The organism is Staphylococcus pseudoxylosus, assembly GCF_003697915.1.
Taxonomy (GTDB): Bacteria; Bacillota; Bacilli; order Staphylococcales; family Staphylococcaceae; genus Staphylococcus; species Staphylococcus pseudoxylosus.
Genome location: NZ_RCVN01000009.1, coordinates 1 through 57,671, shown reverse-complemented (window position 1 = coordinate 57,671; position 57,671 = coordinate 1). Strand labels below are relative to the sequence as shown.

54 protein-coding genes, 2 pseudogenes and 1 riboswitch (1 of these 57 running past the window's edge) are annotated in these 57,671 nt (G+C 32.4%); of the genes and pseudogenes, 23 read left to right on the top strand and 33 right to left on the bottom strand.

Translation table 11 applies throughout. The features are described from left to right. Nucleotides 1–952 (top strand): annotated as a pseudogene (gene arsB, locus D9V42_RS09465) (arsenite efflux transporter membrane subunit ArsB) (it extends 334 nt beyond the left edge of the window). Nucleotides 953–1,190: 238 nt separating this feature from the next. Here arsB and D9V42_RS09460 read toward each other — a convergent pair. Together D9V42_RS09460 and D9V42_RS09455 are read right to left on the bottom strand one after the other, a co-directional pair. Beyond that, nucleotides 1,191–1,739 (bottom strand): XRE family transcriptional regulator, encoded by a 549-nt coding sequence (locus tag D9V42_RS09460; RefSeq protein ID WP_107555909.1) that lies wholly within the window; start codon nt 1,737–1,739, stop codon nt 1,191–1,193. Nucleotides 1,740–1,993: 254 nt separating this feature from the next. Beyond that, nucleotides 1,994–2,872 (bottom strand): AraC family transcriptional regulator, encoded by an 879-nt coding sequence (locus D9V42_RS09455; protein ID WP_107555910.1) that lies wholly within the window; start codon nt 2,870–2,872, stop codon nt 1,994–1,996. Between the two features lie 120 nt (nt 2,873–2,992). Here D9V42_RS09455 and D9V42_RS09450 point away from each other — a divergent pair, with 120 nt between their 5' ends. From D9V42_RS09450 to D9V42_RS09420, 7 genes and pseudogenes are all read left to right on the top strand, one after another. Continuing rightward, nucleotides 2,993–3,859, top strand: a complete 867-nt coding sequence (locus tag D9V42_RS09450) for a sugar phosphate isomerase/epimerase family protein (protein ID WP_122064686.1) — start codon at nt 2,993–2,995, stop codon at nt 3,857–3,859. A 106-nt stretch (nt 3,860–3,965) separates the two neighbouring features. Continuing rightward, nucleotides 3,966–4,856 carry a sugar phosphate isomerase/epimerase family protein gene (locus D9V42_RS09445; protein ID WP_107555912.1) on the top strand — a complete coding sequence of 297 codons (891 nt, stop codon included), beginning with the start codon at nt 3,966–3,968 and terminating at the stop codon, nt 4,854–4,856. Continuing rightward, complete coding sequence (locus D9V42_RS09440; RefSeq protein WP_107555913.1) at nt 4,856–6,001, top strand: Gfo/Idh/MocA family protein; 1,146 nt, start codon at nt 4,856–4,858, stop codon at nt 5,999–6,001. The genes D9V42_RS09445 and D9V42_RS09440 overlap by 1 nt, the downstream gene beginning before the upstream one ends. Nucleotides 6,002–6,028: 27 nt before the next feature. After that, nucleotides 6,029–7,036 (top strand): Gfo/Idh/MocA family protein, encoded by a 1,008-nt coding sequence (locus tag D9V42_RS09435; protein WP_122064684.1) that lies wholly within the window; start codon nt 6,029–6,031, stop codon nt 7,034–7,036. 136 nt (nt 7,037–7,172) lie between these two features. Continuing rightward, nucleotides 7,173–7,757, top strand: a pseudogene (locus D9V42_RS09430) (dihydrofolate reductase family protein). 29 nt (nt 7,758–7,786) lie between these two features. Then, entirely contained in the window at nt 7,787–8,605 is an 819-nt protein-coding gene (locus D9V42_RS09425) for an ATP-binding cassette domain-containing protein (RefSeq protein ID WP_122064682.1), read from the top strand. Between the two features lies 1 nt (nt 8,606). Then, a complete protein-coding gene (locus D9V42_RS09420; protein WP_122064680.1) occupies nt 8,607–9,311 on the top strand; it encodes an ABC transporter permease in 705 nt (234 codons plus the stop codon). A 96-nt stretch (nt 9,312–9,407) separates the two neighbouring features. On the opposite strand, the gene D9V42_RS09415 is transcribed toward D9V42_RS09420, so the two are convergent. Next, entirely contained in the window at nt 9,408–9,608 is a 201-nt protein-coding gene (locus tag D9V42_RS09415) for a Mid2-like cell wall stress sensor domain protein (protein WP_122064678.1), read from the bottom strand. A gap of 216 nt (nt 9,609–9,824) precedes the next feature. Between D9V42_RS09415 and D9V42_RS09410 the strand changes: the two genes are divergently transcribed. The 6 genes from D9V42_RS09410 to D9V42_RS09385 all read left to right on the top strand — a co-directional run bounded on the left by D9V42_RS09410 (nt 9,825) and on the right by D9V42_RS09385 (nt 17,291). After that, nucleotides 9,825–10,637: a VOC family protein gene (locus D9V42_RS09410; protein WP_122064676.1), complete on the top strand. Its 813-nt coding sequence runs from the start codon at nt 9,825–9,827 to the stop codon at nt 10,635–10,637. Between the two features lie 18 nt (nt 10,638–10,655). Beyond that, the gene (locus D9V42_RS09405; protein WP_042362710.1) at nt 10,656–10,859 is read left to right on the top strand and encodes a DUF6501 family protein; all 204 of its coding nucleotides are present in this window, start codon (nt 10,656–10,658) and stop codon (nt 10,857–10,859) included. A gap of 164 nt (nt 10,860–11,023) precedes the next feature. Next, on the top strand, nt 11,024–11,815 hold the full coding sequence (locus tag D9V42_RS09400; protein ID WP_107556118.1) for an ATP-binding protein: 792 nt from the start codon (nt 11,024–11,026) through the stop codon (nt 11,813–11,815). A gap of 12 nt (nt 11,816–11,827) precedes the next feature. Further along, nucleotides 11,828–13,717, top strand: coding sequence for a vWA domain-containing protein (locus D9V42_RS09395; protein WP_122064674.1), 1,890 nt, complete (start codon nt 11,828–11,830; stop codon nt 13,715–13,717). A 123-nt stretch (nt 13,718–13,840) separates the two neighbouring features. Further along, nucleotides 13,841–15,184: a branched-chain amino acid-like transporter carrier protein BrnQ3 gene (gene brnQ3, locus D9V42_RS09390; RefSeq protein WP_107556113.1), complete on the top strand. Its 1,344-nt coding sequence runs from the start codon at nt 13,841–13,843 to the stop codon at nt 15,182–15,184. 517 nt (nt 15,185–15,701) lie between these two features. Beyond that, nucleotides 15,702–17,291: a BCCT family transporter gene (locus tag D9V42_RS09385; RefSeq protein WP_208639076.1), complete on the top strand. Its 1,590-nt coding sequence runs from the start codon at nt 15,702–15,704 to the stop codon at nt 17,289–17,291. A gap of 220 nt (nt 17,292–17,511) precedes the next feature. Here D9V42_RS09385 and D9V42_RS09380 read toward each other — a convergent pair whose 3' ends face one another. The 3 genes from D9V42_RS09380 to D9V42_RS09370 are packed head-to-tail and all read right to left on the bottom strand — an operon-like array spanning nt 17,512 to nt 19,579. Then, a complete protein-coding gene (locus tag D9V42_RS09380) occupies nt 17,512–18,642 on the bottom strand; it encodes a toxic anion resistance protein (RefSeq protein ID WP_107556111.1) in 1,131 nt (376 codons plus the stop codon). A 30-nt stretch (nt 18,643–18,672) separates the two neighbouring features. After that, nucleotides 18,673–19,296 (bottom strand): 5-bromo-4-chloroindolyl phosphate hydrolysis family protein, encoded by a 624-nt coding sequence (locus D9V42_RS09375; RefSeq protein ID WP_107556110.1) that lies wholly within the window; start codon nt 19,294–19,296, stop codon nt 18,673–18,675. A gap of 13 nt (nt 19,297–19,309) precedes the next feature. Beyond that, nucleotides 19,310–19,579 carry an acylphosphatase gene (locus tag D9V42_RS09370; RefSeq protein ID WP_107556109.1) on the bottom strand — a complete coding sequence of 90 codons (270 nt, stop codon included), beginning with the start codon at nt 19,577–19,579 and terminating at the stop codon, nt 19,310–19,312. Nucleotides 19,580–19,939: 360 nt separating this feature from the next. Between D9V42_RS09370 and msaA the strand changes: the two genes are divergently transcribed. Both msaA and cspA read left to right on the top strand, forming a co-directional pair. Further along, nucleotides 19,940–20,248, top strand: coding sequence for a regulatory protein MsaA (gene msaA / locus D9V42_RS09365; RefSeq protein WP_122064670.1), 309 nt, complete (start codon nt 19,940–19,942; stop codon nt 20,246–20,248). Nucleotides 20,249–20,430: 182 nt separating this feature from the next. Then, nucleotides 20,431–20,631 carry a cold shock protein CspA gene (gene cspA, locus D9V42_RS09360; RefSeq protein WP_001831260.1) on the top strand — a complete coding sequence of 67 codons (201 nt, stop codon included), beginning with the start codon at nt 20,431–20,433 and terminating at the stop codon, nt 20,629–20,631. Nucleotides 20,632–20,883: 252 nt separating this feature from the next. On the opposite strand, the gene lysA is transcribed toward cspA, so the two are convergent. The 10 genes from lysA to D9V42_RS09310 form a co-directional block, all read right to left on the bottom strand. Then, nucleotides 20,884–22,149, bottom strand: a complete 1,266-nt coding sequence (lysA, locus tag D9V42_RS09355) for a diaminopimelate decarboxylase (protein ID WP_107555120.1) — start codon at nt 22,147–22,149, stop codon at nt 20,884–20,886. Between the two features lie 3 nt (nt 22,150–22,152). Further along, complete coding sequence (locus tag D9V42_RS09350) at nt 22,153–23,226, bottom strand: alanine racemase (protein ID WP_122064668.1); 1,074 nt, start codon at nt 23,224–23,226, stop codon at nt 22,153–22,155. After that, nucleotides 23,223–24,380 (bottom strand): M20 metallopeptidase family protein, encoded by a 1,158-nt coding sequence (locus D9V42_RS09345; RefSeq protein WP_122064666.1) that lies wholly within the window; start codon nt 24,378–24,380, stop codon nt 23,223–23,225. Before D9V42_RS09345 ends, D9V42_RS09350 begins: the two co-directional genes overlap by 4 nt. 262 nt (nt 24,381–24,642) lie before the next feature. Then, nucleotides 24,643–25,362: a 2,3,4,5-tetrahydropyridine-2,6-dicarboxylate N-acetyltransferase gene (dapD, locus tag D9V42_RS09340; RefSeq protein WP_042362720.1), complete on the bottom strand. Its 720-nt coding sequence runs from the start codon at nt 25,360–25,362 to the stop codon at nt 24,643–24,645. A gap of 22 nt (nt 25,363–25,384) precedes the next feature. Continuing rightward, on the bottom strand, nt 25,385–26,107 hold the full coding sequence (gene dapB, locus D9V42_RS09335; protein ID WP_122064664.1) for a 4-hydroxy-tetrahydrodipicolinate reductase: 723 nt from the start codon (nt 26,105–26,107) through the stop codon (nt 25,385–25,387). After that, nucleotides 26,104–26,991: a 4-hydroxy-tetrahydrodipicolinate synthase gene (dapA, locus tag D9V42_RS09330; protein ID WP_122064662.1), complete on the bottom strand. Its 888-nt coding sequence runs from the start codon at nt 26,989–26,991 to the stop codon at nt 26,104–26,106. Before dapA ends, dapB begins: the two co-directional genes overlap by 4 nt. 1 nt (nt 26,992) lies before the next feature. Continuing rightward, nucleotides 26,993–27,982 carry an aspartate-semialdehyde dehydrogenase gene (locus D9V42_RS09325; protein ID WP_107555115.1) on the bottom strand — a complete coding sequence of 330 codons (990 nt, stop codon included), beginning with the start codon at nt 27,980–27,982 and terminating at the stop codon, nt 26,993–26,995. Nucleotides 27,983–28,033: 51 nt separating this feature from the next. Next, entirely contained in the window at nt 28,034–29,236 is a 1,203-nt protein-coding gene (locus tag D9V42_RS09320) for an aspartate kinase (protein WP_107555114.1), read from the bottom strand. A gap of 89 nt (nt 29,237–29,325) precedes the next feature. Continuing rightward, nucleotides 29,326–29,504: riboswitch (Lysine riboswitch) on the bottom strand. A 191-nt stretch (nt 29,505–29,695) separates the two neighbouring features. Then, nucleotides 29,696–30,526 (bottom strand): aldo/keto reductase, encoded by an 831-nt coding sequence (locus D9V42_RS09315; RefSeq protein ID WP_122064660.1) that lies wholly within the window; start codon nt 30,524–30,526, stop codon nt 29,696–29,698. Nucleotides 30,527–30,717: 191 nt separating this feature from the next. Beyond that, complete coding sequence (locus D9V42_RS09310) at nt 30,718–32,322, bottom strand: ABC-F family ATP-binding cassette domain-containing protein (RefSeq protein ID WP_107555112.1); 1,605 nt, start codon at nt 32,320–32,322, stop codon at nt 30,718–30,720. A gap of 143 nt (nt 32,323–32,465) precedes the next feature. Between D9V42_RS09310 and D9V42_RS09305 the strand changes: the two genes are divergently transcribed. The 6 genes from D9V42_RS09305 to phoU all read left to right on the top strand — a co-directional run bounded on the left by D9V42_RS09305 (nt 32,466) and on the right by phoU (nt 38,329). Next, entirely contained in the window at nt 32,466–33,365 is a 900-nt protein-coding gene (locus tag D9V42_RS09305) for a CvfB family protein (RefSeq protein ID WP_122064658.1), read from the top strand. Between the two features lie 393 nt (nt 33,366–33,758). Further along, complete coding sequence (locus D9V42_RS09300; protein WP_017724430.1) at nt 33,759–34,712, top strand: PstS family phosphate ABC transporter substrate-binding protein; 954 nt, start codon at nt 33,759–33,761, stop codon at nt 34,710–34,712. A gap of 132 nt (nt 34,713–34,844) precedes the next feature. Then, nucleotides 34,845–35,774, top strand: coding sequence for a phosphate ABC transporter permease subunit PstC (gene pstC, locus D9V42_RS09295; RefSeq protein ID WP_122064656.1), 930 nt, complete (start codon nt 34,845–34,847; stop codon nt 35,772–35,774). A gap of 1 nt (nt 35,775) precedes the next feature. Further along, a complete protein-coding gene (gene pstA, locus D9V42_RS09290) occupies nt 35,776–36,690 on the top strand; it encodes a phosphate ABC transporter permease PstA (protein WP_017724428.1) in 915 nt (304 codons plus the stop codon). Between the two features lie 105 nt (nt 36,691–36,795). Beyond that, nucleotides 36,796–37,671, top strand: coding sequence for a phosphate ABC transporter ATP-binding protein PstB (gene pstB / locus D9V42_RS09285; protein ID WP_107555109.1), 876 nt, complete (start codon nt 36,796–36,798; stop codon nt 37,669–37,671). A gap of 7 nt (nt 37,672–37,678) precedes the next feature. After that, a complete protein-coding gene (phoU, locus tag D9V42_RS09280) occupies nt 37,679–38,329 on the top strand; it encodes a phosphate signaling complex protein PhoU (protein ID WP_039066574.1) in 651 nt (216 codons plus the stop codon). Between the two features lie 68 nt (nt 38,330–38,397). Here the strand turns inward: phoU and pepF are convergent, their stop codons facing one another. Then, nucleotides 38,398–40,206 carry an oligoendopeptidase F gene (gene pepF / locus D9V42_RS09275; RefSeq protein WP_122064654.1) on the bottom strand — a complete coding sequence of 603 codons (1,809 nt, stop codon included), beginning with the start codon at nt 40,204–40,206 and terminating at the stop codon, nt 38,398–38,400. A 244-nt stretch (nt 40,207–40,450) separates the two neighbouring features. Here pepF and D9V42_RS09270 point away from each other — a divergent pair, with 244 nt between their 5' ends. Continuing rightward, nucleotides 40,451–40,801, top strand: coding sequence for a hypothetical protein (locus D9V42_RS09270; protein WP_122064652.1), 351 nt, complete (start codon nt 40,451–40,453; stop codon nt 40,799–40,801). A 73-nt stretch (nt 40,802–40,874) separates the two neighbouring features. On the opposite strand, the gene D9V42_RS09265 is transcribed toward D9V42_RS09270, so the two are convergent. The 16 genes from D9V42_RS09265 to D9V42_RS09190 all read right to left on the bottom strand — a co-directional run bounded on the left by D9V42_RS09265 (nt 40,875) and on the right by D9V42_RS09190 (nt 56,934). After that, complete coding sequence (locus D9V42_RS09265) at nt 40,875–41,882, bottom strand: siderophore ABC transporter substrate-binding protein (protein ID WP_122064650.1); 1,008 nt, start codon at nt 41,880–41,882, stop codon at nt 40,875–40,877. Between the two features lie 1,645 nt (nt 41,883–43,527). Further along, nucleotides 43,528–44,787: an aminoacyltransferase gene (locus tag D9V42_RS09260; RefSeq protein WP_107531962.1), complete on the bottom strand. Its 1,260-nt coding sequence runs from the start codon at nt 44,785–44,787 to the stop codon at nt 43,528–43,530. 28 nt (nt 44,788–44,815) lie between these two features. Next, complete coding sequence (locus D9V42_RS09255) at nt 44,816–46,078, bottom strand: aminoacyltransferase (RefSeq protein WP_122064648.1); 1,263 nt, start codon at nt 46,076–46,078, stop codon at nt 44,816–44,818. A gap of 464 nt (nt 46,079–46,542) precedes the next feature. Then, nucleotides 46,543–47,202 carry a type 1 glutamine amidotransferase domain-containing protein gene (locus D9V42_RS09250; protein ID WP_107555105.1) on the bottom strand — a complete coding sequence of 220 codons (660 nt, stop codon included), beginning with the start codon at nt 47,200–47,202 and terminating at the stop codon, nt 46,543–46,545. A gap of 116 nt (nt 47,203–47,318) precedes the next feature. After that, nucleotides 47,319–48,047 carry a tryptophan synthase subunit alpha gene (gene trpA, locus D9V42_RS09245; protein WP_122064646.1) on the bottom strand — a complete coding sequence of 243 codons (729 nt, stop codon included), beginning with the start codon at nt 48,045–48,047 and terminating at the stop codon, nt 47,319–47,321. Next, nucleotides 48,040–49,254 (bottom strand): tryptophan synthase subunit beta, encoded by a 1,215-nt coding sequence (gene trpB, locus D9V42_RS09240; protein WP_107555103.1) that lies wholly within the window; start codon nt 49,252–49,254, stop codon nt 48,040–48,042. Before trpB ends, trpA begins: the two co-directional genes overlap by 8 nt. Before the next feature lie 2 nt (nt 49,255–49,256). Then, nucleotides 49,257–49,886 (bottom strand): phosphoribosylanthranilate isomerase, encoded by a 630-nt coding sequence (locus D9V42_RS09235; protein ID WP_122064644.1) that lies wholly within the window; start codon nt 49,884–49,886, stop codon nt 49,257–49,259. Then, nucleotides 49,883–50,665 carry an indole-3-glycerol phosphate synthase TrpC gene (gene trpC / locus D9V42_RS09230; protein WP_122064642.1) on the bottom strand — a complete coding sequence of 261 codons (783 nt, stop codon included), beginning with the start codon at nt 50,663–50,665 and terminating at the stop codon, nt 49,883–49,885. The genes D9V42_RS09235 and trpC overlap by 4 nt, the downstream gene beginning before the upstream one ends. Then, nucleotides 50,649–51,665: an anthranilate phosphoribosyltransferase gene (trpD, locus tag D9V42_RS09225; RefSeq protein ID WP_122064640.1), complete on the bottom strand. Its 1,017-nt coding sequence runs from the start codon at nt 51,663–51,665 to the stop codon at nt 50,649–50,651. Before trpD ends, trpC begins: the two co-directional genes overlap by 17 nt. Beyond that, a complete protein-coding gene (locus D9V42_RS09220) occupies nt 51,634–52,230 on the bottom strand; it encodes an anthranilate synthase component II (protein WP_122064638.1) in 597 nt (198 codons plus the stop codon). Before D9V42_RS09220 ends, trpD begins: the two co-directional genes overlap by 32 nt. Beyond that, a complete protein-coding gene (locus D9V42_RS09215) occupies nt 52,227–53,633 on the bottom strand; it encodes an anthranilate synthase component I (RefSeq protein WP_122064636.1) in 1,407 nt (468 codons plus the stop codon). Before D9V42_RS09215 ends, D9V42_RS09220 begins: the two co-directional genes overlap by 4 nt. Nucleotides 53,634–54,221: 588 nt before the next feature. Then, nucleotides 54,222–54,434 (bottom strand): hypothetical protein, encoded by a 213-nt coding sequence (locus D9V42_RS09210; RefSeq protein WP_107555097.1) that lies wholly within the window; start codon nt 54,432–54,434, stop codon nt 54,222–54,224. A gap of 354 nt (nt 54,435–54,788) precedes the next feature. Beyond that, nucleotides 54,789–55,079 (bottom strand): DMT family transporter, encoded by a 291-nt coding sequence (locus D9V42_RS09205; RefSeq protein ID WP_122064634.1) that lies wholly within the window; start codon nt 55,077–55,079, stop codon nt 54,789–54,791. Between the two features lie 81 nt (nt 55,080–55,160). Next, complete coding sequence (locus D9V42_RS09200; protein WP_107555121.1) at nt 55,161–55,475, bottom strand: ArsR/SmtB family transcription factor; 315 nt, start codon at nt 55,473–55,475, stop codon at nt 55,161–55,163. Nucleotides 55,476–55,549: 74 nt separating this feature from the next. Beyond that, complete coding sequence (locus tag D9V42_RS09195) at nt 55,550–56,020, bottom strand: GNAT family N-acetyltransferase (RefSeq protein ID WP_122064632.1); 471 nt, start codon at nt 56,018–56,020, stop codon at nt 55,550–55,552. 170 nt (nt 56,021–56,190) lie between these two features. Next, on the bottom strand, nt 56,191–56,934 hold the full coding sequence (locus D9V42_RS09190; RefSeq protein ID WP_122064629.1) for an HAD hydrolase family protein: 744 nt from the start codon (nt 56,932–56,934) through the stop codon (nt 56,191–56,193). Nucleotides 56,935–57,671: the final 737 nt, after the last annotated feature.

The window sequence follows — 57,671 nt, the reverse complement described above, 5'->3', positions numbered from 1 at the left end:
TGGTGCTGCGCTTATCTTAACTCCTATAGTTCTCGCTATGGTGCGTCATTTAGGTTTTAACAAGAAAGTAATTTTCCCATTCGTTATTGCAAGTGGCTTCATTGCTGATACAACCTCTTTGCCACTGGTTGTGAGTAATTTGGTCAATATCGTTTCTGCTGACTATTTTAATATCGGGTTCTTAGAGTATTTTTTAAGAATGTTTATCCCAAATATTTTCTCATTAGTGGCTAGTATAGCGGTACTATGGCTATATTTTAAAACTTCTATACCAAGTAAATTTAATTCTGATAATATAAAAGAACCATATACAGCGATTAAGGACCAACGTCTTTTCAAACTTTCATGGATTGTTCTTGCTATTTTAGTTATAGGCTATTTAATTAGCGAATTTATTGCCATTCCAGTATCCGTTATTGCTGGTCTTATAGCATTAATATTTGTTATTCTTGCTCAAAAATCAAGAGCAGTACACACGAAAAAAGTAATAAAAGAGGCCCCTTGGAATATCGTCATATTCTCTATAGGCATGTATCTTGTTGTCTACGGCCTTAAAAATGTTGGCATCACATTAATACTCGCTGATATTTTGACGCACATTTCAAATTACGGCTTGTTTGGTAGTATTATGGGAATGGGCTTTATTGCTGCGATATTATCTTCGATTATGAATAATTTGCCTACCGTTTTAATAGACGCAATCGCTATCGGTCAATCTAGTGCTACCGATATAATCCAAGAAGGTATGATTTACGCCAATGTCGTAGGGTCAGATTTAGGACCTAAAATAACACCAATTGGGTCTTTGGCTACATTATTGTGGCTGCATGTGCTCACAAACAAAGGCGTAAAAATATCATGGGGTACTTACTTTAAAACAGGTATTATAATTACTTTACCTGTACTTTTCTTTACGCTTCTAGGTTTGTACCTAACATACCTTATCTTTTAATTAACTTTCGCAATATTATTCTAATATCTTTCTTTATTTTTTAGTGTAAAATAGGCAATGACGTGCTCTGACTCCAACGGGAGGCGCACTAGCCGAACACTACATGCTATGTCAGTGCTCACGGAAAACAAACGTGCACAAAAACTGTCGACAGCTTCACTATACACTATGTGTATGGTTATTAATTTTTTAGTCTAAAAAAGTGCCTACACGTAAAATTGTGTAGGCACTTTTTGATTTAATAATGAATGATCATGTTCAGCCTCAACATTGAATCATGCTCGTTTAAATATTTATGAAACGTATTCCCATTAAACTTTATTGATTCATCTGTTTTCACAACAACTCGTTCGTCACCGAATACAAGCGTCAATGTGCCATCAAATACAGTAATGTATTCATTTGCACTAGAGCCACGTGGTTCTCCATTCATGGCACCTCCAGGTTCTATTACAACCATATGACTTTCAAATTTTTTTGCAATATCAAATTTGAAGTAAGGATATACGTTATATTTATGCTCAGATGACGATAAAGGTTGTATATCTTGTATCGTAATTTTTTTAACAAACTCTTCATTGTCTTGTGTCAATTCCGCAAAAGACACCTTTAAACCGTTAGCAATTTTCCACAATGTAGTAATGGATGGTATCGATTCTTTGCGTTCAATTTGTCCTAACATCGTTTTACTTACTTCTGTAAGAACTGATAAATACTCTAATGAATAACCATTTTGCTTTCTATATAATTTTAGATTTTCTGCAATAACATCATTAATTTCTTTCATCTAATAACACCTCATAACACAATATAACGTACAAAAAGAACAATATAAAGTTTTACGTTATAACGTATTAAATTACGTTATAACGTAATTTAGGATAGGGTGGGGGAAGTAGATTGTGCATAAACCCCTTTATAGCAGTATTTATAAAAATCATCCATGAACACATCCACGCTAACAACATTATATTTTATGAATAGTTTATATTGATAATAAGGTCAACTATATTTGTAAAGCAAACCTATCACTATATTTAATTAACCATTAGTTAAATGTTGTTGATAATAATTTTTAGGACTACATCCGTATATTGTTTTAAAACGTCTATAAAAATTCGAATAATCACTAAACCCACATAAAACGGCTACTTGTTGAGGGCTTTCTCCTTTTTTTAACATTCTTTGTGCGTTTTGTAGTCTTATTTGTAATAAATAGCGGTAAGGAGGATATCCTACTATTCGTGTAAAGTGCTGTGTTATTTTATATCGACTAACATAGAATTTCTTTTCCAAATCTTCTAAAGATATCTGATCAGCATAGTGTAACTCCATATAATCTAAAACTTGTCTAACTAACTGCATATGTGGATCGTCATCCATCTTTACTTCAGCATTTTCTATAGAAACTCTGTTGAGCAATACGAAAAATTGGGTCAACATAGATTCTTCAGCTAGTTTCTTGCCATAGTTATTATTTTCTTGCTCATTTAAAAGGCCTTGTAGTAAATAATAAAGCTCACGTTTTTGTACTTCTGTTAACTGTAGCGAATGCTTAAAGTTAGGCGATTTGGTATCAAAACATTGCATTAAATTACATTCAGGAGTGGAAAGTGACTCTAATAACTGCGCATCGAACCTTAGACCAATTCTTTCAGCATGTCCATCCATCTGTTCATTTAACTGATGAAATTCATACGGTGTAATTACCAACATAGAACCCACATCTAATTGAAATTGCTGTCCCTCAATCGTGTACAGCATATTTCCAGAAAGTGAAAAGAAAATTTCATAATGATCATGATAATGTAGCTCATTACCAAAATGGCCATCACTAATTTTATGCCATACAGCATATTGTCCCTCAAATGGTAGTGAAATAGTATCAAATTTTAGTTTAAATGTTTCATCGTCTAACATTGATAAACCTCCCGCTCAAAATACAATCTTTTTATCTTTTTTTACAATGTTTAAAATTTTCTAATAACTTATACTCACATTATAACACTTAAAGTTTATTATTATGAAAGGATGATTTATATGGCCAAACCACAAATTGGAGTACAGATGATGATGCTAAAGCAAAAAGTGGAAGAAGATGGAATCTACAATGTATTAAGCACTATTCACGATCTTGGGTACCAAGCTGTAGAAGTCTCACAAATTGAAATGACGTCTCATAACATTTCTGAAATGCAAAAAGCCATCAAAGATTTCGATATGAATATTGCTGCTATGTCATGTGGAGTAGAAGATATTTCCCCTGATCAAAAGTATCCTGGAGATACTTTACAAAACGATTTTGAAAAAATTGTTGCAGATTGTAAAGCAGTTGACTGCAATATATTAAGAATTGGTATGTTGCCGATGAATTACATGGGCTCAAAGGACCGTATACTAAACTTTGCAAAAATTTGCGATGATTATGCACAACGATTAAAAGCAGAGGGCATTGAATTATATTATCACGCACACAATCTTGAATTTGTTCGCTATGACGGGCAATTCATGCTTGATTTAATGCGTGATAATACAGAGAATCTAGGATTCGAATTAGATGTACACTGGATATGGAGAGCTGGTCTTAACCCTATAGACGTTATACCAAATTACGCGCAACGAATTCGTGCAATCCATTTAAAAGATTTTCGCGTAGGCGAAATAGACATGGATCAATATCCTGGTGAAGGTCATGAAAAGATATACTATATGCTACATATGATTACGCAATTTGCAGAACTAGGTGAAGGCACCTTACCTTTAAAAGATATTATTGAAGTTGGGTTAGAAAGCGGTAGTGAATACTTTTTCGTTGAACAAGATGAATTGTATGGTGCTGATCCTTATGATTGCTTAGTTACAAGTCGAGATCATTTATTAGAACTAGGTTATAAACATTGGTTTTAAAAGCTGATTACAATTATAGGCAAAGGATATTGCATAAATTCACGACCAATAAAATGTAAGCGATTACAATAATGTGCATTTTTTTAAAACAAATGGAGGTAAACTCATGTTAAATAACATTGCTATATCAGGTTTTTCTGATGAAATTTCATCAGATTTAGACACACAATTACAAAAAGTATCAGAATTAGGTATGCGTTATATTTCATTACGTGGCATTGACGATGAAAATATAGGTGATTATACAGTCGACAAGATAAAAAAGAATGTTATTCCAAAATTAAAAGAATGGAATATCTCAGTCTCTTCTATCGGTTCTCCCATAGGTAAAATATACATTCAAGATGAAGAAGCATTTGAAAAGCAATTAGATGTCTTAAAAAACATGTGTCAAATCGCAAATGTATTGTCTTGTAAGTATATTAGAATTTTCAGCTTTTATATACCTAAAGATCAAAATTTTGATAACTATCAACATACAGTGATTAAAAAATTAAAAACATTTGCAAAAATCGCAAAGCAATACAACGTCGTTTTACTGCATGAAAATGAAAAAGATATTTTCGGTGATATAGCTCGTCGCTGTAAATTAATCCTTGATGAAGTAGGATCTGACCATTTTAAAGCGATTTTTGATTTTGCCAATTTCGTTCAATGTGGAGAAGACACACAAGCTTGTTATGAACTCTTAGAACCTGACATTGAATATATCCACATCAAAGATGCGGTCTATAAAGACAGTATTAACGTTGTTTGTGGTACAGGAGATGGCCAAATTGAGTCTATTCTTAAACAAGCGATAGACCATGGCTATGAAGGCTTCTTAACTTTAGAACCTCACCTTGTTGTATTTGATGCAATTAAAGATTTAGAAATAGAGCATTCTACTGAAACAATTCAGAATACAGCTGCAAAAGATGGCGCTGAAGGATATCAAATTCAGTATGAAGCGCTTTTAGAAATTTTAAAAAATATTGAAAATAAGGAGAATGTATAATGACAAATATTCGTTTAGGCATAATTGGATTAGGTGCACAAGGCAATACTTATGCTAACTTTATCAATGAAAATAAAGTGGAAAATGTAGTTATAGGAGCCATTTGTGATATCGATCCTGATAAAAAAGCACTAGCTGCCGAAAAATACCCAAACACGCCTTTTTATAATGATTATATCGATTTATTAGAAAGCGGTGATGTTGATGCTGTTGTGACAACAGTGCCACATTATTTGCATACAGAAATAGGTAAAGCTGCATTGAATAGAAACATACATGCACTATTAGAGAAACCAGCTGATATCTATGCCGAAAAAGTAAAAGAAATTAGTGACTTAGCCGCTTCTAAACCCGAATTAACATTCGGTATTTTCTTTAATCAAAGAACCAATCCACTTTATCAAAAAGTTAAATCTTTAATTGATGATGGAGAAATTGGACAAATTAGACGTACAAATTGGATTATTACTACTTGGTGGCGTCCACAAGCATATTATGATCAAAGTTCGTGGCGTGCAACCTGGAATGGCGAAGGAGGCGGTGTATTAGTAAACCAAGCACCACATCAAATAGATTTAATGCAATGGTTGTGCGGATTACCAGAAAAAGTATATGCCAATGTAAAATACGGGTATCAGAGAGATTTAAATGTTGATGATGATGTGACAGCCGTATTAGATTACGGTAATGGGGCGACAGGTGTTTTCATCACATGTACGCATGATGTCATTGGCACAGACCGACTAGAAATCACCGGAGATAAAGGGAAAATCTTAGTCGAAGATAGTAAGAAAATAACTATCAAACGTTTAAAACAATCAGAAAATGAAATGAATCAAACCATGACTTGGGCAGATGTAGCAGAAATCTTCAAAGGTGATGGTATGGGAGATATCTATGAAACAGATACTTTTGAATTTGATAGTGTATGGGGCGAACAACACATCAATGTACTTGAAAACTTCGCTGCAAATATCATCGATGATACACCGCTTATAGCGCCTGGTAGTGATGGAATTCATGGCGTTAACTTCGTAAATGCAATTTATCTTTCTAGTTGGTCAGGTAAAGAAGTAACACTGCCTGTAGACCCAACAGAATTCAAAAATGCTTTACAACATAAAATCAATTCAGAAGATAAATAAATCCACCTATAACAGGAGATGGTATAAATGTTGAAAGTTGGTGTAGTCGGTTTAGGAGATATATCACAAATTCATATACATGCAATACAACAAAACCCTAAAGCTCAATTAATCGCAGTTTGTGATGAAGATGAATCATTAAAAAACAAAGCACCTCATAGCAATTTTTATAATAATCTAAATAGCATGTTAGATTCAGAAAAGTTAGATTGTGTTCATGTTTGCTTACCTCACCACTTACATGTATCTGCTACTACAACATGTGTTGAAAAAGGGATCCATGTATTACAAGAAAAACCCTTAGCTGTAAATGCGAAAGAAGGACTAGAATTAGTCGCTTTACAACGACAATATCCAGAAATTAAGGTTGGTATATGTTTCCAAAATAGATATAACGATACCTTCCAAACATTAAAACACATTGTTCGAAGCGGCCAATACGGTGAAGTGATTGGAATAAAAGGGCTTGTTACATGGTTTCGACCTGAATCCTATTACACAGAGAAACCTTGGCGTGGTCAAATGGCTTATGCAGGCGGAGGTGTTCTAATCAATCAATCCATTCATACATTAGATTTAATGCAACTACTATGTGGAAATATATCCTCTATTAAAGGAACCGTATCTCAATTATTAGATTATGAAATTGAAGTAGAAGACACAGCATCTGCACATATTAAATTTGAAAATAATGCAAACGGTATGTTCTTTGCTACTAATGCTAATTTTGGAAACTCAAGTATAGAATTACAGGTTATATTTAAAAACGAAAAGCTAACAATTAAAGATAATATACTTACACGTATGAATAAAGAAGGTTATAAGATTCAAATTAAAGAAGACGAAAAGCTAGATGGTGATAAATCGTATTACGGACCTAGCCATGGCAAGTTGATTAACCAATTCTACGATTGCATTATTGAAGATACTGATGATTATATACACCCTAAAGACGCTTTAGCATCTATCGCCATGATTGATGCTATACAAAAATCTTCCAAATCAAACAGTGTAGTTCATTTTGCAAGTAATTAAATAGCTTATTATCATTCATAATTTATTGCACATCGATTTTTATCGTTGTGCATTTTTAATTCAAATTTATTTATATCAAAATTATTATCAATTGAATTTATACATATATTTCCATATACTAAACATCATATCGATAATGGTAGGTGTTAATGTGAACAATCGACCGAAAGTTATTTTAGACCTCGCCGTAAGTCTAGATGGTTATATAGAAGAGCCTAACTGAGAAATTGACTGGTGTATGAAGGACCCAGAAATGAATTTCAATACGTTTTTAAAACAGATTGGCGCTATCATATATGGTAGGAAAAGCTATGATTTATGGGGGACTTATACACCTCAATTAGGTAATGAAGAACATGGAGACTATAGTAGGTCGCAAGAGGTTCATAGTAAACAAAAATATGTATTTACGCGCCAAAAAAGTCTTATTTCTCCAGAAGCCGTATATATAAGTTCAGAAGATATGCGAGTTAATATAGACAAAATCAGAGCCCAACAGACTAAAGATATTTGGTTATACGGCGGTTCAAATATTATAACTTCTTTTATAAATAATGACTTAATAGATGAATATCGCTTATCTATAAACCCTGTTGTGTTAGGTTCGGGAAAACCTTTATTTGATCATTTAACAGATAGAGTTAATCTGATACATGTAAAAACTAATACGTACCAAAGTGATGTCGTACAACTTATATATAATAAAAACAAATCGTTATAGCTGAGTATTGTATAAAGGAGTATTTATATATGGCTGAAATAGCAGTAGAAATGGATCAGGTAACATTAAAACTCAACAACAAAACAATCATCAATAATTTATCATTTCAAATACCTAAAGGTTCAATCACCTTATTAAAAGGCAAGAATGGTGTCGGTAAAAGTTTGACGCTCAAATTGATGACAAAATTAATAACACCAAATACCGGTATAATTAATGTCTCTGGCTACACAAGTTATGCGCCTGACAGTTTCCCTAAAAACATAAAACTAACAACAAAATCGTTTCTAGCAACGATTCAAAATTTGAATATGAAGCGGAAATCTGACAACCATACCGTTGATGATTATTTAACACTATTAAACCTATCTTCATTACAAAATACTAAATTACATCATCTTTCAAAAGGCTCTTTACAAAAAGTAAATATCATCCAAACCTTATTAACAGATGCAGATATATTAGTATTTGACGAACCATTTTCAGGTTTAGATAAAATGTCAGAAGCACAATTTTTAACTCGTTTACAACAATTATCGAAAACTAAAACAATAATTATTACAGATCATGATTCTAATATTGAACATACCATTGCGACTCATATATTAAGTCTAGATGATTATACATTTATGCCACAATCAGAGTATCAAGCGTTGAAGTCTATCACGCTTACCAACCAACAATATGTAAATGAAATTATTGAACGAGATTTAGCGTCATGGGTATGTACTAAATTAACTTCTAATCATCAAAATGTAACCTTGCAAGTTGACAAACAAAATTTAAATGTCGTTTTACAACATTTACTAAAGCATAATTGCGAAATCATCGAAGTAAAGGATCTTTAAAATGCTATATTCTTTTTTAAAATACGAACACTTAAAATTTTTAACATCGTATCAATTCATTGCACCAGTATTTACATACTTACTGTGGGTCATCGGTATATATATCTATCGAGATATGCCTGTGCTATCAAGCTATGGTTCTACAGCAATTGGTTTATTTATAGTAATGACGTGGATGACTATTATTAATTTCGGTCGTGACACTTTAAATGAACGTCATATTTTCTATATGCAATTAAAATCAAAAACTACTTATTTGTTAATAAAAATACTATATTTATATTTATTTAGTACATTGCTGATTATTTTCTCATTGATCTATCCACTTTTACTTAGTGTATTTGATAAACCTGTTTCCTTTAACTTTGTCTTAATTGGGATAATTACCCATCTGTTATTAAGTATGTTTGGCATTGTATTAGGCGCTTTTATTACCAATACGAAAATTGCCACTAAATCTTATCGGTGGTTATTAACCATATTTATTATGCTCATCATTTTCACTAAAGAGGTACTTATAGCAACCGTACCATTTACAAAATGGTTACTCTGGTTATTACCACCAATTAGCAATCTTTTAAATCAATTGAATAGCGATAATTTGTTATTGCTTAATAACCATTTCCTGCTATTATGTTTATTTGCTGTGATTTATATTTTAATAGCACTTAAATTGCTTATCATACTCTTTAAAAAAACTGAGTAATTCACTATAAAAAGACATCCCTACAAGATTGTTATACATTCTTGTAGGGATGTCTTTTTATTGGTTTAAATAGTTAAAATATACCTGAAATTACAATTAAGCAATATAAACAAATAGTTCAATAATAGCAATAATTAAAAACACCAAAAATACGACGCCGTAAATATTATTCTTTTTAGCACTCTGCTCATTTTGAGTTTTTTGTTTTGCTTTATTGTTTACGTTAGTGAAGAAGGTAATACCAGAATAAACTGCAATAAGTACGGTTATACCAAACACAAACCATATACCACCCATTATGACAAACCTCCTTTATTAATAATCAATATACTACTAATCTTTTTAAAAGATTAAAATCATGATATATACCTATATTAATACATTTTTTCAGTTCATCCAATGTATATTCTAAAAATTTAATTAATATACACATTTACCATGAACTTCATCGTATAAATAACACGTAAAATAAGTTATAATGATTGAAAAGCTATGAATAAAGGGGTTAATATAATGAATGGTCTTAGAAGTGTAACCACAGGGACAGATAATTTAGAAAAAACTAAAACTTTATTTAAAGATGTATTAGGTCTAAACGTGGCAGACAAAGGGCAAGCTCTCCGTTTTGGTGACGCAGAACTAAGCTCCGGCACACGTATCCATTTTGTAGAAATACCAAACTATACAAATCAAGAGAATCATATTGAAAATATTGGTTTACGTTTACCAAGTGACGAGGGTTTAGATGAATACCAAACTATCTTAAACGACCATCAAATTGATCATAGTGAAATTACTGATTTAAATGGGCATAAGTATTTTGAGTTTAATGACCATAATCATCAGACATTCAATATTTATTCAAACGAACATAATACTGGCGCGCCTTTAGGAATGCCCACATTTGATAGCACTGTTAACCCACTGCATCAAATTCAAGGTTTAGGGCCAGTCTTGCTTAAAGTAAATGAATTATTACTTACTCAATCTATTCTGACAAAAGTGTTTGGCCTTACGCATTTCGCTGAATACACACCACATCCTGACGCAGACTATAAAGTACAAGTCTTCCGAATCGGAGAAGGTGGTTTAGGTGGGGAATTACACTTACACGCTGCTGAAGAAGATTTGAAAATGCCGAAACATGGTATTGTAGAACAAATTGAGTTTGCAACAGAGTCCAAAGCACAATTCCAAAATGCATTACAACAACTTGAATCTATAGGTATTCCGTACCAATCGTTAGATCAAGACGGTGAAAAATCCTTAAGAATTAGTGAAAAAAGTGGTATCACTTTTATATTGACTTTAGAAATTAAATCATAGAAAGAGGAATGTTTATTTATGTTACACGAAACATGGAAAGAAAATACACCAGTGAAAAAAGTTGAAGTTATTCATACAAATGCTAAGAAATTCACAGTTTCTGATATGTTAACTGTTGGACAACAATATGATGTTATCAATGAAACTGAAGAATATTACCAAATTATTGATAACTCTGGGCTTGTTGGTGGTTATTACAAAGAATATTTCAAAGAAGTATAGCATTAACAAATAAATCTTGCGCTCATATTGTGTTGCGCGTTCAAATAATTTCTTAACAAATAAGGGCTAGGGCGAAATATGATGATGTATTCATGCCCCAGTCTATTTTTAATGAGTTCTTATAAATAAGTAAGCCATATTTTATATAGAGGAGACAATTTATGATGACAAGTACAAACTATATTAATAGAGATGAAACAGTCTTTAACGATGCAAAAGCTTTAATGCAACTAAACAAAAACATTTTACTAAAAGGACCCACAGGTTCCGGTAAGACGAAATTGGCAGAAACATTAAGTGAAACAATGAATCGCCCAATGCACCAAATCAATTGTTCAGTCGATTTAGACGCAGAAAGCCTACTCGGATTCAAAACCATACAAACTAACGACAATGGAACACAAGAAATCGTTTTTATAGATGGACCGGTAATTAAAGCCATGAAAGAAGGCCATATACTGTATATTGATGAAATAAATATGGCTAAACCTGAGACGTTACCTATTTTAAACGGTGTGTTAGACTACCGTAGAAAACTAACGAATCCATTTACAGGAGAAGTCGTCAATGCAGCACCTGGTTTCAACGTCATTGCAGCAATCAACGTAGGATATATTGGAACTTTACCAATGAACGAAGCATTAAAAAATCGTTTTGTTGTCATTCAAGTAGATTATATCGATGGTGACATTTTAAGTGATGTCATTAAACAACAAAGTCAGTTAAATGACACTGTATTAATTCAAAAAATCATTAAGTTTAATGAAGACTTACGTACGATGACAAAACAAGGGCAAATTTCTGAAGAAGCGGCTAGTATTCGTGCATTAATAGACTTAAGTGATTTAGCTACTATTATGCCAATTGAACGTGCCATTCAACGAACAATAATAGATAAGTTAGAAGATGAGCGAGAACAACAAGCTATTTTAAACGCGGTAGAATTAAACTTTTAGTGAGGGATAAACATGAGTGATCGTTTTATAAAATTTAATGACGAGCAGCTAGATGCTAAACAAGTGATGATGCTTCAGGATTTAGCACGTCTTTTACTGAAAAATGAGCAAACACAAGTTAAGATTCAAAAGTTCCCTTATTACGATCCGATTAATAACACTTTAATCACGAGTTCTTTTTGGTCACATAGAGATGAATATGTTGAAACTACAGGATTAAAAACGGACGTCATGCTCGCTGCTTATGGTTACCAGATGATGGATGAGAAGGTTGTGAATCATGTTATACAGAGTCAGGAGTTCAAACATCCTAAATTCTATCAACAGCTATTCAAACTACTCGAAGATCAACGCATCTTAAGCAAAATAGCGAAGGAACGCCCATCAACAAAATCAGCTATTCAGATGCGTAATGAAGTTAGGCTTAACTACACTAAGACACAAATAAATGTGTACAGAACCAAAACTACTTTCACAGATTTATTATTTCTATATCTAGAGGCTTCTTTTATAACAGAAAACTTTTACGATATACCACAAATACATCCACAAATTGATGATGTGTTAAATAATATGTATATGTACTTACCGAACTTTTTCTATAACAAGACTTCTGAAGATAATATGTATTTAGCTGAGCGAATTATGTTCCAAATTGACGATATATTAAAAGAAGATATGCTAAACGAATATTATCATTTACCAAAAAAAGTTTATGAATCTATACAAGCGCTTCAATTCGAGGATTTAACTAGAACAGATGCTAGCAATACAGACGGTACTTCAAATGAAGATAAAGACGAAGATTCAGTAAGTGAAGAGATAGAATCAAATAATCAAGATAGCGCCTCACAAGGTGGCACTTACTTAGAAATGGAATTGCATGAAGGGGAAAATAGCCAAGTCATGGGCGATAATGATAATGCGCGTGAAGGCGATGCTGCTGATGATATGACTGATATGCAAACCAAAAAGGGTAAAGGTTCATCTAATAATATAGAAGATGACCAAGGTGGTTCTGTTGGGCATAATCAAGCCTTTGCCTTAAAAGGAATTAATGAAAATGTCGAAATCAAATGGAACATCCCTGAAATTCAACCTCAATTCATCCACCAATACCAAGAGGTTGAAGCTGATGTCCAGTTTGAAACCAAAGATTTAATTCAAATCATACAAAAAACGATTGATAGAGAATATCAAGATGAACGACATAATTTAACCAAAGGCAGATTACAAAAAAACCTACTCAATTGGTTTATAGACGATCAATATAAGCTATTTTATAAAAAACAAGACTTAAGTCAGTCATTCGATGCAACGTTCACATTATTAGTAGATGCTTCAGCCAGTATGCAAGATAAAATGGAAGAAACAATTAAGGGCGTTGTACTATTTCACGAAACATTAAAGAGTCTAAATGTGAAGCATGAAATATTGGCATTTAACGAGGATGCTTTCGATGCGGATGAAGCAAACCAACCCAATATTATAGATGAAATCATCACATACAATCGTTCCATGATGGATAAAGATGGGCCAAGAATAATGGCATTAGAGCCACAAGATGATAATAGAGATGGTGTTGCTATTAGAATTGGTAGTGAAAGACTCATGCGCCGTTCTCATAATCAGCGTTTCTTAATTGTATTTTCAGATGGAGAACCTTCTGCATATAATTATAGTCAAGATGGTATATTAGATACTTATGAAGCGGTTGAAACAGCTCGAAAAATGGGCATCGAAGTCTTCAATGTGTTTTTAAGTCAGGAGCCTATCACAGAAGATATTGAGCAAACAATTCATAATATATATGGACAATACGCTTTATTTGTAGAAGGTGTTAAAAATCTCCCTTCCCAATTATCGCCATTATTGAAAAAACTATTATTAAAATCATTTTAAATAGGCTATTTTTGACAAATAATAAACGATATATTTAAATATTCTGAAATTTATATAGACGATATCTAATTAACCATGATAGAATAGGTAATATTATTTTATTGGTTAGAAGGAGCAAGTCATATGAATAAAAATACATGGATTATAGGTTTTACATTGTTCGCAATGTTTTTTGGGGCAGGTAATCTTATTTTCCCACCAAATTTAGGCTTAGATAGTGGACAGTATTTCTGGCCATCAATCTTAGCATTTGCTTTAACAGGTATCGGACTACCACTATTAGGCGTTATCGTAGGCGCGTTAGATAAACAAGGTTATATTGGGTCATTAAATAAAATTTCACCTAAGTTCTCTATCATATTCCTAGTCATCATCTATCTTACAATTGGACCACTGTTCGCAATTCCTCGTACAGCGTCGACATCGTTTGAAATGACAGTGACACCGATTGCCCACACAAACAGTAGTTTAGCATTGTTTATCTTTACTGTTATATATTTCTTGATCGTTTTATATTTATGTATTAACCCAACTAAAATGGTAGATCGCATTGGTTCGCTATTAACACCATTGTTATTGATCACTATTTTAGCAATGATTATCAAAGGATTTGTTGATTATGGTAGTAATTCACATAGTCAAGCTGCTGAAGCATTCACATCGAACTTTGCAGGTTTCTCACAAGGATTCACAAATGGTTATCTTACTATGGATGCCATTGCAGCTATTGCTTTCTCTATGATTGTTGTTAATGCAGTAAAATCAACAGGTATTACACATGCCAACCAAATTTTCAAACAAACGTTAATGGCTGGCGTTATTGCAGCTGTAGCTTTAATGTTTATTTATATCTCATTAGGATTTATAGGTAATCATATGGCAGTGCCTCAGGAAAAAATAGCGAGCCTGACTGCAAATGACCAAAATATTGGTACATATTTATTAACGACGATGGCCAGTGTTGGATTTGGGACACTTGGTAAATATTTATTAGGTATTATTGTGGCGCTTGCTTGTCTAACAACAGCTTGCGGATTAGTCGTAGCAGTATCAGAATATTTCCATAGAATTTTCCCAAGAATTTCTTATAAAACATATGTAATTGTATTTACTCTTATTAGTTTTATTTTAGCAAACCAAGGGCTTAACTCAGTTATTACTATGTCTGTGCCAGTATTAAGTATTGTATACCCTGTAGCAATTACATCAGTATTACTTATTTTATTAGCACGTTTTGTACCTACAAAACCTATTGCACAACAAATTCCTGTAGCTATTGTTACAATCGTATCTATTTTAAGTGTCATTCATACACAAGGCTGGCTAACATTGAGTTTCATTGATAGCTTGCCATTAAAAGACTATTCACTTGAATGGTTCCCAATTGCTGTTGTGACAACTATTATAGGTTATATTGTAGCGACTATGGTTAAAAATCAAAAACCCATTGTTTACGAAAAAGAATAATATTTAAAATAAAAGCAAATCGACGCTTAAACTGGCGTTGATTTGCTTTTTTATGTAAATAATCAGTATATATATGCCTTTATATTACTTAAACTTCTAGTTAATTTTCAATAATAAATTGATGATATTCGATATATATTACAATCATATTCATAAAATATGCTGATTTGGAGAAAATGAATTTGAAAAGTCGATTTGATTAGTTTTAAAAAGTAAGCTATACTCTTTACTTCAAGTGTTTCGTCAAAGAGCAATATAAGCGTATTACAGTGGTAGTCAATTGGTATTTTCATAAGTTCAAAATAGTGTATTTTATAGCATATGACTTTTTAATATAGATAAAACAATCTTAAATTAATTATTTGTGGTTTTCACACAAACAGTCACACCTCTCATATTATAGATTCATCTTTACTATTTAATGTACTAATAAGCACCTTATTAAAATAATAAAAAAAGACATCCACACTCAATAATTATATTGTTCAGAACACGTATAATAGAGGGGTCGAATAATATTAAATATTCACAATGGAAAGATAAATTAGATTGGCCAGTATTTTTAATTAGTGGGGGCATCCTCGTTTTATTTGTATTGATGTCATCCGTTTTTACACAGGCAACTTCGAATTTAGTTCAGAAAGGTTTTCAAATCTCAATTACTTATTTCGGAGCTTTTTGGCAAATATTACTTCTTGCCACATTTGCCGTAGGTGTATTTTTAGCATTTTCAAAATATGGTCGTGTTCGACTAGGAAACGCTTCTAAACCAGAAATGGGTTATTTTAGGTGGGCTGCCATCGTAATCACATCTGGTTTAGGCGCAGGAGCTATTTTTTGGGCTGCAGCAGAACCAATGTATTATTTTATAGATGTCCCACCAACCATGGATCCTGACATAAAAAATGGTAGTACTCAAGCCATACCAGCTGCTATGGCACAAAGTTTTACCTCCTGGGGTTTTACAGCGTGGGCAGTTTATGGCGCAATCAGTGGTATTATTATCATGTATGCACACTATAATAAACATTTAAAAATGCGTCCTCGTACATTATTATATCCAATTTTTGGTAGTAAAATAGAGAAAAATAAAATTGGATGGATGATAGATGTTTTTTGTATTTTAGGTGCTGTCGCTGGTACTATTGGTACAATTGGGTTCTTTGGTTTTCAATTTAGTTACTGGTTACATAGTATTTTTGGTATACCAGATAACATCATTACTCAAATATTATCTGTCGCAGGCTTAATGGTTGTTGTAACCATTTCTGCTACTACTGGCATCGAGAAAGGCATTCAATTTTTAAGCAAATTAAATGTATGGCTAGCACTTGCACTTGCAGCCTTTATATTATTATTAGGTCCTGGACACTTTATTATAGATACATTTATATCTTCATATGGTGTTTATATAACTCATTTTCTAGAAATTAGTACATTTAGAGGAAATGATAAATGGGCTGGCGCTTGGATGTTATTTTTCTTTGGTTGGTTTATAGGATATGGTCCATTAATGGGAATGTTAGTTGCTCGTGTATCTAGAGGTCGTACAATTAGAGAAATATTTTTACTCGTTTCTATAGTAGCTGCAGTAGTTTCTCATATATGGTTTTCTATTCTTGGTGGTAGTGGCCTATTTTATGAAATCAAAAACAGCGGTGCAATCAGTGGGCCATTAACAGATAATGGATTACCTGCAGCAGTCATTTCCATTGCTTCTCACTTACCATTAGGTACCGTCATGGTAATTGTTTTATTATTATTGACATTAATATTTGTAATCACAACTGCTGACACGATGTCGTATTCCATTTCGATGTCTGTTACTGGAGAAGGTGATCCTCCAAAAATGATAAGGCTATTTTGGGTTGTTATTATGGGTGTCGTATCAATCATTTTAATAAATATTGGAGAGGGTAGTATCAATGCCATTCAATCTTTTATTATTATTACAGCCGTCCCGATATCAATCATTATGTTGCCAGCAGTTTGGACAGCACCAAAAATTGCACATAAATTAGCTATAGAACAAAACATAGCAGTGAATAAAGAAAAGGAAACTTCAAAAAGCAATATTTTAGCTGAAAAATCTTCTGATAGTGATTAAACTGACAGTAATGCCAGAACATGTACTATAAGTGTTTCAGCTTAACACTAAAACAAAAACAAGTTTATATTAAATTCAAGAAGAGCGTACCCGTAAATGCAAATGGGTACGCTTTTTTCTATAACGAATTATTTATTGGCATAGAAATAACAAAAACCGAGACATCTATTTATGTCCCGGAGTCATTTGTTATTATAAATATTTGATTAAACGTAAAAAATTATTTGTTTTGCTTCATATCTAAAAGTTGATTTTGTAATTCGCTTTCAAGTTGATTCAATTCGGACTCAGCTTGTTTACGTTTATTACGGCCTTGTTCTTGAATCTGTAATGTCTGTTCTATTGTTTCAATAATGTCATTTTGCGTTGTTTTTAGAGTCTCAATATCAACGACGCCACGTTCATTTTCAGTAGCAGTTGCTAGAGCATTTTGTTTCAATAGTTCAGAGTTCTTTAATAATAAATCATTTGTCGTATCAGTAACAGCCTTTTGTGCAGTTACTGCATTTCGTTGTCTCATTAAAGTTAATGCAATTGACATTTGATTTTTCCACAAAGGAATACTTGTGAGAATAGAACTTTGAATTTTTTCTGCTAATGCTTGATTAACATTTTGAATCATTCGTATTTGTGGTGCTGTCTGTATCGCAATTTGTCGAGATAGTTGTAAATCATAAATACGTTTATCTAAGCGATCGATAAATTGTTCCATATCCGATGCAGCTTGAACATCCATTTGATTACCTGTTGATTTTGCCTGCGCTCTTAATTTAGGCACATCTTCTTGTTGCAGATCATGTTGTTTCTTTTTAGCTGCTTCAATATACAATGATAATTCATCAAAATAGTCTTTATTCATATTGTATAATTCATCTAACATGTCTACATCTTTGACTAGGTTATTTTTATGTTTATCTAACTCGATAGATATGCGGTCTATTTGCGAACCAACCGATTGCATCTTTGAAAAAATTTCATTTACAGATGCCTTTGTTCTTCTAAAAATACGCTTTAATTTCGATTGATTTTCTGGATTCAATTCATCAGGGTTTACTGATTTCAGTTTACTCATTAATCCATTCAATGATTCACCAACTGGTCCCACATCAGTTGTCTTAACTTCATTTAATATACGGTGTGAGAATTGTGACATATGTGATTGGGCTTCCGTACCATAATTCAATAAACCATCATGATCCATAGGTTTTATTTTTTCACTCAGCTCATTAATCTTTTGTTGATCTTTTTGAGTATACTGGGTAGAATTCACGACTTCAGATTCACTTGTAGAATTTTCTTCTATATATTTATCTAATGGATGTGAATTTATATAGTCTTGTTCTCTTGCCATAAAACCTCTCTCCATTCTTGTTTTAATTTGCTATTTCTTATTCCGACTTTGTTCTATCTTGTTTAATTCCATCTCTATATCTAACTTACTATAATCCTCATCATTAATCCGTCTTAAATCAGCTACCAATGTTCTTTTAACTTCATCCAAAGTAATTCTTGTTTGTTCTAATTTTTGTTTTTCTTCTTTAGTCTTCTTAGGTGATTTTGATAACCTTGTATAGGCTTCAATTAAATTTAATGCATTATCAATATGGGAATAGAAGAAACTTTCAACTTTAAAAAATGAACTTGGTTGTTGTTTAACTGCATAAAATATAGCTCGAGATATTCGATAGATTTCATTTACTTGTCTAAAGTCTTTGATAGATCTGACATTTACAAATGATTTGAATATCCGTCTAATTTTATCCTGTGTAGTGTTTAATTGACTATTTACAAAGTGATAATCTCGACGAGTTAGACCAATTTCTTTTAAATACTTTCTAGAAGTTAAACGTTGAGTAGGGAAGTAAAACGTTATAAATGTTGCTACAGAAATCAACAAATCAAAAATAAAATAAATATCTAAGGCAAATATACTAACAAACCATGCGATAACTGCTGCTGGCAAAGCAATAATTGTCCCGAAAATACGAGAAATATTATATCTCAAACTTCATCTTCCTTTATATAGTTTTAAAATCTTTCAATGATTGCTCAATTTCTATCTCTTCAGTAGTAAAATCCTCAACATGGGATGCTGGGGAAGCACCTTCTGTAACTGCGTTAATAAACTGTGTTAATGATTGCTCATCGCCTTGAGCATATATATCAACGTAATTGTCTACATTTTCTACGGTACCAACAATATGATACTTTCGTGCTAATTTTTGGGTATAATAACGAAAACCTACACCTTGTACCATCCCAAATACTTTAATGTGTTTACGTTTCATAAAATCACCTCTTAATTAACATTATACGAAATTTAACGCTACAAAACTAATATTTAAGTTTATAAATTGATAGTCTATCGGCCAAAAGTATGAGTCAGATAACTTGATTTTGTATCTTAACTCGTTAAAATATTACACATAGACAAAAATTGTACGTCTCTAAATCAAAATAAGAACGTCTATATTTAGTTTTATTTTATTTCTATTTATAAACATGGGGGATTTAATTTAGAGTATATGTGTGATCAAAATACATACATAAGTATAAACACTTTGTTCTATAGGTCTAAATAGCGAGGTGCACACTCAGTTACACCAAAAAAGTAATTTGGGCTATATATGAAAGGGTGAAGATTTATAATGTGGACAGTTGCAAAAATTCGAGCTGATTATGAAGGCTGGTGGTTATTTAGTGACTGGACTGATCATATCGTAGAACAGTATGACTTCGAGACTTACGATGAAATGTTAAATTTTTATACATCTTTAATTTTAAAAAGCAAAAATTCATTCGATAACTATTTAGTTGGAAAACACAACATTCATGCGTTTTATAACAATTGTGAATTAGGATTTTGTGAAGATTGCGATGAAGATTTACAAATATTCTATAGTTTTATAGTTTTAAATGAAAATGAAGTTTATTTTAATTTGCCTATAATTGAATAAACAATTAATTAACGTTTGCCTTGCAATTCAACTGAAAATATCCTATAATATTAGTCAAGCAATTGTTTTATTCCATATTGCAAAGAATATTGTACTAACAGTTTCATCCTGTTTCATTGTATTTTTTGTAATATGCGAATAACGCATATTGAATGAATATTAGTCTTGGAGGTTTCACATTTATGAAACAAGGTACAGTAAAATGGTTTAACGCTGAAAAAGGATTTGGTTTTATCGAAGTTGAAGGAGAAAACGACGTATTCGTACACTTCTCAGCAATTAACCAAGAAGGTTACAAATCATTAGAAGAAGGTCAATCAGTTGAATTTGAAGTAGTTGAAGGCGACCGCGGTCCTCAAGCTGCAAACGTTGTAAAACTATAATATAGATTGCAATATTGACTATTTAAAGAACCTTGTTAAAGGTTCTTTTTTTATAGAACCCCTTGCTTATTTCATAAGCTAGGGGTTCTTAATGCATGCGTTTATGCATGTACGCTTCTGCCATGAATCGCCGTTATACTTAATTACATCGACTTAATGCATACATAATTTATATTATTTTACATCAGTATAAAATAAATAAAAAGTGGTTCCATCAACCCAAAGTAGGGGGATAGAACCACTTTTAATAATTTATTTCGTATCATTAATAATTAATTGACGTAAAGATTGACGTTTAATAACTTCTCTCGCTTTTCCGTCTTTCAAGAAGAATACAGAAGGCTTCTGCATTTGGTTATAGTTTGAAGCCATTGAATAATGATAAGCACCTGTAGATAAAATTGCTAAATAATCGCCACGTTTTACTGTGCTAGGTAATTTTGCGTCTTTGATAATAATGTCACCAGACTCACATAATTTTCCTGCAATCGTAACTGTTTCATCTTTAGGGTCATTTCTATTAACAAGTAGGGCTTCATATTGTGCATCGTATAATGACGTTCTAATATGATCGCTCATACCTCCATCAATAGAAACGTACTTATTAACATTAGGGATTTCTTTAATTGTTCCAACTTCATATAAAGTTATACCAGCTTCACCTACAATTGAACGACCAGGTTCAATACCGATTTCAGGAATAGGGTAACTAGCTTCTTCAGCAATAGATTTAACCGCAGTCGTAATTTCCTCAATACCTTCTTCGATAGGGAAACTTACATCTCCTTCAACATATTTGATACTGAAGCCGCCACCAAGATTTATTAGCTCTACTTCAATATCATTTTCTTTCAACCAATGAACGACAAGTTTTGTAGTCTCAATCATTGCTTCAGTACCTTCAATTTGCGAACCTACATGAAAATGAACACCTTTAAGTTTTAAATGTTTTGAAGTTTTAACTTTCTGTACACCTTGAATAGCTAAACCATGCTTAATAGATAAACCGAATTTACTATCTTCTTGTCCGGTTTGAATAAATTCATGCGTATGCGCTTCAACGCCTGGGTTTAATCTAATAACTACATTGACTTCTTCATTTGCGTAACGGTCAATAAGATCAATTTCTTCCAATGAATCTATAACGATATAGCCAACTTTACTTTCTAAAGCATATCGAATTTCATGTTTTGTCTTATTATTTCCGTGAAAGTGGATATGTTGAGGGTCAAACCCAGCTTCTAAAGCCGTGTATAGTTCACCCTCAGAGACAACATCTAATTCAAGATTTTCTTCTTGAACCAATTTAACCATTTGTAAACAAGTAAATGCTTTAGATGCGTATGAAACATTATAATTTAATCCACTTTTTTTAAAAGCTTCATGAAAACGTCTCATTTGATTTCTAATTTGTACTTCATCATAGACGATTGTAGGCGTCCCAAAACTTTGCGCTATAGTTTTAAGACTTGTACCTCCCATTGTAAGTTCGCCACTATCATTATATTCTACTACCATAATTTATCTATACTCCTTTATTAGTGAGTCGTGATTCATTGCACTCAGTTGTTCGGAATTAGCACCGACACCTTTAAACGTATATTCATCTACACGTATATCATTATTATATAATATAACTTCATCTCGTGCATTCACACTATCATCAACTTCTACAAACATATGACTCATCATCAACGCGCGTATAGGAAAACGTTTGCCGTTTATCATTGCTTCATGCTTGGCTCTTGATTTAAGAATACCATCACCATAACCAATATCAACCACAGCTAGTTTAGTTTGATCTTTTGTAGCTTCAAACGCAAAACTATAACCACAGTAATCACCTTGATTTACTTCTCTTACCTGAATAATATTGCCTTTAACCGTTAATGATTGTTGGATGACTGTTTCGTCTATCGTACTATATGGTCTTGATCCGTATAAAGCAATACCTACACGTGCATGTGTATGATTAGGAAATATACCTTCTTCTCTATAATAACTTGCGCTATTTTGAGCATGAATCATATCAAATTGGTAGTTTTCAGCTAATAATGCTTCTACAATATCTAACCAAGCCTCACGTTCAATTTTATAATCAGTCACATCAAATTCATCTGCATAGCCAAAATGGGTCCACAAACCCACAATATTCATTTTATTTGTATTTTGATTTTGCTCATGATGTGAAAGTAGTTCTTTAATTTCAGCTATCGTCCTCAATCCAGAACGATGTAACAAATTCTCATATTCTACATGTACTTGTATATCATATAGCTCATTTAAATTCTCATAATAAAATGATAGGGAAGGTAAAGTCATTTGTATGTTATAAGCACGCACTTTATCAAATTCATAAACAGCATTCATTAAAAAAATAGTAGCATCTGGAGCTAGTTTACGAATCCGTATAGCTTCTCTTAATGAAGTCGTGCTAAATGTACTAATACCTATTGCCAAAAATTGTGTCACTGCAAACTCTAATCCATAATGATATGCATTATTTTTAACGACTGCCATCAATTGGTTGTCTTGTTTTACATTTTCAGCGTTTTTTCGAAATTTTGCTGTATCCACAGACCAAATAGCTGTCATTTTACGCGCACCTCACTGTAAGCATTTAATATTTGTTCATAATAATCAGCAATTCTAATAAGCATATGTTCATTAAAATTCAAATGAGAGGTATGTAATCCCGTAACAAACCCTTTGGATTCATCCCGTACACCTACAAAAACAAAATAACTTGGAGCTAATTGACTATAAAAGCTAAAATCTTCTCCAAATAAATATGGCGTAGGTTTATCAATCACTTCAAATTTCGCATTTCTCAAACCAGTTTCTACACATTTACGCAAATTCGGATCATTATAAGTAGGGGGATAACCTTCTTCAAATTTCACTTCACAGTCAACATTGAATAATAATTTTACACTTTCTGCAATTTTAGTCATTTGTTGCTTAACTATTTCTAAATCATTAATATCATAAGTACGAATAGTACCTTCCAAATATCCATGACTAGGTACCGTGTTAATAGCTTCTCCAGCTTCAAAATGACCCATATGAACTATATTTCGTTTCAAACCATTCAAATGATATTGTTGAATTTGACCAACTTGACCCAGTACATGTTGCAATGCCTCTCCACAAGAATACCCTTGCTCTTTATCTGCTACATGACTTGATAAACCATTTAAATAAAATCGATATTCTGTAGCACTTGCAGTAATTTCTTCGTCTCTAATGACAACACGGCCTTCATTTTCAAATGGCATCACATGGACACCAAAAACAGCCTCAATAGAGTAATCATTAAATGCACCGGCTCTAATTAATCGATTTGCGCCACCACCTGTTTCTTCAGCAGGTTGAAAGATAAAGACAATATTTTGAGGAAGTTCACCACGATCAGCTATGGCTTTACAACGTTTGACAAAGAGCATTAACGCCGTTGTATGTCCATCATGCCCACATGCATGCATCACATTATCCGTTTTACTTTTAAAATCTATATCATTTTCTTCAAAGATTGGCAATGCATCGATATCTGCTCGATAAGCAATTGTGTGTTCGCCATTACCAGGTAAGTATGCAATAACCCCTGTATCAAGAGGTCTTTGATAAACGACTCCCAATTCTTCTAAAAAGTTAGCGATATATTCAGTTGTTTTATATTCATGTAAGCTCAATTCTGGATGCTGATGCAAGTAACGTCTATGTGTTGTAACAAATTCTAACTCATTCATCAAAATCAAATCCTTTTAGTTAAAGTTATATTTAGACTCTACTTCGTTCGCACAAGCCTATTATGTATCATTTTATATTATAAAAATGAGGAGGTAAGACGACCTTGTAATATATGAAATCACTACCACATATAACAAGTTGAGACAATATAATAAATTTTATGCTGTCTCGTCTAAACCTCCCATTTTGCTATTTCAACATTCACTTAAATTTTATCACTATGTTTTCATTTAAATGAATATCTTTTATTTTAATTAAGTATTAGTCATTTAATTTTCTTAACGCTGAAACAATCTCACGTTTTGAATCTTCAACTTCGCTTGTTTGTTTAATGACTTTTGCTGGCGTACCAGCTACAACAGAACCTTCCGGTACATCTTGTGTTACGATTGCGCCAGCCGCAACAATAGAACCTTTACCAACACGAACACCTTCAAGAATTACTGCATTTGCACCAATTAACACATCATCTTCAATGACTACTGGTGATGCGCTTGGTGGTTCTATTACTCCTGCTAATACTGCACCAGCTCCAACGTGAACATTTTTACCAGTAGTAGCACGTCCACCAAGCGTTGCATTCATATCTACCATAGTACCTTCGCCAACTACAGCTCCGATATTAATCGTAGCACCCATCATGATTACTGCACCATCTTCAATAATCGCTTGTTCGCGAATAAAAGCACCAGGTTCAATTCGTGCATTAGTGTTTGTTAAATCTTTCAATGGAATTGCAGAGTTGCGACGATCCATTTCAACTTCTAATTCATCAATACTTGATTGATTGCTTTCATAAAATTGTTTCCATTCGTCAGCTTCACAAAAGATCACTTTTGAATCAGCGGAACCAAAGACTTTAAAACTTTCAGGGAAGCTCACATTTTCAAAGTTTCCATTTGCATAGACTTTTAGTGGTGTAGATTTTTTTGCATCACTTATAAATTGAATAATTTCTTCTGCTGTTAAATGTTGTACCATAATTAAATACGCTCCTTAGGGTTTATAGGTTGTCAAATGTATAATAGTCATTTGCTTTATTGATTAATTTTTCTGCTGCGCCAATTGCACCATTGGCAAAAATATCTTTAGACTGTGCACGATGAGTTATTTCAATCGTTTCATCTGTACCAGCAAAAAGTATATCATGTTGTCCTACGATAGTACCTCCACGAATTGAATGTACGCCAATTTCATCTTGAGTACGCTTTTCATTGTTTTCATGTCTATCATAAACTGGTGTAGATTGTGTACGTATTGATTCAATAACATCGTAAAGTTTAACTAGTGTACCACTTGGTGCGTCAACTTTTTTATTATGGTGAGCTTCTGTAAGCTCAATATCAAAGTCTTCGAGCAATGGTACAGCAGCTTCTAAAATTTTAGTTAGTGCGTGAACACCATAACTCATGTTTGCACTGAAAAATACAGGCATACTATGGCTTAATTCTTTTAGTTTATCAATAATTGTATCTTTTTCACCAGTGGTCGCAATTACCAATGGTAAAGTGAAATCTTCCTCTAATAGAGGTAATAATAAGTCAGGGTTTGAAAAATCAATAGCAACATCTGCGTCTTTAACATCTGCGATATGTTGATAAGTAGGGTAAGGGTAGGTTTTAGTTTCATCTCTTACAATTAGCCCTACAATTTCATGTCCTTTTTCTTCAGCTAATCTAGCAACACGTTGATTCATTGCACCATAGCCAATAAGTACTACTTTCATGCTTTTTCACCTGCTTTAAAATTTTCATAAGCTTGTTCTAATGTTTCTCGTTCACTGTCTTCAAGTGGAACTAATGGTAAACGGACTTCATAATTTCCAAACCCTTCCACTGCTGTTAATACTTTTATTGGAATAGGGTTTACATCTACTGATAGGGCATCAAGCAATGTTTGAATTGGTTGAAATTGCGTTTCAATAATTTCCCCATTTTGTTTAGCGTCGTATAACGCTTGGAATGATTTCGGAATCACATTTGCAACAACTGAAATCACGCCGTGACCATCTTTATTAAAATATTCAACCACATTATCGTCATTCCCACTATATAAAGCGAATTCATCTAGGTTTAGACGTTTTTTTAAATCATCTAAATAATCAAAATCATTTGTTGCATCTTTAAGTGCGACGATATATTCATTTTGACTTAAAGTTTCGACTGTTTCTGCTTCAATTGTCATATTCGTACGAGAGGGAACATTATATAAAACGACTGGTAATTTAACTGCATCAGCAATTGTCGTAAAATGCGCAATTAAACCACGTTGGTTTGTTTTATTATAGTAGGGCGTAATCAACATGATTGCATCTGCGCCTAATTCTCTAGCACGTACTGAAGCTTGAATAGATTTTTGTGTATTGTTAGTACCTGTCCCTGCAATAACCGGTACTCGACCATCTACATGATTAATGACAATTTCTAATATTTGATCTTTCTCATCATCAGTAAGTGTAGGGTTTTCTGCAGTAGTACCATTGACTACGATAGATTTCGTATCGTTCTCTATTAAATAATCAACATGTCTTCTAATGGCTTCATAGTCTACTTCATTGTGTGTGAATGGCGTTGCTAAAGCTACACCAACACCTTCAAAAATGTGTCCCATCTTATTTAACTCCTTTCAAGCTCATCACTTGTTCAAGAATTTGTACTGCATTTAATGCTGCACCTTTCAATAAGTTATCAGAAGTACACCAAACGTGGAATGTATTATCTAAACTATCATCACGACGAATACGTCCTACAAAGATTTCATCTTTATTAGTAGAATGTATCGCTAATGGGTATTCATTATTCTGTGGATTATCTACAAGTACAACACGATCATCATTTTCAAATAATGCTTGTATTGCTTCAACTGTCGCTTCTTGTTCTAGTGTTACACTCATGTGTACGCTGTGACTATCTTGTACTGGTACACGAACACAAGTCGCTGTAACTTTTAAGTCATCTGCATTTAAGATTTTACGTGTTTCATCAATCATTTTTTGTTCTTCTTTTGTATACCCATCTTCAAGGAAACTATCTATATGTGGTAACACATTATTATAAATTGGATGTGGGTAAGCTTCAGGCGCTTTGCCATTTGCACCTTCTGCTAAATCTGCCTTACCTTTAACACCAGATCCAGATACTGCTTGATAAGTTGTATATGCTACGCGTTTCAAGCCATAAGTTTCTTGTAAGGGTTTAAGTGGCACAACTGATTGAATCGTAGAGCAGTTCGGATTTGCAATGATCTTTCTATCTAATTTAGGTTCATTGACTTCTGGTACGATTAAATCGATGCCTTCAGTCATTCTCCATTGGCTGGAGTTATCAATAACAATAGCGCCAGCTTCTTCAAAGATAGGTGAGAAGTGCTCACTTGTACTACCTCCAGCGCTCATCAATACATAATCAAATGATTCTCTAGCCGCATCTTCAGTTAACTCTCTAACTGTATACGTTTGACCTTGGAATTCTACTTGTTGTCCAGCTGAACGTGCTGATGAAAATAGCACCAATTCATCAAACGGAATCTCTTTTCTGTCAATAGTTTCTAACATTTTTCTTCCTACTAAACCAGTTGCACCTGCAATTGCTAATCTTGTCATATATCATACACTCCAATGTTATTTTTTTAATAGTACTATAATTTTGAAAATTCAGATATCAAAAGTTTGATAAAGCGTTTGAACAGCACGTTCACCATTCATAGCATCAATAACACATGAAATACTAATTTCTGAAGTTGTTGTTTGATAAAATGAAATATCATTTTCAATCAATGTTATGAATGCTTTTGAAGCTACGCCCGACATGTCTCTCATGCCAGAACCAATTAGAGAGAGTTTAACGTAATCTTCATTTATCTTAAAGTCTAACGCACTAAATGATTCTTTTAAAGACTCTAAAATCGTAGAAATTTGTATGACATCTGTATCTTTAATCGTAAACGACATTTGTAATCCTTCCAAATTAACGATTTGCGATATCATATCAACATTAACAGAACCATCTTCTAAATGGTTAAATAACGCAGTTAATAAGTTGTTATCGGGTAGAGGATAACTAATTGTAACGTGCATCATATGCGTATCTAACGCAACGCCTGTAACGGCTTTTCTTTCTAATATTTCAGTTTGGGGCATAATCCATGTTCCTTTCACATTTGATAAAGTTCTTCCTAAGTATAGTGGAATACTGTAATTGTTTGCCAACTCTACACTTCTTGTTTCAAGCACACCTGCACCTAAAGCACTCATCTCCATCATTTCTTCATAAGAGACATAGTCCAAACGTTTAGCATCCTTGTAAAGTCTTGGATCTGTAGCATAAACACCATCAACATCTGTATATATTTCGCATGCTGTGTTATTACTTGCTGCTAATGCGACGGCTGTAGTATCTGATCCACCACGACCTAATGTAGTTACTTCAAAGTTATCATTAATACCTTGAAAACCTGCTATGACTAAAATGTCATTTTCGGTAAATGCTTGCTCGAATGTATCAGGGTCAATTTCTGCTATACGACTCTTCAAATGATGTCCAATCGTTTTAATCCCTGCTTGATAACCAGTCATGGCTTTGGCGTTAATACCAATATCATTTAAAACCATCGATAAATAAGAAACTGTTTGTTGTTCTCCTGTGGTAAGTAAGAGGGCAAGTTCCTGATCTTTAGGACTACTAGTTAAAGTCGAAACGTTAGCCATTAATTCATCTGTTGTTTTACCCATAGCACTTACAACCACAATTAATTGTTCACCTTGTTCAACTCTTAACCTAAGCATTTCGGCAATATTTTTTATTTTAGTAAAATCACTTACTGAAGAACCTCCAAATTTCAAAACACTTCTTTCCAATTTCTATATCCTCCTCAACGAATAGGGGAGAATCACAGTATTATAAAAAAAGAACAAGTTCGGAATGCGAACCTGTTCTATAATATATATACAAGTGATGCACTCCATTATTTTAAAATAATGACAGACTCTTAGCTCTTAACCATAAAGTCCAACGTGTTATAAGCTGCTATTATAACTGTTTCGGCATCTCACCCTTTCAAAATTAGCTGCTAGCAGGCAGGTTCTTCTAATAATTACTAATGATTGATGCGCCTCATCAAAACCATATTTAATTTTTTGTTTATGATACACATTATACATAGGCTTGCATATACTGTAAACCGCTTTTACCAAGTTTTTTTAATTTACTGAAAAATCCAACACTTTATAAATCTTTTTTGCAAATTATGTGTAAAAAGTGTTTCAAATCAATTCACATGCCCGTTTTCAAATTATAATAATAGGCGTTACAGCAGATTAAAATTCTTCATACACTGCCGGATCTTGTCCTTTTAATCTGCCGTCTTTTTGAGTTAAATTATTTATTTTTTCTATATCATCATGCTCTAAAGTGAAATCAAAAACCTCTTTATTTTGAATTTGTCTAGTAATAGAAGTTGCTTTTGGAATAGGCACTACACCATTTTGAATATGCCATCTCAAAATAATTTGAGGAATGGTTTTATCATATTTTTCTGCTATCACTTCAATATCCTTATCATTTATAACTTCTGAAGCACGACCAAGAGGGCTCCATGCTTGCGTGATAATTCCTTTTTCATTATGATATCTAATCATATCTTGTTGATTAAAATAAGGATGTAATTCTATTTGGTTAACCGAAGGCAGGACTCCTGTTTCTTGTTCTAACGTTTCAATATGTTCAGGCAAGAAATTGCACACACCAATAGATTTAATTAACCCAGCATTGCGAGCGTCAATCATCGCTTGCCAAGCCTCAACAAATTTACCGTGTCTTGGGTTTGGCCAATGAATTAAGTATAAATCGATATATTCCACATTCAGACGATAAATCGACTCTTGAATAGCAATCATTGCTGCATTGTAGTCTTGGTAACGTCCAGGAAGTTTGGAAGTTACAACAATTTGGTCTCTTGAGACATGACTCTGATTAATCGCTTTACCAACGGTGCCTTCATTCTCATAATTGTATGCAGTATCTAATAAACGATAACCTTGATTTAACGCGCTAACAATCGCATGCATCCCTGATGCACCATTTAACTTATATGTACCAAATCCTATTCGAGGTATTATCTTGCCGTCAATCATATCTAAATTTTGCATTTTCAAATTCCTCCTAGCTTAAACTTATAATGATTATATAATGCTTGAAAAGCATTTCAAAGTAATTGGCCCTTACAACATTTGTTTTACAATCATCAAAAGGGGAGTAATAAAAAATCTGCCAGATTATAATTATAACCCGGCAGACAAATATATTTTCATATTTTTAATTATTAATTAACAATCATTAGTTATTTCGTTAATACACCAGTTTCTTCTAAATAAGCTTGGTATGATATCTCTTTAGATACAGCTCCAACTGGATTTAAGTCGATTACACGATTTGCGATTGTATTGATAAATTCAAAGTCATATGAAGTGAAAATAAGAGAACCTTTAAAGTTCTTCAAGCCATCATTTACAGCAGTGATACTTTCTAAGTCTAAGTGGTTCGTAGGCTCATCAAGTAATAATACGTTTGCGCTAGATAACATCATTTTACTTAGCATACAACGCACTTTTTCTCCACCTGATAATACGCTTGCTTTTTTCTTAACTTCTTCACCACTAAATAACATACGACCTAAGAAACCACGTAAGAACGTTTCAGTTTGTTCATCCTCAGGTGCGTATTGACGTAACCAATCGACAAGATTCATGTCTACACCTTCGAAGAATTCTGAGTTATCTTTAGGGAAGTAGCTGCGTGATGTAGTAACACCCCATCTTACTGTACCTTCATCAGGTTCCATTTCTCCAGCTAGTATTTTCAGTAATGTTGATTTAGCAAATTCACTATCTCCAATTAATACAGCTTTATCATTTGGATCCATTGTAAATGAAATGTTATCAAGTACTTTAACACCATCAATTGTTTTTGATAGGTTTTCTACAAATAATAAGTCGTTACCAATTTCACGTTCTGGCGTGAATTTTACAAATGGATAACGGCGCGAAGAAGGTTGAATATCATCGAGTTCAATTTTCTCTAATTGCTTTTTACGGCTTGTAGCTTGTTTAGATTTAGATGCGTTTGCAGAGAAACGCGCAACAAATTCTTGTAACTCTTTAATTTTTTCTTCTTTTTTCTTATTTTGATCTTGAGCCATTTTCATAGCTAATTCACTTGACTGATACCAAAAATCATAGTTACCTACATAAACTTTAATCTTGCCATAATCTAAATCAGCAATATGAGTACACACATTATTTAAAAAGTGTCTATCATGTGATACGACAATAACAGTGTTATCAAAATTGATAAGGAAATCTTCTAACCAACTTATAGCTGGAATATCTAGTCCATTGGTCGGCTCATCTAGTAATAGTACATCTGGCTGACCAAAGAGACTTTGTGCTAATAACACTTTAACTTTTTGGTTATTTTCTAATTCTGACATCGTTTTGTCTTGCAAGTCAGCTTTAATACCAAGACCAGAAAGCAGGGAACCAGCATCTGCTTCTGCATTCCAACCATCCATTTCTGCAAATTCACCTTCAAGTTCAGCAGCTCTTATACCATCTTCATCACTGAAATCTGGTTTCATATAAATTTCATCTTTTTCTTTCATTACTTCATATAAACGTTCATGACCTTTAATAACAACATCTAAAACACGCTCATCTTCAAAGGCGAAGTGATCTTGTTTCAATACTGCTAAACGTTCATTTTTACCCATTGAAACATGGCCAGTTTGAGCGTCTAATTCACCGGATAAAATCTTCAAGAATGTTGACTTACCAGCTCCATTTGCTCCAATCAAACCATAGCAATTGCCATCTGTAAATTTAATATTTACATCTTCGAATAATTTACGATCGCCAAATCGTAAACTTACATCAGTAACTTGTAACATGCATTTACTCCTTTTCGTTAATCTACCGGACAAATTATAACACACTTAGCTTGTACTTTCGACCATTCTCGCTATACTGATGCTTGTTTCCTTATAGCATGTTATAATAAGAAAGAATAAATTTATGTACGAAGGAGAAAAGTATGGCCCAAGATGAAAAAGATATCGTAGGTTCAATAGAATTTCTTGAAGTTGTTGGCATAGAAGGCTCAACATACCAATTAAAAGGACCAAATGGTGAAGACGTAAAATTAAACCAATCTGAAATTAACGAAGAAGATGAATTACAAATAGGAGAAGAATATAGTTTCTTCATCTATCCAAACAGATCAGGCGCATTATTTGCCACACAAAATATGCCTGATATCACAACAGATAAGTATGCTTTTGTTAAAGTGATCAAAACTGACCGCGATGGTGCGCATGTAGATGTCGGTTTACCAAGAGAGGTATTAATTCCTTGGGTAGATTTACCAAAAGTAAAAGAAGTATGGCCAATACAAGGTGATAAGTTATTTGTTACTTTACGTGTGGACAGAGACAACAATATGTTTGCGCGTTTAGCGACTGAAACTATTGTCGAACAAATGTACACCCCTTCATTTGAAAATGAAAAGCAAAACCAAGTTATCGAAGCTAGACCGTATCGTCTATTAAGAATTGGTAGTTTCTTACTATCTAAAGATGGATATAAAATATTTGTTCATGAATCTGAACGTAAAGCAGAACCACGTCTTGGCGAAAATGTAAAAGTGCGCATTATTGGCCAAAATGATAAAGGTGAATTGAACGGTTCATTTTTACCATTAGCTCACGAAAGATTAGATGATGATGGGCAACACATTTTTGATTTACTTGTAGAATATAATGGCGAACTACCATTTTCAGATAAATCAAGTCCTGAAGCCATTAAAGAAATCTTTAACATGAGCAAAGGATCATTTAAAAGAGCCATTGGTCATCTTTACAAAAACAAAATCATTAACATTGAAAGTGGTAAAATAGCTTTAACTCAAAAGGGCTGGGACCGAGTAGAAAAATAGTCCACGAAGTTAAATGTAAAAACTATATTCAATGATTACCTTGATAATACAAAACATAGCATATGATTGAATCAAATTATTCTTTATAGAAGCACACTTTGTAACCTGAAAATACTACGGTAAAGTAGTTATTTTCAGGTTTTTTTAGCGTTTATATTACAAACCCTAAAATTTTGTAATATATCACTTGCGCTACAAACACTGCTACCAAAGCATTTATAGTACTAATACACATTATCATATGCCAAATATAAACATTGTAAATGACAAAAATGTTTTCTTAACGAAACATTTACACTAACTATATTTTTATTTAATAAACAGTGTGTAGTATAGGAACTGTAATAAATACATATAACTTTTGGGTTATTCACTTATTAGGAGGATGTTTCAATGAAAAAATGGCAATTATTTGGTACTACAGCAATCGGCGCTTCACTTTTATTAGGTGCTTGTGGTGGCGGTAACGCAAACTCAGGTAAAGGCGAAGGAGAAGTTAAGGGCGATGGCTCTTCTACAGTAGGTCCAATCATTGAAAAACTAAATGAAAAATTTGCTAAAGATAATTCAGATGTAACAGTTTCTTCTGGTACTTCAGGTACAGGTGGCGGCTTTGAGAAATTCATAGCAGGGAATACTGATTTTTCAAACGCTTCTAGACCGATCAAAGATGAAGAAAAGAAAAAACTAGATGATAAAGGTATTAAATATGATGAATTCAAAATTGCTCAAGATGGTGTAACGATTACCGTAAACAAAGATAATGATTTCGTTGATGAACTTACAAAAGAACAACTTAAGAAAATCTACTCAGGTGAAGCAAAAACTTGGAAAGATGTTAATTCAGAATGGCCATCAAAAGAAATCAAAGCTTTCTCACCTGACCAATCACATGGTACTTACGACTTCTTTACCGAAGAAGTGATGGATAAAGGGGATATCAAAGCTGAGAAAAACGCTGATACAAACGTAATAGTTCAATCAGTACAAAACAATGAAAATGGTGTTGGTTACTTTGGTTATAACTTCTACGAACAAAACAAAGATAAATTAAAAGAAGTTAAAGTTAAAGATGATGAAGGTAAAACTACCGAACCAACTAAGAAAACAATACAAGATGGTTCTTATGCTTTAAGTAGACCATTATACATTTACACAAATGAGAAAAAATTAAAAGATAATGAAGGATTCCAAGACTTTATGAAATTTGTACTTGAAGACAAAGGTAAATCAGCTGAAGATGCAGGTTTCGTAGCATTACCTGAAAAAGATTACAAAGAACAACAAGATAAATTAAAAGATATTATTGGTAAAGAAAGCAAAGATAGCAAAAAAGAAGAAAAATAATTTTTAATTAGATCGATAAGGGTTGGGATTCTGGAATGGACGCAAAGTAAACTTTGTACACTACTTTGTCATCACACTTCCAGTCCCAACTTTTTTAAATAATTGGGAGTTTACAAGAAGGAAGGAATTCACATGGCGAATAATAACCTCTCCGTAAGTGAAATGATAGCAAGAAATAATGCTAAAAAGAATGGTACGAGTGATAAAATTGCACCAATCATTTTAGGCATTATTGCAGTTTTTTCTATTTTAGCAACAATTGGCATTATCGTAACACTGTTAACAGAAACAATTACATTTTTCACACGCGTTTCATTAGCAGACTTTTTCCTTACAATGGAATGGAATCCATTTTCATCAACACCTAAATATGGTATTTGGGCTTTAATTTTAGGAACATTAAAAATTACAGCCATTGCCACCGTTGTTGCAGTACCACTTGGTTTAGGTGCAGCATTTTATTTAAGTGAATATGCTTCAAATAGAGCAAGAAGCATAATTAAACCAATATTAGAGATACTTTCCGGTATTCCGACAATCGTATTTGGTTTCTTTGCCTTAACTTTTGTTACACCGTTATTACGTTCTATATTCCCGGAATTAGGCAGTTTCAACTCTATCAGTCCAGGATTAGTCGTAGGGGTCATGATCATACCGTTAATCTCAAGCATGAGCGAAGATGCAATGTCTTCTGTTCCTAACAAAATGCGTGAAGGTGCTTTAGGTCTCGGCGCAACAAAATTCGAAGTCGCAACTAAAGTAGTATTACCAGCAGCTACATCTGGTATCATGGCATCAATTGTTTTAGCTATATCACGTGCTATAGGCGAAACAATGATTGTATCTCTTGCAGCCGGTAGTACACCAACTGCTTCATTGGATTTAACTGGTTCTATTCAAACAATGACTGGTTATATCGTACAAGTAGCTACAGGGGACGCAACATTTGGATCAGATATTTATTACAGTATATATGCTGTAGGTTTCACGTTATTTATTTTCACTATAATCATGAACTTATTATCACATTGGATCACAAAACGTTTCAGAGAGGAGTATTAATATGGCTGAAACAAACAATAGCAAAGTACTTGTCGATCAAAACACCGTTGAGAAAAAACTCTCTGGACGCTTATCCGTTAATAAAATTAATAAATGGGCATTTTTTGCTTGCACGATGATCGGTTTACTTGTCTTAGCAGCGTTAATCATAGATACACTCTTTAAAGGTGTAGGACATCTGACACCATCATTTTTCACAAGTTTCTCATCCTCAACACCATCGATGGCAGGTATAAAAGGCGCCTTAATCGGAACAGTGTGGTTGATGATTACAATCATCCCAATTTCTATTATTTTAGGTGTTGGAACTGCAATTTATTTAGAAGAATATGCTAAAGACAATGCATTCACAAATTTTATTAAAGTTAGTATTTCAAACTTAGCTGGTGTGCCATCAGTGGTCTTCGGTTTACTAGGTTTAACTATTTTTGTTCGAGGGATGGGCATCGAAGCTTTAGCGCTAAGTAATTCTATTTTAGCCGCTGCACTGACAATGTCGTTATTAATTTTACCTGTAATTATTGTAGCTAGCCAAGAAGCTATAAGAGCAGTACCTAATTCAATTAGGGAAGCTTCATACGGGCTAGGTGGTAATAAATGGCAAACGATTCGTCGCATTGTATTGCCAGCAGCAATACCAGGTATATTAACAGGCTTTATCCTTGCTCTATCTAGAGCATTAGGTGAAACTGCACCATTAATCCTTATCGGTATACCAACTGTATTGTTACAATTGCCATCAAGCGTATTCGATCAATTCCAAGCCTTACCAATGGCAATCTACAACTGGGCTAAATTACCTCAGGCAGAGTTCCAAAACGTGGCTTCAGCAGGAATAATCGTATTACTAGTCATCTTATTATTGATGAACGCTATTGCAATATTCTTAAGAAATAAATACAGCAAAAAATATTAATCTAATAATCGAACATAAGATTTAATCTAACTAGGCTATGAGCATGGGAATATACTATCATTTTCGAAAATGGTAGTACATAGCCTTAAAAAAGGAGTATTAATTATGACTAACAAACAAATTAAAGATAGAAATGATGATTTACAAGCACATACGAATCGTAATGACACACCTATAGCAACAATTGATCCAAATGCAGTGGAAAATAAAATACCTGATACGCAAAAAAACATTGTGTATTCTACTAAAAACTTAGATTTATGGTATGGTGAAAACCACGCTTTAAAAAACATCAATCTAGATATTTTAGAAAATAATGTAACTGCTATTATTGGGCCTTCTGGTTGCGGTAAATCAACATATATCAAAGCATTAAACCGCATGGTAGAACTTGTGCCATCTGTTAAAACTGCAGGAAAAATTTTATATCGTGATAATAATATTTTTGATGATAAATACTCTGTTGAAAAATTAAGAACAAATGTAGGTATGGTGTTCCAACAGCCAAACCCATTCCCTAAATCAATTTATGATAATATCACGTACGGTCCTAAAATTCATGGTATTAAAAATAAAAAAGTTTTAGATGAAATTGTAGAAAAATCATTACGTGGCGCAGCAATATGGGATGAATTAAAAGATCGCTTAGATACAAACGCATATAGTTTATCAGGCGGACAGCAACAACGTGTTTGTATCGCTCGTACATTAGCAATCGAACCAGATGTCATATTGATGGATGAACCAACTTCTGCTTTAGATCCTATTTCTACATTAAAAGTTGAAGAACTTGTTCAAGAATTAAAAGAGAAATATTCAATTATTATTGTGACACATAATATGCAACAAGCAGCTCGTGTTTCTGATAAAACCGCATTCTTCCTTAATGGCTATGTAAATGAATACGATGATACTGACAAGATCTTCTCAAATCCTTCTGACAAACAAACAGAAGATTATATCTCTGGTAGATTCGGATAATTTAAATATGGCGATTATTAGACGCAAATATGAAGGCCAACTTGACGATTTAATCAAAGATTTACGTCGACTTGGTCTTCATGTATATCGTAATATTGAATACGCATTAACGTCATTAAGTGAAGAAGATCGTAACTATGCTAGACAAACGATAGCCAAAGATAAAGATATCAATGCGATTGAAACTGAAATTAACGAAAAAGTTATTATGCTTATAACTAAACAACAACCCATCGCCAGTGATTTGCGTTTAATGATGGCAGCAATGAAAATTGCTTCTGACTTCGAACGTATTGGGGATAACTCAGCTAACATAGCTGAAATTAGACTTAGAGCTAAGATCATCGATAATTATGTCCTCACAAGACTTAATACAATGGGGAAACTCGCACTTTTAATGTTAAAAGATTTAAACGATGCTGTAAGAGATAATGATATTACTTTAATTAAAGAGATCATCGAAAGAGATGTAGATATTGACGATTTATATAGAAATATAGTCAATACAACTTATTTAATAGATAATGATCCTTTTGTGGCTGGTCAAGCACATTTAGCCGCGAGATATCTAGAGCGTATAGGAGATCATATTACAAATATCGCTGAAAATATTTACTTTTTCATCACAGGGGATCGTTACGAATCTTATAATAAATAAAAAGCTCAATAGTCGCACAGGAGTTTAATACCTTGCGATTATTGAGCTTTTATATCATTCTACAAGCTTTACACTTGCTCAATTTCATCTGTAAGTTTTTCTAATTCATCAACTAGACTGCCTATATAACCAATTGTTGATTTTAAAGGAGCATCTGTACGAATATCAATATGAGCGATAGCTGCAAGTGCTATCGGTGATTTACTACCACCGGCTTTCAATGTTTCTAACCAAGCATCGACTGCAGGTTGCCCTTCATTTTGAATGCGTTGAGACATAACTGTACCAATTGTTAAGCCAGCAGAATACGTATAGGAATATAACCCCATATAATAGTGTGGTTGTCTCATCCATGTCAATTCTGTACCTTCAGTCAATTTAACACTATCACCAAAGAATTGGCCATATACATCTAACATAATTTGATTGAGTACAGGAGCCGTTAATGATTCCCCATTATCCACTTTATTATAAACCTCACGCTGATATGCTGCTTCTAATAAATGCGTAACCATATTATGATAGTAAGTTCTTGAAATAATCGAACCAATTACCCAACGCTTAAATTTAGCATCATCACTACTTTTGAACAGATATTGAGACATAAGCATTTCATTCATTGTCGACGGTGCTTCAACGAAATACATCGAAGCTTCTGACTCTAAATAATTTTGGTGATTCTGAGCCAAAGTAAAATGGCCGGCATGACCAAGCTCATGTGCTAGAACAAAGGTTTCAGTCATTTTACCAGTCCAAGAGATAAAGATATATGAATGTGATGCGTAAGGACTTGCACAGTATGCGCCAGTATCTTTACCTTTATTTTGAGCAAAATCTATCCATCTATCATTGTATGCTGATTCAACCATTTTCAAGTAATCTTCACCTAAGACTTCTAAAGCGCCATAAATATATTGCTTAGATTCTTCAATTGAAATTTCTGGTTCATAATCCGGATCAATAGACACTTTCAAATCTTCGAATCTCATAACTTCTAAGCCATGAACGCGTTTGATTAGCTTAGCATATTTTTGCATAATTGGAGCCAAATCACTCATAATTACATCAATTTGGCGATTAAACATATCGCGTGTGACTTCTTGATCTTGTAATAAATAATCAATAACTGAATCATAACCTCTTAAATCTGCTTCTATTTTCTCTTGCTGAACTTGCATATTGTATGTAGCAGCAGTAGTATGTTGATATTTACGTAATGCATCGCTGAAATATTTGAAGCTTGTTTTTCTAAACGTTGCATCTGGATTATCTTCATATTCATTTTCAAATGTTGCATAATCTAAAGGATAGGCTTGATTATTGTGTTCAAAAGATTCAAAGTTTATGTCCAACATTTTAGTAGTGCCATATAACTCATATGCGCTATCAAAAGTAGGGGATAAACTTGCTAGTACTTTTTCAACTTCTGGTGATAATTCATATGCTTTTTTAGATTTAACTTTAGTAAGAAAATGGGGGTATTTCGACGTATTAATTAGTTCAGTTAAATCTTGTTCGGATAATGCTATAATCTCTGAGACTACAAAGGATAACTCACTTGCAATTTTGCCATAAGATGTAGATAATTTTGCACTTAGCGTCTGTGACAATTCGTTTGCCGTATCTACACTTAAGCGTAATTCTGCGTAATTAGCCATTCTGTCTAATTGAATTAATATTTCAGAATAGTCATCCAAAGCTTGTTCAATTATCTGCACATCATTCAACTGGTTAACATATTGAGCATTAAATGCCTTAGCCGATTTAATAGTCTCTGTTAAAGTTTGATAAAATTCATCGTCTGAGTTGAATAAATCTGTAATGTCCCATGTTTCTTCTATGGGAACTTCTTTTCTGAACGGTAATGTTTCAGTCATTGAATCACTCCTAAAATTTATTTAGTATTCACAGTTAATTATACATGAAAGCACCATGAGAAATACAACCGTAAGTTTAGTAAAATTCCAAGTAGGGAACAGTTATAAAATGGATTGACTACATATGAATCCACAGATATTATTAAATTATACTCCCACAGGCGGACACTATTCATATAAAAATATAGTACAATTAAACAAACATCACTTAAAATCAGGTTTTAAAATATAAGGAGTGCAATAGATGACGATTTTTGATATGCCTAATTTTTTATGGATTTCAATTGTTGCAGTAATAGTCGTAACTGTTTTTTGTAATCTCGTATTAAATAAATGGTTCGCGACAGCTATTCTAACATTTATAGTCTTGGCAATAGCGGCGTTTCTAATTCCTAATTTCCAAGACATTACATATGAGCCATTACTAGGGTTTGCAGCGTTTATGGCTGTTCTAAGCTTAATCATTAGCTTTTTGGTATGGTATTCTACGAGAAATTGGAGACGTAAACGTCGAGAGAAGAAAGCCAAAAAAGAGATTCGTAAACGTGGAGGAATACCACAAGACGAAATCGAAAATTACAGAGAAAAAAGATAAATATTTATAAAAGGAATTGTAGCATCTACGTTACAATTCCTTTTATTATAATCAGCAAATAGGTCAGGGGGGGTTATTTATAAGCTTTTTGTATTTGCTCCAATTGTTCGATAGTTAAACCAATACCACCTTCACCGAAAAACCAACTGTTTGGTTCAAAGCGTGTAACATCATTATTTCTAATTGCTTTTGAATTTTTAATAACATCATTTTGTAACGCTTGAGGTATAGCTTTACTATGTTCATTAGCTTTTTTAGTTCTATCGATAATAAATAATTTATCAGGATCAATTTCATTTAAGTATTCATTAGAAATAAGTATGCCACTTGAATTAGCTTTCATTTGTTTATCAGCGTGTTTAATGCCTAAATCTTTATTTAAGAAACCTCCAAACCTTCCTGTAGAACCATATGTTTTTAAATCTTTATCATCAACATTTAAAAACAGGACTGATTCACCACCAATTCGTTGTTTTGTTTCAGCAACTTTGTCATCTAGTTGTGTAACTAATTTCTTTGCTTCTTTTTTCTTTTCAAAAATTCTACCAATATTTTCAGTGTTTTGCTTAATTGAAGCTATGTAATTATCATTTTGCGGACTTATAAATACAATTTTTGCATTTGGCGCAGCTTTCTTCATTTCAGCCAAAGTTTTAGTATGCGCTTGTCTGAAAGAAGCAAAAATAACATCTGGTTTAGACTTTGCTAACTCATCATAATTAGGTTGACCTGGATTTCCGAGGTTTTTATATTTACTATTCTTAAATGATTTTAGTCTATCTGGTAAAAATGAAGCTCCTTGTCCCTTAGCTATTGCAACTATATGCTTTTCTAATTTTAATTGTTGCATTACATCTAACGCTCCATAATCCATCACTACAACCCGTTTAGGATTAATAGGAACCTCAACGGTTTCATGTTTCATTTCGCCTCTATTATGGTCCTTATTCTTATCTTTGAACTCATAAGAAGTTTTAATTTTAACTGTTTGTTTCGATTCTTTATCACTGTGAGCATGATTACAAGCACCTAAAAATAAAACACATAAAGCTGTTAACATAAAGAATATAAATTTATTCATATGCAATTCCTCCTTTAATCTAGAAGTTAATTATATATTAACTGAAAACCATTATCAATTAGAGTTTTTGCAATACTTATTAATTGTGTGACATTTGTATAAACTTTAAATAATCGTCACGATCGTATAAACAACATACAAATAAAGTAATGAACTCAATATTAATATTGAGTAAATACGGGCGCTTTAATTATTAAAGTTAGTATATAACAAATAAGATATACTAAAATACAATACTTTTAGCAGTCAGCGAATAACAAATGGGTCTATATATGGTGAAATAGGGCCAAGAACTTAAACTATAACAAAACATACATAACTTCCTATAATATATATTATGTAAACTAAAATGCATTTCAAAATTTTAATCATCTAAATATTAGCCATTTACTTCAAATCACATTATTTATTAATTTTATGTATTAAACCAAAGTTATATATACACATAATCATTGCATTACCTAAAAAATTTAAGCTACATACATATATGAACGAACCCGTACGTATTTTACATATAATCATCCGTTTACACATTTACTCAAATGATCACATATACACATACACCAACAATTATTTACCGTATTCAATTAAAACACACCGAATAACACATACAACAATACATAGCTGTTTATTTGCAATTAATCAATAAGGATACACGGACATCTAATTCGATACTCAGAAATCGAAATCTCAGCGTCATAATTCAAGAAATAAATAATAAAAAAAGCAATTGTTCACTTTAATGTGTCTTTTATACCTATCAGAACCATCAATCCTTATAATATGGTTTTGATTTTGTTATTACTTATATAGGGTTACATAACATAATTATAGTTCACTTAAAAATACGGGTTTTTCTCTCATTTTTGGGATTTATGAGTTAGTAAAAAGTTTTCAGTCCGACATTGATACAGCAATCTTCATCCATTAAATGCTTCCGGTTAAATCAACGACGTAATATTTCTTGTTATCGGTGTAATTATCATAAGTGTTCCAAAACAAAACTGATTTCTATAACTTGATTTATTGGTCTTTATTTATAATTAATGGTTTTTCAAAAGTATTTATAAGATAAGTAATCAAAACAACAGCACAGCAAAGTTCGACAAAGCGCGTTATATAAGCGATTGTTATTAATGCAGCTTTTAATATGTTTAATGTAACCATGTAAGAAATTTTATTCAGGGTTATATTATTATTTAATTCGCTCATAGCAGCATTCATTATTGCAATATTTATTTGTACTTTGTTCTATTGACGAAACATCCTACATGTAGGTATCACTTTTACGATAGATGCATTACATTAATCACTTTTTATTTATTCAAACTACTATTATTAAGAGCAAGAAGGCAATTGTAATCAAAAACACCCTAAACTCAATGTTTTAGGGTGTTTTTTGTATGTTATTTTTATAATATAAAAAATATTTTTACTATAAAATTATTTTTTATGCTTAGATATTGAAATTGTTTTACCCTATGCTATACTAAATTACGTGGAGTGCAACCAGAATCGAACTTCTCAGACTATTCCACACTTTAGTTCACTGTTATATTGGAATGCCATCCTAATATAACCAACTTCAGAACGAAAGAAAGCATACTGACTAGGGCTTAACATCATCAGTATGCTTTCTTTTTTATTATTTTCTAACCTTTTTTCTTAAATTATTCAGTGTATTAAACAACCAGTATTTCGATTTTTTGATTGGTTTGTAGAAGTCACCGATTAATTCTTCGATTTGTACATTAAAACCACGTTTAAAGCGATAAACTCCGTAATCCTCACTGTTTTCAGTGAAATCACCAGATAGTCCATAGAAATTATAACGTCCATATCCATGATCAAAACAATAATTCAACATGAACCAATGCATCATATAAGGTCCCATATATTGGTTATATTTTTCTGAAGAACCACCTGAGAAATAATTTACTTCATACGCATTTGCAAAGTAAACACCTGCAGCTAGATTCAATATCGCCCCATCAGTTTGTCTTAATTCACTTGCATGAAGCAATTCCTTTTTATCATGATCAATTTGTTTATCTAACTCGGCAATTTTTTTCAATTGCTTATCTGATTTGTTTTCATTTTGCATCATTTGATCTCTACGTGCTTCTTTTTCATTAATACCCTCTTGTGTATTATTGATATATTCATCTAAATCAATATATGCCAATGGTACTAATGCTTTATCTCCATAATTATCAATAAAATTATAGAAATATTCATCTGTTTTTGAAACAAAACCAGCACGTTCTTCCGTTTCACGGTAAAGTTCCAAGAATATACCAAATTCTTCTCTTGGTAATAACCTTACTTTAACACCGTAATTAATTGCTTTATTTATGTTTCGCTTACGTTGACCATCGAACTGTTTTTTTAATGAAGCTGGGGTTTCACCATCAAGATTCAATACACCCATCCATCTCACTTGACTCGACGTGTCATATTCCGTTGTAAAACCGTGATGCGTATAGTTGTGAGATTTGAATAAATTTACTAATGCATCATTCTTATCTTGGTTCGGTAAAGGATTAATATCTTTATCGTAAATTTGATAAATCCAATATGGATCCATTTTTACATATAAGCAATTATGTTGTTGCAGATACGTATCTAATTCACGTAAATAAAAATCAACTAAACCTAAATCATTGTAATCCATCACTGGTCCACGATTTGAATAATAAACATAGCTTCCCATTGTAGGGATTTTAGAGAAAAGACTAGCAGCAATAACTTGATTGTCGTCATCTTTTAAGCCTAATAAAACAACTTGAAATCCATCTTCTTCTCTTGTCGCAATATTTTCTTTCACTTGAAAGTAATGACTCTCTAGTGCTGGATTCTGTACAAAATTGTCATATTCTTTGACAGTTAACTCTGTAAATTTCATTCTAGCTTAGTTCCCTTCTATTAAATGTTTATTTCTTTTTATCTTTTATTTTCTTTAATGTCGTATAAATTTTGTACATTGGCTTATTGATTGGTTTAATAAAGTCACCAACATATTCCACTACATCCGCATTAAACCCTTTTTTAAATTTAACTACACCTGCGTCTTCTGCATCTTCTGTAAAATGACCACTAATTCCATAAAAATTATATCTATCAATATTATGATCAATCGCATAGTTAATCATCTTCCATTGAATGGCATAACTACCAGCAAAATGTCTAAACTCATTCGACGTTCCACCTGCATAATACACAACTTCATAAGGATTAATGATGAAATATGCTGCTGAGATTGGTAGTTCATTACCATGTTTCTCTCGTAAATCTTTAGCTTCATCGATTTTTTGTTGATTCGCTATAAGTTGTTTCTCTAGATTATCTTTTTTGTTATATGCTTTTTTATTTTCAGGTCTTTTCTCGATATCTTTTACTGCTTTATTGATATCTTTGCTTAATACCTCACGTTCGGCTTGCAATTCTTCAATATATTCATCGAAATCCATATAAGCTAGAGGTACTAATACGCGATCCTTGTAATACCTTAATCTATTATAGTAAAAATCATCGTCTCTATCGTCAAAATCTTTAGTTTCAGATGTATCTTCCATGAACGAGCGGAAAATTGGCAACTCATCTTCCCCTAAGAACCTTACTTTCACACCATTTTTTTGTACTTTTTTAGTATTACGTTTACGTAAACTATCCATACCATTTAATACATCTTTAGCTGTTTTGCCTGCTAAATCCAATACAGAGTGGAATCTAATTTGAATAATTGAATCGAAACCAGTTAAAAATCCTTGGTGTTTATAGCCAAGCTGTTTCATTTTATCGAAAATCCAATCATGTCCTACATTTTCCAATACCTCACCATCATGATTACGGTATTGATATGCTAAATAAGGATCAACTCTTAAATAAAGCGCATTATGTTTTTTTACATATTTAGATAGTTCATTGAAAAAGTAATGTACTAATTCTTTATTTTCAAAATCTATAACCGGACCTCTATTAGTGTAAAAATACTTGAAAAACTTCATTACTGGCACCGCAGTTAATAAACAAGCTGCAATGACTTCATTTTCATTGTTTTTTATACCTACTAAATGCGTTTCAGTACTTTCTGCAATTTTTAATTCATAATTTCCTACCATTTGTGTGAAATGGCTATTTGGCATTTTATCTGTAAATGCACCAAACTCTTTTGCAGTTAAATTTGTAAATTTCATTTTTGTATACTCCTAATTGTCTATAATTCTTTTTCGAGTTAAACTTCAATCTTAATTATTATACAATATTCATTCATAAAACAAAATCAATACCCTGTCCACAATGCTTTATATTCGTGCTGTGTCTTACAATTATATCATTACTTCTATTCTAACAAAGTATTTATATTTAATCTTTCATCAGCATTATTTTAATTATTAAAAAGTGTTTTAATATTCATGTATTGACCAAAAGTATCTTAAATAATAATATTTAAAAAAACAATATTTCCCTTTATATTACGTTTTTAATATAAGCAATCATGTTTACATTTATCTGTGTTGATTTCGCCCTTCTTCAACTATATTTAAATTCAAATATTACTATATATTTGGCTACTTCTTAAAATATAATAAAAACTGGGAAACTTCATAAGTCTCCCAGTTTTTATTTAGCACAAATAACTAATAAATTATCATTGTGTTTATTTTAATGCATCACGTAACGCTTTACCGATAGCAACACTTGATTGTGGATTTTGTCCAGTGATAAATTGACTATCTGATTCTACGTGTTCGCTAAAGTTTTCTTTAGTTATAAACTTAGCACCTTGATTTTCTAATTCTGTTTGAGTTAAGAACGGTACCTTATTTTCTAAGCCCATTGCACGTTCTTCTTCATCTGTAAATGAAGTAAGTGTAACGCCATTAACTAAGAAATTACCTTGTTTATCTTTGGCGCCAACAAATGCACTTGGTCCGTGACATACAGATGAAATAATTTTATCTTCAGCTTTAAAATCAGCTAATATCGATGATAATTGTTGATTGTGTGCATAATCAAATACTGTGCCATGACCACCAGGTAGATACACAGCATCATACTGAGCTACATCTACTTCTGCAATACTTGGCACATCTTTAATTTTTGCTACAAATTCTGCATATTTATCAAGTTCGTTGTTTTGTGTTGAGTTTGGATCTAAAGGAACTGCACCGCCTTCAATAGAAGTTATATCTACAGCAATGTCTGCTTCAGTTAATATATTATAAGGTTCGCTCGCCTCTTCTAACCATAAACCAGTCGGTGTTCCATCATCATATTGATTTCTACTTGTTAGTATGAATAAAACTTTTTTACTCATTTTATATCACCTCTTTATAAAATAAGGATTATCTTCGATACAATATATACCAAAAATCCTCTGATAATCTGATACCCTTATTTTAACAAATTCATACATAAAATTATTGTGGAATTTTATTGATTAAGTGCATTTCTTATAGATTTCAAGTAATTCAACATATTTTTTTCGCTATCATTTTCAAATCGTTTAACAATTTCACTACCTATAACTACACCATCTGAAGCCTCTGTAATATCTCTAACATGTTCTGGAGTTCGTATACCAAAGCCAGCAACTACGGGAACCTCAGATTTATCTTTTATTTTTTTAATTCTATCTTTTAAATCTGGATGGAATTTACCATTTTCACCAGTTGTAGCATTCATTGTTACAGTGTATATAAAACCCTCTGCGTCTTTAGCGATTTGATCACTTCTAGTTTCAGATGTTGTCATAGCGATTAATGAGATGATTTTTGTCTTTCTATGTGGATGACGCGATTTAAATTCTTGCACTAATTCATGTGGTAAGTCAGGTATAATTAATCCATATACTCCGGCACGTTCGCATGCTTGTAAAAAGTCTTCTTCGCCATAGTAATTGATGATATTATAATACGTCATTAATACATAGTCACTTTGAATTTCATCACGATGTTCTGTGAGTTGATCCAAAATGAATTGTATATTCACACCTTCTTGAATTGCTTTATTACCAGCATCCATAATGACAGGGCCATCAGCTACTGGATCAGAAAAAGGCACCCCTACTTCAATTATATCAGCACCTACATTACTTAATGTTTTCACATTTTCAATAAAATGCTTATTTCCCATTACATATGGTATAAATAATTTATGCATGTGTGTCACCGTCCTGTTTCATATAATTTCTAATTGTTTCCATATCCTTATCACCACGACCTGATACTGTAACAACTAAGATTTCATCCGAGTTCATAGTCGGTGCTAATTCTTCTACATAGCTTAAAGCATGTGCGCTTTCAATAGCAGGAATAATGCCTTCAGCTTTAGTGAATCTAACAAGCGCATCCATCGCTTGTTTATCACTCGCAGTTGCATACTTCACTCTGCCGATATCATGATAATACGAATGTTCAGGACCAACGCCAGGATAATCTAATCCAGCTGAAATAGAGTGTGCTAATTCTATTTGACCATGCTCATCTTGAATTAGGTACATCTTAGTACCGTGTAACACACCTTCTTTACCTTTATTTATTGCTAATGCATGTTTGTCAGAATCAAAACCTTCACCAGCTGCTTCGACGCCATATAGCTTTACATCATCTTCAACAAACGGATAAAACGTTCCAATCGCATTTGATCCTCCACCAACACAAGCAACAATGGCATCAGGTAAGCGACCTTCAATTTCTTGAACTTGTGCTTTTATCTCTGTTCCTATAATTTTTTGGAAGTCTCTCACAATAGTAGGAAATGGATCTGGACCTAGCGCAGAACCTAATAAATAATGCGTATCTTCTACATGACTGACCCAATATTGCAGTGCCTTGTTCACTGCATCGGATAGTGTTCCTTGACCTTCAGTTACTGGTTCTACTTTTGCGCCTAATAATTCCATTCGAAAAACATTTAGTGATTGTCTCTTAATATCTTCTTCACCCATAAATACAACAAGTTCCATATCAAACAATGCAGCTACTGTTGCACTAGCCACACCATGTTGACCTGCACCTGTTTCAGCAACCAATTTATTTTTGCCCATACGTTTAGCTAACAATGCTTGTCCAAGTGCATTATTAATTTTGTGAGCGCCAGTATGGTTTAAGTCTTCACGTTTCAAATAGATTTTGGCACCACCTAATGATTCAGAGTATGACTTGGCATAAGTCAATGGTGTTTCACGGCCTACATAATCTTTTAAATAGCCATCGAGTTCTTCTTGGAATTTAGGATCTTCTTTGGCCTCTTGATATGCCTGTTTAAGTTCTTGTACTGCTGGCATTAAAGTTTCTGGTACATACTGCCCACCATAATTACCAAAGAAACCAAATTCATCTACTTCTGTTTGGATGTTTTTTACCATAATTAATGAGCTCCTTTTACAAGTTCTATTATTGATTGCATTTTACATTTATCTTTATCATTATTTGTTTCTATACCACTAGCAATATCATAACCACTATGTTGTAGTGATAATTTTTCTATCTTTTGAATATTTTCATAATTGATACCGCCTGCAATCAAATAATCAATATCCTTAACAACTTCAAGTATTTCCCAATCATACACTTTGCCTGTACCACCATAGTTTTGTGATGGGGTGTCTATAATAAATTGGTCTACTACATGTTTATAATATTCAATTGCTGTCAGTAATGATGCACTATCTTTAGCCGGCAAGGCTTTAATAATCTTAATAACCTTACTTTTTTGTCTTATATATGAGATTGTGGCTAATGGTTCCTCACCGTGTAATTGAATTGATGTGATACCAGTTTCTTCTATTAAATTGTCTATCACATCGTAATCTGGATTCACCAGGATAACTACCTTTTCCTTATCATCAGGGATAGTATCTGTAAATTGTCTAATGGTTTGAATATCAACAAATCGCTTACTTTTGGAAAAATGGATAAAACCCATCGCATCAATGTCTAAATCTTTTGCTTTCTTCACATCTGATAGCTGACGAAAACCACAAAATTTTAACTTCATTGCTTCACCTTATTTAATTTTAATCCCGGTAGAAACTGGCTTAAATCATCACATTTCATTAACGATTCACCAATCAATAAACCATCTATACCAGAATCAACAATATTCGCTACATCTTGTTCATCACGAATGCCACTTTCCGAAATATAATAATAACCATCTTTTTTATTTTCTAAAATTTCATTAGTATGCAAGACGTCTGTAACAAATCTTTTTAGATCACGATTATTCACGCCAATAATTTGTGGATTTAGCTGATAAGCACGTGATAACTCTTCTTTATCATGCACCTCAACAAGAACTTCTAAATTTAATGACGTTGCATATTGATATAACTCTTTTAATTGCTGATCAGTTAAGACATTGACAATCAATAGAATCATTGAAGCACCTGCTTTTTTAGCTACATCTATTTGTATTTTATCTACGACAAAGTCTTTACATAATACTGGTAAGTCAGTTTGAGTAGTTAAGGATTGTAAACGTTCATAGCTACCACCAAAATACTGCTCATCAGTTAATATTGAGACTGCATTAGCGCCGTGCGCTTCATAATCTTTAACTTGTTGCGCTAAATCTCTACCTGGCAATTCATTTAATGTTGGACTTTTAGATTTAATTTCTGCAATAACGGCTAATCGATCTGATTCATCTATTTGTGCCTTAAATGTAGTTTTATGTGAAATATCTACATCATCAAGTGTTTTTAATTTTTCTTCATAATAGCCCTGTTCGAGCAAATCCTTTTTATATAATACGATTTCATCCAATATAGTCATACGTTTTGCCTCCCATTTTGTTATATTGCGCTAATGCTTCGCCTTCATCAATCAATTTCTGTGCTTTACTTACGCCTTCTTGAATTGTACTCACTTGCTCTGATACATATAGTGCAATACCAGCATTCAATACAACGACATCTCTTTTAGCACTGCGATCTGTTCCATTTAAAATATTTTTAGTGATTTCTAAATTTTCAGCTGGTGTACCACCAATTAGGTCTTCATTTGGCGCATAATCTAACCCAACATCGATAGCATTTAAAGTATAAGTTTTAACACTTTCATTTGCGTTCACTTCATATATGATATTGTCTCCAGACAAGGTTGCTTCATCCATACCATTAGCCCCATACACTACAATTGCTTTTTTGCGCCCTAAATCTGCTAACGTTTGAGCAATTTTGTCTAGTTTTGAAGTTTCATAGACACCCATAACTTGATAATCCAATTTAAAAGGATTTATTATCGGGCCTGTTATATTAAAAATCGTTGGATTACTCATATGTTTTCTTATAGGTTGTATTTGCTTCATAATTGGATATGTTTCTGTCGCACTTAAAAATGCTAAGCCTGTATCGGCTAATTGACTCGGTGTCTGTGCTACAGAAGTAGTTTGAATTTGCATCGCATTGAGTAAATCTGTACTTCCTGATGATGACGTAACACTCTTATTACCATGTTTAATAACTGGAACCCTGGTACTCGCGATTATAAAAGAGACAGTAGTTGAAATATTGAAGCTATTAGATTTATCTCCACCAGTACCGCAAACACACATACTATTTGGATAGTAAGGCTGTTGATCATACATAGAATGTATCAAACTTTTAGCAATGTATGTTAATTCTTCCTGTGTAATTTCTTTTTCAGAAAACGAAGTTAAATATTCTATTTTCACTTCATCTTTCACATCTTCAGAAATAAGTAACTCAATAAATGCATTCATTTGTCGCTGGTTTAATGGTTTATATTGATTGAGTAATGCTTGTAATTCCATGACTTTCAACCTCCTCTACAATATTTAAAAAGTTTTTAATAATTTGTTCTCCAAATTCAGTTGCAAATGATTCAGGATGATACTGAATACCGAAATGTAATAACTGTAAATGTTCGAATGATTGAATACAATCATTCGTTTTTGCTGTAATTGCTAAAGATTTAGGCAGCGTTTGTGGATTACTAATAAGTGAATGGTATCTCATTATTTCAGAATATTCTGGAATATCAGAGTATAACTTTGTCTCTTTTATGATTTGCATTTGATCTTTTTTACCATGCATAATATGTTCACTTTGGATTACATCCCCATTATGATAACAAGTTAACGCTTGCGCACCTAAGCACACACCTAATATAGGTTTATTTTCATAGTACTTAATAATATTTATTAGATTATGCGTATCTAATGGATGACCAGGACCTGGTGATATCACAATGCCTTCAACATTTAAATTATATATACTAGGGTCATCTGGATATTTAATAATCACTTCTTTATGTTGTGCTATCATATTCACTAAATTATAAGTAAAAGAATCATAGTTATCGACAATTAATATCATGGTGATACCTCCAATAAACTTTTGGCTTTCAACTTCGTTTCTTCAAGCTCTTTTTCAGGTATAGAGTCAAATACTACACCGCAGCCTGCTTGAACATTCACATGCGTCCCATCAATCATCATCGTTCTTATTGCTAATGCAAAATCTAAATCATGATTACAATTAATATAACCAATACCTCCACTATAAACGCCACGCTTATGTGGTTGTGATTCGTAGATACGTTGAATCGCTCTGAGTTTTGGTGCACCCGAAACCGTGCCTGTAGGTAATAAACTCGCAATTACCGTCATTGGAGAATAATTATTTTTTAATTTACCAGTTACTTCACTCACGATGTGCATTATATGTTCATAGCGTTCAATTGTCATTAGTTTTTGGATTTTTGACGTTCCTGTTTGACTTACTCTATGAATGTCATTGCGTCCTAAATCAACCAACATACTATGTTCACTTAATTCTTTATCATCATTTTTCAACTGCGTTTCATTTAATTTATCCTCATCTTCAGTAGCACCTCTTTTAATTGTTCCAGCAATTGGATTAGTGATTACTGTTTCACCATGTACCTTTACAAAACTCTCAGGTGAACTTCCAACAATAATGGGTTCATCCATATTCATATAGTACATATATGGACTTGGATTTTGTCGTTTTAGATTTTGATAAAGTTGGTATGACAATTGTTGTAGTTGTTGACCAAAAAAGTGTTCGTAGCTATAAATAATCGATGGTACAACTTGGAACATATCTCCTTGTTGAATAAGTGTTTTCATATGTTCAACCGTTTCAATAAATTGTGTTGGTGCCATATTAGATTTTATTTCCTTCTCTGTTAAAGGATGTTCAATTTGTGTTGGATAAATATTAATTTTTTGCAATTCTGCCACACGACGTTGCACACGTTCCTGTAATTGTGAGTCATTGTCATCAGAAAATAAGTTTGTCGCTATAACATATAAGTGCTCTTTATAATGATCAAAAATATAAACATCTTCTACCATATAAAATTTCGTATCGTGTTGTGGATGATCTGCTAATTCAATTTGCTTTAATACCGGAAATTCATGTCTCACTAGATCAAAACTACATGATCCTACGAACCCTGATATAAATGGCAATTGTGCCAATATTTCGTCATCTATAGTCATTTTGTATTGGTCAATCAGTTCCTTCATCTTGTCATATGGTTGGTTACGTTCTATGTTTATTCCGTTCGGTGTTTCTACAGTCATTACGTCATTATCTAAAGTAACAGACCCATACGTGTCGAATATGACAATAGAATAACGCCCTTTTAATTGAGATTGATCTGAACTTTCTAGAATTATTTTATTATTTCTTAATCTTGCTAGTGCTTCTGGGGTAACTTCAGCATTTAATTTTTGATATTGTACTTTCATATTACTTTCCTCCTTATAAAAAAATCAGCATCCTTAAACAATGTTTAAGGACGCTGACGCGCGGTACCACCTAAATTAGTAGATATCTATTTTATTAAAAATCATCTACTCTCTCTTTGTTTATTCATTTTTAATCCAACAAAACCCAATTTCAGTATATGTAGGTGTTAGTTCTCATCAACCACTAACTTTCTGCAACTACCTAATCATCACTTACTTCATTTTGTCTTCCGATTCAGTTCAATTTTAATATAAAAAAACACCACACTAACGCATACTGTAAGGACGCGTTACCGTGGTGCCACCTTAGTTAACAAATTCATTGTTCACTTTAATTGCTATTTAATTTTCATTTAAAAGCCCAATTCACAATATATGCAGTGCTAATTTCCATCAACCATTAGCTTTCTTATTGCTACATCACATATTTGCTACGTTATCTTTCAAATGGCAACTTCTGTTGCGATTAGTAATTAAGTAAAATCCTACTAGTATAAATCGAATTTGTCAACATTTAAATTTAATTCATGAATTCTATTACCATCTTCAACAGTGAATCAATTATTAAAAAGCTTGGATTCACACGTTTTATCGTAATCTATCTTCATTATTTTGATATTTTTCATAATTATCTTTCGGCGCTACTTTCTTAATAATATTTGCACCTATTGCAAATAAAAACAAGAATATGATTGGATGATAAGGTATCTTATGATCTGCAAATGTTACATAAGCTGCATATAACAATACTAAAAGCCAAAATATAGTAAATAGTATAGCCCTCAAACTTGGTTTTTTCATAGTTTATATTCTCCCAAATTGCATTTTCATTTTTACAATAAAATTTTATTTATTAATTTCGTTGTAACTACTTAGTCTCCATTTTAAAGCTATCATAGTAAGATGCAATAGCTAAAGTGAAAATGTTTGATTTGAAAATATAATAATTAAACTTTGAGTAGTACATATAATTAGAAGTCATGAGTTAATATACTAAGCTGCTCTCTAATAATCTCTCAGATTCTTATAAAAACATCAATTTATTTCTAGGTTATCCCTAATACTTCTCTCTATTTGATTCACATTTCAAATGAGCAAGTCATACCATGTTAAAAATCGTAGCCATTACTGAAGTATAATAATTATAATCATTAATTATATTTTATTAATACTTGTTTCTTGTTCTTTATAGTAAAGTTTTACTTTGTCGTTTTTAGAACGCAAATTTCCTTTATAAATAAAATACAGTGCTATTGCCATAAATAAGAGTGCTATAAATCTTCTCCATTCAAAATGAATAACTAAACTGTCAAACCAGCCAAAGTGGTCTATTATAATGCCGATAGCTAATTGGCCTATATTTTCACCTAGTTTTCCATAAATTGCACTTTCAAAACTAAGTACTGATCCCGCTATGATAGCTAGGATATAAACAAACAATTTCATATTAATCCTCCTATTTGAATATCTGGATATCTAAATTTCTCGATATAAATTAAAAATAATAAAAACAGAAATTTATAGACGTTAAATTTCTGTTTTTATATTTTCTGCCAGTACCTTAATGGTCTCTTCATTTCTTCTATAATAAGTCCACTGGCCATATCGAACCGATTCTAAAAGACCTGCATTTTGTAAGATTGTTAAATATTGAGAGATCGTAGACTGTGAAGCATTTGCTTTCTCTTGTATGTCTCCAACACATACCCCACCTTTAAGACTCACTCCTTTAGGTAAATGTGCACCTTGTTTTGGAAAATTTACTTCAGGGTCTTTTAACCATTTCAAAATATTTAATCTTGTTTCATTTGATAGAGCTTTAAAAATATTTAAATATTCCATATTCCACATTATATCGCCTTTTCTCGATATGTCAATTATGATATACTCCCTTGATTTTTATAACTATTACATACTTAAATAAATTTCTTCATAGATACAATATGTAACGACTTATTATTCGCCTTATCAATAGTATAATTATCAAATATAAAATAGCCTTTATCTTTATAAAGACTAACATTTCTTTTTAAGTTCACACGAACTTTACATATAATTTCTGATACACCTTTATTTTTTGCATATATTTCTAATGCCTTTAATAAATGCTTTCCTATACCTTTCCCTTGGTATAAAGGGTCTACAGATAGTCGATAAAAATTCATTTTATAATTATCTATTTTAAATCTAGCCATTGCCACTGGTTCATCTGACTCATATGCGATTAAAGCTTTTTCGCCTTCTTCCAATAATGCTACACTAATACTCTTTTCTGTTTCCTCTAAAGCGCTAGATGGAATTTCATCATTTTTGTATTCTGAAAATGCTTTAATCATCAACTTGTGAATGATTGGCGCATCAGAAATCGTTGCTTCTTTAAAGTCCATTATTTACACATCCCCTCTTCGCTTAGAAATTGTGATAAACAATTTGGTTCATAGCTATTAAGTACTATTTTGTTATTTGCCTATTTACTATAACAAAAGGATTTAAGAATTCCCTTACTATTAGGCCTCTAATTTTTTAAATTCTGTGACAAGTACATACACTCTCCTATTTAAAGATACCTTAATGCATTTTCTACTGATTGAGAATCACTTGAAACTATATTAACGTTACCAATTGGTAAATCTTTATCTTCAGATGTAATATAATAAGCTTTTTCTGCATTTTTTAGTAATTCAAAATCATTAATATCGTTACCATAAGCAACATACGGCTGGTTGCTAATTATCTTGTGTAACGTAGTAAACTTATTTATGTCTTTAGCTGTTATGTCGATGTTGTTATCGCTTTCATGATAACTAATGGACAATAATTTTTCATAACTTTCAAATGATTTTCTTATCTCATTATATAAATTTTCTGGTACATCTATTAATATAATTTTAATCGGTTCCTTTATCTTACTTAGTTCAACGTTTTTTGCAAGATTATCTGGATCAAGTTGTTTGTAAATTTTATTCTCAATACTCACTTTTGCTGAATAATCAAATGATCCATCGATTATATAGTCTAAGTTATAATCATTTATTACACTTTTAATAAATTCATATTCCTCAAAAGGTATATATTCTATCACCTCAACCTGATCATCTATGGAAATTATAGAACCATTTCCACCAATTAGAGTATTGTTCTCAAAATTATGAACAATTGGTAACAAATCCCTTATTGGCCTCGCCGAAGCAAATATTACTTGGTACTCTTCACCCAAGCATTTTATACTTTCTTGCAAATTAGGTTCAATGTATCGTCCGTTAAAACATATCGTTCCATCTACATCAAATACATAAATCACATACCTTCCTCCTCTCTTACAATGAAAATATTAACACTAACAAAAATTATTCATCAATATTTTTTAAAAAGTACGCTTAATAACCACTTTTAGTTATTTTTAATAGCAATAGAAAATATTAATGCAAAAATTCTAGATTTGTAATCAATTCTATTTGAATCATTGAAACTCAATCACCTACATTTATATACTGATTGACTATTTCCAAAACTGTTTTTTATAGTTAACCAATTAATAAAAATAAATTTATAAAATATCTTGAGAAAGTTATTAAATCATAACCGAACAAAAAAATATTATGAAAAAGGTAGAAAAGGAAAATATTGCAAATTAACTTCTATAGTATTAGTAATTGCGAAACCCATGAAGAACTGCATAAACGTGCGCTCTATAAATACAACGAAATATTGACTTATTATAGAAGAAGTTATCGAATTTTTAATTGAAGTAACAAAAATTCTAAAATAATAATAAGTAGAAAGAATATGGAACAATGCCCAAATAAAATTCACACTACTTTATTTAATTTATATGAAATAATCACATCTTTTGTAGCTAATGAACTATTACATGCCTAACAAGAGTATATGAAAAATCCACCTTCTTATAATATATTTTAACAAATCATTTCTACTTAATAAAAACCATTATTTCTATATACTATTTTTAAGATAAAATTAAAGGTTCTGTTGCAAAGTAAAAAAATATAGCTAACCACTAATTTATCATGTCAGTGT

Excerpts from the sequence above, each read along its gene's own strand:
- D9V42_RS09460 (WP_107555909.1), bottom strand. The coding sequence starts at position 1,739 with ATGAAAGAAATTAATGATGTTATTGCAGAAAATCTAAAATTATATAGA.
- D9V42_RS09455 (WP_107555910.1), bottom strand. The coding sequence starts at position 2,872 with ATGTTAGACGATGAAACATTTAAACTAAAATTTGATACTATTTCACTA.
- D9V42_RS09450 (WP_122064686.1), top strand. The coding sequence starts at position 2,993 with ATGGCCAAACCACAAATTGGAGTACAGATGATGATGCTAAAGCAAAAA.
- D9V42_RS09445 (WP_107555912.1), top strand. The coding sequence starts at position 3,966 with ATGTTAAATAACATTGCTATATCAGGTTTTTCTGATGAAATTTCATCA.
- D9V42_RS09440 (WP_107555913.1), top strand. The coding sequence starts at position 4,856 with ATGACAAATATTCGTTTAGGCATAATTGGATTAGGTGCACAAGGCAAT.
- D9V42_RS09435 (WP_122064684.1), top strand. The coding sequence starts at position 6,029 with ATGTTGAAAGTTGGTGTAGTCGGTTTAGGAGATATATCACAAATTCAT.
- D9V42_RS09425 (WP_122064682.1), top strand. The coding sequence starts at position 7,787 with ATGGCTGAAATAGCAGTAGAAATGGATCAGGTAACATTAAAACTCAAC.
- D9V42_RS09420 (WP_122064680.1), top strand. The coding sequence starts at position 8,607 with ATGCTATATTCTTTTTTAAAATACGAACACTTAAAATTTTTAACATCG.
- D9V42_RS09415 (WP_122064678.1), bottom strand. The coding sequence starts at position 9,608 with ATGGGTGGTATATGGTTTGTGTTTGGTATAACCGTACTTATTGCAGTT.
- D9V42_RS09410 (WP_122064676.1), top strand. The coding sequence starts at position 9,825 with ATGAATGGTCTTAGAAGTGTAACCACAGGGACAGATAATTTAGAAAAA.
- D9V42_RS09405 (WP_042362710.1), top strand. The coding sequence starts at position 10,656 with ATGTTACACGAAACATGGAAAGAAAATACACCAGTGAAAAAAGTTGAA.
- D9V42_RS09400 (WP_107556118.1), top strand. The coding sequence starts at position 11,024 with ATGACAAGTACAAACTATATTAATAGAGATGAAACAGTCTTTAACGAT.
- D9V42_RS09395 (WP_122064674.1), top strand. The coding sequence starts at position 11,828 with ATGAGTGATCGTTTTATAAAATTTAATGACGAGCAGCTAGATGCTAAA.
- brnQ3 (WP_107556113.1), top strand. The coding sequence starts at position 13,841 with ATGAATAAAAATACATGGATTATAGGTTTTACATTGTTCGCAATGTTT.
- D9V42_RS09380 (WP_107556111.1), bottom strand. The coding sequence starts at position 18,642 with ATGGCAAGAGAACAAGACTATATAAATTCACATCCATTAGATAAATAT.
- D9V42_RS09370 (WP_107556109.1), bottom strand. The coding sequence starts at position 19,579 with ATGAAACGTAAACACATTAAAGTATTTGGGATGGTACAAGGTGTAGGT.
- msaA (WP_122064670.1), top strand. The coding sequence starts at position 19,940 with ATGTGGACAGTTGCAAAAATTCGAGCTGATTATGAAGGCTGGTGGTTA.
- cspA (WP_001831260.1), top strand. The coding sequence starts at position 20,431 with ATGAAACAAGGTACAGTAAAATGGTTTAACGCTGAAAAAGGATTTGGT.
- lysA (WP_107555120.1), bottom strand. The coding sequence starts at position 22,149 with ATGGTAGTAGAATATAATGATAGTGGCGAACTTACAATGGGAGGTACA.
- D9V42_RS09350 (WP_122064668.1), bottom strand. The coding sequence starts at position 23,226 with ATGACAGCTATTTGGTCTGTGGATACAGCAAAATTTCGAAAAAACGCT.
- D9V42_RS09345 (WP_122064666.1), bottom strand. The coding sequence starts at position 24,380 with ATGAATGAGTTAGAATTTGTTACAACACATAGACGTTACTTGCATCAG.
- dapD (WP_042362720.1), bottom strand. The coding sequence starts at position 25,362 with ATGGTACAACATTTAACAGCAGAAGAAATTATTCAATTTATAAGTGAT.
- dapB (WP_122064664.1), bottom strand. The coding sequence starts at position 26,107 with ATGAAAGTAGTACTTATTGGCTATGGTGCAATGAATCAACGTGTTGCT.
- dapA (WP_122064662.1), bottom strand. The coding sequence starts at position 26,991 with ATGGGACACATTTTTGAAGGTGTTGGTGTAGCTTTAGCAACGCCATTC.
- D9V42_RS09325 (WP_107555115.1), bottom strand. The coding sequence starts at position 27,982 with ATGACAAGATTAGCAATTGCAGGTGCAACTGGTTTAGTAGGAAGAAAA.
- D9V42_RS09315 (WP_122064660.1), bottom strand. The coding sequence starts at position 30,526 with ATGCAAAATTTAGATATGATTGACGGCAAGATAATACCTCGAATAGGA.
- D9V42_RS09310 (WP_107555112.1), bottom strand. The coding sequence starts at position 32,322 with ATGTTACAAGTTACTGATGTAAGTTTACGATTTGGCGATCGTAAATTA.
- D9V42_RS09305 (WP_122064658.1), top strand. The coding sequence starts at position 32,466 with ATGGCCCAAGATGAAAAAGATATCGTAGGTTCAATAGAATTTCTTGAA.
- D9V42_RS09300 (WP_017724430.1), top strand. The coding sequence starts at position 33,759 with ATGAAAAAATGGCAATTATTTGGTACTACAGCAATCGGCGCTTCACTT.
- pstC (WP_122064656.1), top strand. The coding sequence starts at position 34,845 with ATGGCGAATAATAACCTCTCCGTAAGTGAAATGATAGCAAGAAATAAT.
- pstA (WP_017724428.1), top strand. The coding sequence starts at position 35,776 with ATGGCTGAAACAAACAATAGCAAAGTACTTGTCGATCAAAACACCGTT.
- pstB (WP_107555109.1), top strand. The coding sequence starts at position 36,796 with ATGACTAACAAACAAATTAAAGATAGAAATGATGATTTACAAGCACAT.
- phoU (WP_039066574.1), top strand. The coding sequence starts at position 37,679 with ATGGCGATTATTAGACGCAAATATGAAGGCCAACTTGACGATTTAATC.
- pepF (WP_122064654.1), bottom strand. The coding sequence starts at position 40,206 with ATGACTGAAACATTACCGTTCAGAAAAGAAGTTCCCATAGAAGAAACA.
- D9V42_RS09270 (WP_122064652.1), top strand. The coding sequence starts at position 40,451 with ATGACGATTTTTGATATGCCTAATTTTTTATGGATTTCAATTGTTGCA.
- D9V42_RS09265 (WP_122064650.1), bottom strand. The coding sequence starts at position 41,882 with ATGAATAAATTTATATTCTTTATGTTAACAGCTTTATGTGTTTTATTT.
- D9V42_RS09260 (WP_107531962.1), bottom strand. The coding sequence starts at position 44,787 with ATGAAATTTACAGAGTTAACTGTCAAAGAATATGACAATTTTGTACAG.
- D9V42_RS09255 (WP_122064648.1), bottom strand. The coding sequence starts at position 46,078 with ATGAAATTTACAAATTTAACTGCAAAAGAGTTTGGTGCATTTACAGAT.
- D9V42_RS09250 (WP_107555105.1), bottom strand. The coding sequence starts at position 47,202 with ATGAGTAAAAAAGTTTTATTCATACTAACAAGTAGAAATCAATATGAT.
- trpA (WP_122064646.1), bottom strand. The coding sequence starts at position 48,047 with ATGCATAAATTATTTATACCATATGTAATGGGAAATAAGCATTTTATT.
- trpB (WP_107555103.1), bottom strand. The coding sequence starts at position 49,254 with ATGGTAAAAAACATCCAAACAGAAGTAGATGAATTTGGTTTCTTTGGT.
- D9V42_RS09235 (WP_122064644.1), bottom strand. The coding sequence starts at position 49,886 with ATGAAGTTAAAATTTTGTGGTTTTCGTCAGCTATCAGATGTGAAGAAA.
- trpC (WP_122064642.1), bottom strand. The coding sequence starts at position 50,665 with ATGACTATATTGGATGAAATCGTATTATATAAAAAGGATTTGCTCGAA.
- trpD (WP_122064640.1), bottom strand. The coding sequence starts at position 51,665 with ATGGAATTACAAGCATTACTCAATCAATATAAACCATTAAACCAGCGA.
- D9V42_RS09220 (WP_122064638.1), bottom strand. The coding sequence starts at position 52,230 with ATGATATTAATTGTCGATAACTATGATTCTTTTACTTATAATTTAGTG.
- D9V42_RS09215 (WP_122064636.1), bottom strand. The coding sequence starts at position 53,633 with ATGAAAGTACAATATCAAAAATTAAATGCTGAAGTTACCCCAGAAGCA.
- D9V42_RS09210 (WP_107555097.1), bottom strand. The coding sequence starts at position 54,434 with ATGAAAAAACCAAGTTTGAGGGCTATACTATTTACTATATTTTGGCTT.
- D9V42_RS09205 (WP_122064634.1), bottom strand. The coding sequence starts at position 55,079 with ATGAAATTGTTTGTTTATATCCTAGCTATCATAGCGGGATCAGTACTT.
- D9V42_RS09200 (WP_107555121.1), bottom strand. The coding sequence starts at position 55,475 with ATGGAATATTTAAATATTTTTAAAGCTCTATCAAATGAAACAAGATTA.
- D9V42_RS09195 (WP_122064632.1), bottom strand. The coding sequence starts at position 56,020 with ATGGACTTTAAAGAAGCAACGATTTCTGATGCGCCAATCATTCACAAG.